The organism is Nocardioides marmoraquaticus (genome assembly GCF_054777915.1).
In genome coordinates this window covers 1-51,770 of the sequence record NZ_BAAHAA010000027.1, presented here as the reverse complement: position 1 = coordinate 51,770, position 51,770 = coordinate 1, and the positions used below count along the sequence as shown (strand labels likewise).

Here is a 51,770-nt window from a genome sequence, read left to right as displayed (position 1 = left end):
CCACGCCCGCCGGCGCCACGACGCCGACGAGGCGCTGCGCCGGGCGGCAGGAGACCGCGACCGCGCCCGCGGCCAAGAGCCCGCCGCGCCACGGTCCTGCGACGGGCTCGAGGCCGCGCGGGCCGACCTCACCCGACGCCACGGCGAGGCCCGGGGCTGGCTCCCGCGCGAGGCCGAGCTGCGCGCCGTGCAGGCGCGGCGCGAGCACCTGCGCCGGGAGGCCGACGAGCTGCGGCACGGAGTCGCCGCCCTGGAGGCCGAGACCGACAGGTCCCGGCGGCAGGTGGCAGGCGCCGAGTCGGAGCGCGAGCCTCTGCTGGGCGTGGTCGCTACGCGTGACGCCCTGGTCGCGGAGGCCGCTCGCGCTGCTGCGGGCGAGTCCGCCGCGCGCGAGACCCTGCTCGTCCGGGAGGAGCTGCGCCGCGTCGTCGCCGAGCAGCAGGCCCTCGCCGCGACGGCACTGCGGCTGCGCTCGGCCCACCTCGACGCGCGTCAGGCCCGCATCGAGGGGGCGGCGGCCGAGCTCGCCACACGACTCGCGGTCGGGTGCTCCTGCCCGGTCTGCGGCAGCACCGACCACCCCGCCCCGGCCCGCCGTGCCGCCGGTGTCGGCCAGGACGACGAGGACGCCGCGCTGGAGGCGTTCGAGTCCGCCGAGTCGGCCCGCCTGGCCGCCGACGAGGGCGTCGCGGGCGTCCGCGCCCGGCTCGCCGCGTGGGAGGCCCGCAGCGCCGGCCACGACCTCGCCGGCTGGTCCGAGGCCCGGGAGCGCGCCGACGCGGCGGTGGCCGGGGCCCGACGCGCCGCCGCCCGCCTCGACGCCCTCGACGCGACCCTCGACCGACTGCGCCCGGTCCTCGAGCGTGCCGGTGACGACCTCGGTCGGACCCGCGCGGCGCTGGCGGAGCGCGAGGTCGCGCTCGAGGAGCTGAGGGCCCAGCAGGATGGCCTGGCCGCCGCGCTGTCCACCCTGCTCTCGTCCCAGGACGAGGACGACGACGCAGCCGACGACGCAGCCGACGAGGCAGCCGACGACCGGTCCCACGACCGGCCGGCCTCCGTCGCTGCGCTCGTCGCCGACCTCGCGGCGCGCTGCGAGCGGCTCACCCACCTGATCGCGCTCGAGCGCGCGGTCGACACGGCCGCCGCGACGGCTCGCCAGGCGGGCGAGACCGCCGACGCGGCCGCGACGCAGGCCGGCTTCGCCGACGTCGACGCCGCCCTCGCCGCCGTGCTCGACGACGACGAGGCGTCCCGGGCTCGCGACCAGGTCGCGACGTGGGACCGCGACCACGCCGACGCGACCCGTGTCCTCGGTGACGCCGAGGTCGTCGTGGCGATGGCCCAGGACCGTCCCGACGTCGCCGCGACCCGCGCCGGGCTCGCCGCCCACGTCGAGGCGCACGAGGAGGCAGTCGGCGCGCGCCGCGCCGCCGAGCACCGCGAGCACCGGGTCGGCGTCCTGCGCGCCGACCTCGACACCGCGCTCGAGGCCTGGCACCCGCTGCGTGAGCGCCACCGCTCGCTCGCTGGCCTCAGCTCCCTCGTCGAGGGCACCAGCCCCGACAACCGGCTGCGCATGCGTCTGACCGGCTACGTGCTCGCCGAGCGGCTGCACCAGGTGGTGGCGGCGGCCAACGTCCGCCTCACCGCGATGACCGACGACCGGTTCGCGCTCGAGCACGCCGAGGAGAAGGGCGCCGGCGAGCAGCGTGGGGGCCTCAGCCTCCGGGTGCGCGACGACTGGAGCGGCACGCGCCGTGACCCCGCCACGCTCTCCGGCGGTGAGAGCTTCGTCGTCTCGCTCGCCCTCGCCCTCGGACTGGCCGACACGGTCGCGCAGGAGGCCGGCGGCACGACCGTCGAGACCTTGTTCGTCGACGAGGGGTTCGGCGCGCTCGACAGCGACACCCTCGACGCCGTGATGGACGTGCTCGACGGCCTGCGTGACGGCGGTCGGGTGGTCGGGCTGGTCAGCCACGTCGCCGAGCTCCGGGCGCGGGTCCCTGCCCAGCTCGAGGTCCGCAAGGGACGCCACGGGTCCACCGTCGCCGGGGCGGTCCACGCGGGATGAGCGGGTCCGACGACACGCCCCTCCGCGCCACGGCCTAGGGTCGAGCAATGGCACGCGAGATCGATCCGGGGTTCCTCGAGCTGCCGCTGCAGCGCCTCGCCCACGCAGCGCTCGAGCGCGCCCGTGACTTCGGCGTCACGCACGCCGACTTCCGCCTCGAGCGCGTGCGCACCCAGCACCTCGCGGTGCGCGACGGTGCGCTCGAGGGTGCCGCCGACGGCGAGGACCTCGGCTTCGCCGTCCGGGTCGTGCTCCGCGGCGCCTGGGGCTTCGCCTCCGGGGTCGAGCTCACCGTCGACGAGGCCGTCCGGGTCGCCGAGGCGGCGGTCAACGTCGCCCAGGTGGCCGGCGCCATGACGACGCGACCGGTCGAGCTCGCGCCCGAGCCGACGTACGCCGACGTGCACTGGGTCGGCGCCTACGAGGTCGACCCGCTCGAGGTGCCGCTGGCCGAGAAGGCCGCCCTGCTCGGCGGGTGGACCCGCGAGCTGCTCGCCGCCGGCGTCGACCACGCCACCGCCAGCCTGCAGCAGGTGCACGAGAACAAGTTCTACGCCGACCTGGCCGGGTCCTCGATCACCCAGCAGCGGGTGCGGCTCGAGCCGATGCTCGAGGCGCACGCCACCGACCGTGCCTCAGGACGCTCCGACTCGATGGCCAGCCTGGCGCCACCGGTCGGCCGCGGCTACGAGGCGCTGAGCGACGGGTCGTTCGACTTCGACGGCGAACGCGCGCAGCTGCCCGGCCTGCTGCGGGACAAGCTCGCCGCCCCCAGCGTCGAGGCGGGCGACCACGACCTCGTCATCGACGCCAACAACCTCATGCTCACCATCCACGAGTCGGTCGGCCACGCGACCGAGCTCGACCGGGCACTGGGCTACGAGGCCAGCTACGCCGGCACCTCGTTCGCCACGCTCGACCAGCTCGGCTCCCTGCAGTACGGCTCCCCGGTCATGCACGTCACCGGCGACCGCACCGACCCCGCGGGCCTCGCGACCGTGGGCTACGACGACGACGGCGTGCAGACGCAGGCCTGGGACATCGTGCGCGACGGGGTGCTCGTGGGCTTCCAGCTCGACCGGGCCATGGCGCACACCTACGGCGCCGACCTCAACGGCGGCCGGTCCAACGGCTGCGCCTACGCCGACTCCCCCGGCCACGTCCCGGTGCAGCGCATGGCCAACGTGTCCCTCCAGCCCGACCCCGACGGCCCCGACGTCGCCGGCCTCGTCTCCCGCGTCGAGCGCGGCATCCACGTCGTCGGCCACAAGTCGTGGTCGATCGACATGCAGCGCTACAACTTCCAGTTCACCGGCCAGCGGTTCTACGAGATCCGTGACGGCGAGCTGCGGGGCCAGCTGCGCGACGTGGCCTACCAGGCGACGACCACCGACTTCTGGGGCTCGATGGAGGCGGTCGGCGGCCCCCAGACCTACGTCCTCGGCGGCGCGATGAACTGCGGCAAGGCGCAGCCCGGGCAGGTCGCGGCGGTCAGCCACGGCACCCCCGCCGCGTTGTTCCGGGGCGTCCGCATCCTCAACACCTCCGTGGAGGGCACGGCCTGATGAGCACCCGACGCACCTCCCCCCAGGACCTGGTCGAGCAGGCGCTGGCGGCGAGCACCTCCGAGCACTGCGTGGTGGTCGTGGAGGAGTCGCACTCCGCCAACCTCCGCTGGGCGATCAACACCCTGACGACCAACGGCGCGATGCACTCGATCGACGTCACCGTGGTCGCCTTCCAGGGTGCCGGCAACGCCTCGGTCAGCGGTTCCGTGGCCTCCGTGGAGCAGGTGCGAGCCCTGGTCGCCCAGGCCGACGCGGCCGCTGCCGTCGCGGAGCCTGCCGACGACCGGGCCGACCTGGTCGAGGGCGAGGCCGCCTCCGACTGGGACGACCCGGCCGGCACCACCTCGATCGCCGTCTTCGACGCCTTCGCCCGCCAGCTCGGTGAGGCGTTCGGCGAGGCCGAGGCCGGGTCGCGGCTGCTCTACGGCTTCGTCTTCCACGAGGTCCGCACCACCTACCTCGGCTCCTCCACCGGCCTGCGACTGCGCCACGAGCAGCCCACCGGCCACTACGGCTGCACCGGCAAGGACGCCGCCCTGACCACCAGCGCCTGGGTCGGGGGCGCCAGCCGCGACTTCGCCGACGTCGACGCCACGGCCATGGCGGCCGAGCTCTCCACCCGCATCGGCTGGGGCGAGCGCCGCGTCGACCTGCCAGCAGGGCGCTACGACACCGTGCTGCCGCCGACGGCGGTCTCCGACCTGCTCGTGCTGGCCTACTGGAACGCCGCGGCGCGTCATGCCGCCGACGGCATCGGCCCCTTCGCCGACCCCTCGGGTGGCACCCGGATCGGCCAGCGGTTGGTGCGCGACGACGTGACCTGGTCGTCCGACCCCGGTCGCGCGCCCCTCCAGTGCGAGCCCTTCGTCGTCAACGGGGCGTCATCGGCCTACGGCAGCGTCTACGACAACGGCCTGCCGCTCGAGCCGACCGCGTGGATCGCCGACGGCGAGCTGCGCGCCCTGATGCAGACGCGCCGCACGGCGGCGGAGACCGGCCAGGCCGTCACGCCTGGCATCGACAACCTCGTGCTCGAGGTCGCCGGCGGCGCCGGCACCGCCCAGGACCTCGCGGCCGAGGTCGAGGACGGCCTGCTGCTCACGTGCCTGTGGTACATCCGCGAGGTCGACGAGCAGTCACTGCTGCTGACCGGCCTCACCCGCGACGGCGTCTACCGCGTCGAGGGCGGCGAGATCACCGGGGCGGTCAACAACTTCCGCTTCAACGAGAGCCCGCTCGACCTGCTGCGACGCTTCAGCCACGCCGGCGAGACCGTGCCGAGCTTCAGCCGCGAGTGGGGCGAGGACAACTTCTCGCGCACCGCGACCCCGGCCCTGCGGGTGCCCGACTTCAACATGAGCTCGGTGAGCCAGGCCCTCTGAGGCTCAGCCGACCCACTCGGTGGGCGGGCCGGCGGCCAGCAGGCCGCTGAAGACGAGCACGAGCACGACGAGCGCGACGAGGCCGGCGGGCACAGGCGCTCTCAGCGCGGCGCCGACCAGCCGCTCGACCGGCCCGCGGCCGCGCTCGGCGCGCAGCCGCCACCGCCCCGGGAGCACCCCGGCGCGCGCCGCCGACCGCTCGAACACGACGCTGAGGTAGGGCACCACGGCCGACCCGAGACCGGCGACGAGCCGACCGGTCGACCACCTGGCGTCGACGGCCACGAGCACGGTGACCAGGGCGTAGGCGAGGAACACGAAGCCGTGCAGGCCACCGCCGATCCGGACCACCAGCTCGGTGGTGCCGGTGCCGTACTTCAGCACCATGCCGAAGAGCAGCACGGTCCACGTGACCACCTCCGCGCGCGCGAGCAGGCCGTGCAGCCGGTGCGGGCTCACGCGAAGGCCTCGGGAGGTGGGCAGGCGCACTGCAGGTTGCGGTCGCCGTACGCCTGGTCGATGCGGCCGACCGGCGGCCAGTACTTGTCGGGGTCGACGCGCCCGCCGGGGTACGCCGCCTCCTCGGCCGAGTAGGCGTGGTCGGCACCGGTGAGGAGCGCGGCGGCGGTGTGCGGTGCGCCACGCAGTGGGGACTCCTCGGCGCTCCACTCCCCCGCCTCGACCTGGGCGATCTCGCGCCGGATGGCGATCATGGCGTCGCAGAAGCGGTCGAGCTCGGCGAGGTCCTCGCTCTCGGTGGGCTCGACCATGAGGGTGCCCGCGACCGGGAAGCTCATCGTCGGGGCGTGGAAGCCGTGGTCGACCAGGCGCTTCGCGACGTCGTCGACGCTGACGCCGCTCGCCTTGGTCAGCGGGCGCAGGTCGAGGATGCACTCGTGCGCCACGTGGGCGTTGTGACCGCGGTAGAGCACAGGGAAGTGCTCCTCGAGCCGCGCCGCCACGTAGTTGGCCGCCAGCACCGCGACCGCCGTGGCCTGGGTCAGCCCGGGGCCGCCCATCATGCGCACGTAGGCCCACGAGATCGGCAGGATGCCGGCCGAGCCGTGCGGCGCCGCGCTGATCGGGCCGATGCCGTCGCGCCGGGCGGGGTCGGGGTGCGCCGGGTGGCTGGGCAGGTAGAGAGCCAGGTGCTCGCGCACGCCGACCGGACCGACGCCCGGACCGCCGCCGCCGTGCGGGATGCAGAAGGTCTTGTGCAGGTTGAGGTGCGAGACGTCGCCGCCGAGCTCGCCGGGCTTGGCGTAGCCGAGCAGCGCATTGAGGTTGGCGCCGTCGACGTAGACCTGACCGCCGGCCTCGTGCACCAGCTCGCACAGCTCGGTGATGGTGTCCTCGTAGGCGCCGTGGGTCGAGGGGTAGGTGATCATCACGGCGGCGAGGTCGTCGCGGTGCGCCTCGCACTGGGCCCGGAGGTCGTCGAGGTCGACGGAGCCGTCGTCGGCCGACTTCACCACCACGACGCGCATGCCGGCCATGACGGCGGAGGCGGCGTTGGTGCCATGGGCCGACGACGGGATCAGGCAGACGTCGCGGGCGGCGTCACCACGGGCCTCGTGGTACCCACGGATCGCCATCAGCCCGGCGAGCTCGCCCTGGGAGCCGGCGTTGGGCTGCACCGAGACCTCGTCGTAGCCGGTGACCTCGGCGAGCCAGCCCTCGAGGTCGCCGATCAGCCGGGCATAGCCCTGGGCGTCCTCCGCCGGGGCGAACGGGTGCAGGTCGGCGAAGCCCGGCAGCGAGACCGGCTCCATCTCGGTCGTGGCGTTGAGCTTCATGGTGCACGACCCGAGCGGGATCATGCCGCGGTCGAGCGCGAAGTCGCGTCGCGCGAGGCGGCTGACGTAGCGCAGCATCGAGGTCTCGGAGCGGTGGCTGTCGAAGACCTCGTGCGTGAGGAAGTCGGTCGTGCGGCCGAGCGCCGGCGGCAGCGCCGGCTCCTGCGAGACCTCGACGTCGGCCGCGACGCCGAAGGCCCCGGCCACCCGGTCGACGACGTCGTCGTCGACGACCTCGGAGGTCGAGACGCCGACGTGGTCGTCGTCGACGTGGCGCACGTGGATCCCGGCATCGCGGGCGGCCGCCACGACCTCGGTGGCGCGGCCCGGAACCCGGGCGAGCACGGTGTCGAAGAAGTGCTCGTGCACGACCTCGACCCCGCCGGCACGCAGCAGGCCGGCCAGGCGCACGGCGTGGGCGTGGGTGGCGCGCGCGATGGCACGCAACCCGTCGGGGCCGTGGTGGACGGCGTACATCGAGGCGACGACCGCGAGCAGCACCTGGGCGGTGCAGATGTTGGAGGTCGCGCGGTCACGGCGGATGTGCTGCTCGCGGGTCTGCAGCGCCAAGCGGTACGCCGGCTTGCCGTGCGCGTCGACCGAGACCCCCACCAGGCGCCCGGGCAGGTGCCGCTCGAGGCCCTTCCGGACGGCCATGAAGCCGGCGTGGGGGCCGCCGTAGAACAACGGCACGCCGAAGCGCTGCGAGGAGCCGACCACGACGTCGGCACCGAGCTCGCCCGGCGCCTCGAGCAGGGTCAGCGCCAGCGGGTCGGCCGCCACCACCGCCAGACCACCCTGGGCATGGACTGCCTCGATGACGGGCCGGGGGTCGAGCACCCGTCCGGACGCGCCGGGGTACTGCACCAGCGCACCGGTCACCGGGCCGTCGGGCAGGCCCTCGGACAGGTCGGCGACGACGACCTCGATGCCCATGGCGCGGGCCCGGGTCTCGACCACGGCGATCGTCTGCGGCAGCGCGTCGGCGTCGACCACGAACGGGCCGGTGGCCTTGCGCTCGGCGCGACGCACCAGCGTCATCGCCTCCGCCGCCGCGGTGCCCTCGTCGAGCAGCGAGGCGTTGGCCGTGGTGAGTCCGGCGAGGTCGGCGACCATCGTCTGGAAGTTGATCAGCGCCTCGAGCCGGCCCTGGCTGATCTCGGGCTGGTACGGCGTGTAGGCGGTGTACCAGGCGGGGTCCTCCAGCACGTTGCGACGGATCACCGGCGGCGTGACGGTGCCGTGGTAGCCGAGGCCGATCATCGGCACCAGGGGGTTGTTCATCGCGGCGAGCTCGCGCAGCTCGGCCGCCGTACGCCGCTCGCTCGCAGCCGGCGGCAGGTCGAGGGCGCCGGCGCGGATGCGGCCGGGGACGGCGTCGTCCATGAGCTGCTCGAGGCTGCCGAGGTCGAGCGCCTTGAGCATGCGTGCGACCTGGTCGTCGTCGGGTCCGACGTGGCGCTCGACGAAGGGGCGCACCGGGTCGGGCTGCGGGCTGGCGAGCGGGGCTGACATGTCACTCCTGGAGGACGAGGCGGGCTACCGGACTGCGCGGTGAGTCGCCTCCCCCCAGTCGCCTCGCGCGTGGCGCGGACTCCTGGGTGCCAGTCCGCGAGGTCCTGGTGCCTGAGAGGTTGGTGGGAGGAGTTGCCCCTTCGGCGCCGGTCGGACCGGACTCTCCCTCGCGGGGTTGATCAGCCCGTCCACCATAGCGAACGCCTCCGTCGTGTTGCGAATGACGCGACGGGGGCGGTGCGGTGGAGCGGGTGCGAGCAGGGGTCATCCGGCGGCCTTGGCGCGGCGTCGCTGCGCGAGCTCGTCGGCAGCGGTGGCGTCGGCAGCCTCGGCGTCCTCGGTGCGCTCGGACGGCAGGTCGGCCAGCGATCCCTCGATCTCGCGCCAGACCCCGCCGATGGCGATGCCGAACACGCCCTGCCCGCCCTGGAGGAGGTCGATGACCTCGTCGTTGCTCGTGCACTCGTAGACGCTGGCACCGTCGCTCATCAGGGTGACGCGGGTCAGGTCGTCGGTGCCGCGGGCGCGGAGGTGGGCCACGGCGGTGCGGATCTGCTGCAGCGAGATGCCGGCGTCGAGCAGGCGCTTGATGACCTTGAGCAGCAGGATGTCGCGGAAGCCGTAGAGGCGCTGCGTGCCGGAGCCGCTCGCCCCGCGCACGGTGGGCTCGACCAGGCCGGTGCGGGCCCAGTAGTCGAGCTGGCGGTAGGTGATGCCGGCGGCGGCGCAGGCGGTGGGGCCGCGGTAGCCCTGGTCGGCGGGCAGCGGGGAGACGTCGTCGTCGAAGAGGAGGCCCTGCTCGTCGGCCTCGAGCGCGGCGGTGAGGGCCGCCTGCTCGTCGTGCGACGCCGTCGCGTCACGATCCTTGGTGCCCACAGCTTCCTCCGCTTCGTCAGGGTCGCTGGGAGTGGCTCCGGGGAGGGACCGCTGGGTCACACGCGGGCGTGTGGCAGTCGTGGAGTTACAGCGACGACACTCATGACCGTAGACCTGGCCCCCGGGGCCGTCAAAGACACGCGCGGCGTGTCGGCCGAACCTTCAACCTCGACCTGAGGGTTGAGGATAGGGGCACCGCTACTGGGTGCCCTCCTCGAAGTCGTCGGGGGTCACGTGGTCGAGGAACTCGCGGAACTTCTCCACCTCGTCCTCCTGCTCGTCGGGGACGAGGATGCCGGCGTCCTCGAGCAGCTGCTCGTCGCAGACGATGCGGGAGCCGGTGCGCAGCGCCAGGGCGATCGAGTCGGACGGCCGGGCGCTGACCTCGACGCCGGACGCCAGCACGAGCGTGGCGTAGAAGACGTTGTCCTTCATCTCGGTGATCCGGATCTCCTCGACGGCGTTGCCAGTGGCCTCGAGCACGTCGCGGAGCAGGTCGTGCGTGAGCGGGCGCGGCGGCACCACGCCCTGCTGGGCGAAGGCGATCGCGGTGGCCTCGACGGCCCCGATCCAGATCGGCAGGTAGCGCTCCCCCACGGCCTCGCGCAGCAGCACGAGGGGCGTGTTGGACGGCATCTCGACCCGGACCCCGACGACCTCGACCTCGCGCACCCGCCCAGCGTAGCCCTCGCGCCGCGAGCCGGCTCAGGGGCGACCCGGCGAGCCGTCGCCGGTCCGCCGCAGGGCCGTCGCGAACCCACCACGGGGCCGGTCAGGTCAGCGCAGCGAGCGCAGGCCGGCCTTGACCAGTGCGGCGTGCAGGCGCACGGAGAGCACCGCGAGCTCGTCCATCGCCTGGGCCGCGCGGCCCTCGGCGCCCTCCTCGCGGCTGCGCCGCATGGGGGTGACGACCTGCTCCACCAGGCCGATCTCGCGGTCGGCGGCGGTCTTGAACGCCCGCAGGTGCCGCGGCTCGAGGCCGTACGCCGCCAGCTCGCCGACGACCTTCGCGATCACGAGCGCGTCGGCGTCGTAGTGCTGCGACCCCGAGCGGGTGCGCACCAGCCCGAAGGTCTCCATCTGCTCGAGCAGCGACTCGTCGATCTCGGCGGTCTTGAGCAGCTCGAGCCGCGAGACCCGGACGTCTCCGTTGCCAGCCAGCAGCGACTCCACCCCTGGGGCAGGGTTGGACAACAGCCCGATTGGCACGGTCGGCTGCGCGGCCAGACCGCCGCCCATCGCGGGCAGCTCGAGGCCACGGTCGTGGGCCTCGAGGTGCTCCTTGATGACCTTCAGCGGCAGGTAGGCCTCGCGCTGGGCCCGGATGATGTAGCGCAGCCGCTCCATGTCGTCGACGGAGTACTTGCGGTAGCCCGACGGCGTCCGCTCCGGCTGGACGAGCCCCTCCTGCTCGAGGTGGCGGATCTTCGACTCCTTGATGTCGGCGTCCGGGAACTCCGACTTCAGGTCTGCGACCGCCTGCCCGATCGTGATCCGAGCGGTCTGCCGCACGCTCAGCCGACCTTCGCGTCGCTGGCGAAGAAGATGAGGCGGAACTTGCCGATGCGGACCTCGTCGCCGTTGGCGAGGCGGACCTCGTCGACCCGGTCGCCGTTGAGGTAGGTGCCGTTGAGGCTGCCGATGTCGTGGACCCGGAAGGAGTCACCGTCGCGCCGGAACTCGACGTGGCGGCGCGAGACGGTGATGTCGTCGAGGAAGATGTCGCTCTCGGGGTGGCGGCCCACCGTCGACAGGTCGGTGTCGAGGAGGTAGCGGCTGCCGGCCCCCGGACCGCGCTGCACCACGAGCAGGGCGCTGCCGGCGGGCAGCGCGTCGACGGCCGCCGCGTCGGCCGGGGCGAGCGCGGCGCGCTCGGTCGGCTCGTTCTTGGCCGCCGAGGCACCGCCGAAGGTGATGGTCGCGGTCGAGTCGCTCGGCTGGTCGCCCGGCTGGTCGCCCGGCTGTCCGCCCGGCTGTCCGCCCGGCTGGCCGCCCGACGGCGTCGGCTCCGCCGCCAGCGGCGTGCCGCACTGGGAGCAGAACCGCGCGTTGTCGGCGTTCTGGCTGCCGCACTGCGAGCAGAAAGGCATCTCGGGGGTCTCCTCCGACGGCTGGTGGTGCGACTGGTGACGGGTCGGGCTGGGGTCCCACCGAGGTGGGGCAACCCTCAAGCCGTGGTCGAGGCTGAGGGTTGGCTCCACGCTACCAGCGCGGACCGCGCTCCCGCGTCCGACGGGTCGGTCGTCTCAGGCGTCCAGACCGGCCTGGTAGGTCTCGGCGTCGAGCAGGTCGGAGCTGCCGCTGTCGTCCGGGACCACCTCGAATAGCCAGCCCTCGCCGTAGGGGTCGGTGTTGACCAGCTCGGGGGTCGCGTCGAGCGCCTCGTTGCGGGCGACGACCTCGCCGCCGACGGGGGCGTAGACCTCGCTCACGGACTTCGTCGACTCGAGCTCGCCGACGACGGCGCCCGCGCTGACGCTCTCGCCCACCTCGGGCAGCTGCACGAACACGATGTCGCCCAGCGCGTCCTGGGCGAAGGAGGTGATGCCGACGCGCACGGCCCCCTCCGTCTCGCCGGGCTCGCGCACCCACTCGTGCTCGGCGGTGTACTTCAGGTCGGTCGGGAAGGACACGGGGGCTCCCTGCTCTCGGCGGCTGCGTGGTCCGGCTGCGTGGTCCGGTCGGATGGACCCTAGCGCTGCCCGGGACGCCGGACGCCCGCCGCCGGGTGGCAGGTGCCGGTCGTCGGTCGCTGCTCGTCAGTCGCCGGTGGTCAGTCGCCGGTGGTCAGTCGCCGGGCGCCGGTCGGGCGTACTCCGGCTCGGCCGGGCTGCGGGTGACCTCGACGGAGACCTCGTCGAGGCGCTCGACCGTCACCCGGGCTCCGGAGAGCTCGACGTCGTCGACGAAGCCGCCCTCGAACCCCAGGCCGCCCTCGAGGGTGTCGGGGTCGCCGATGGCGTCGATGACGTACGGCGGCTCGAGCGCCACGCCGTCGACCCGGATGCCCGCGGGGTCGGGCTCGAACGACGTCTGGGCGATCACCCGGACCCGGTCGTTGATCTCCATAGCCTCGACGCCCGCGTTGCGGAGCTCCTCGACGGCGTCGAGGAGGTCGTTGATGTTGAGCTCGCCCCGGGGGTCGTCGACGGTGACCTGGATCCCCGGCCCGGTGGCGGCGAGGGTGCCGGCGAGGACGCCGAGCGCGTCGAGCTCACCGCGGGCCTGCTCGACCGCCGCGTCGCGGGCCTCGGTGTCGCTGGTGAGGCGCTGCCGGGTCTCCTCGAGCTTGGCGATCTCTCGCTCGGCGCGGGCCGACGCGGCTTGCAGGCCGTTGAGCGCCTGCACCAGCTCGGACTCGCGGAGCCCGGAGTAGTCGTCGTCGGCGCCGGCGAGCCGGACCTGCGTCACCGCCGCGAACCCGAGCAGGCCGACCAGCACGGCCACCACGAGCTGGCCGCGCGACCCGCGCAGCAGCGCCCGTCGCAACCGGTCACGACCCTCGACCGGGGCGCCAGGGGTCGGCTCGGGGATGGCCTCGGGCTCGCCCTTGCGGGGCTCGCGGTCAGGCATGGAAGAGGTGGCGACGGATGGCGGCGACGTTGGAGAAGATGCGGATGCCGAGGACGACGATGACGCCGGTCTGCAGCTGGGCGCCGGTGCCGAGCTGGTCGCCCAGGAACACGATCAGCGCCGCGATGAGCACGTTGCTCACGAACGAGATCACGAAGACCTTGTCGTCGAAGATGCCGTCGAAGAACGCGCGCAGCGCCCCGAGCACCGCGTCGAGGGCGGCGACCACCGCGATCGGGAGGTAGGGCTGCAGGCCGATGGGCACGTCGGGGGTCAGCCACAGGCCGAGCAGCACCCCGACCACGAGCCCGAGCACGGCGATCATCGGGTGGGTCCTTCCTCGTCGGCCTGGGCGGCACCCCGGTCGCGGACGGGGGTGGCGAAGCGCAGCGTCGGGCTGGCGGCGGGCAGCCGCAGCGACTCGGACGGGGTGAACCCGAGCCGCAGCCCGACCTGGCGCTGCAGGTCCAACCATGCCTGACCGCTCGCCGTCTCGGCGAAGCGCGCGGGCAGCGTGTCGGGGTCGCCGAGCACCAGCAGCCGGTACGGCGCCCGCAGCCCGCGGTTGTTGACCGTGATGGCGCTCCCGGCGATGCGGATCGTCGACAGGTTGGTCAGCCGCTCGCCGTTGACGGAGATCGCCTCGGCGCCGGCGGCCCACAGGCCGTTCACCAGCCGCTGCAGGTCGGTGTCGAGCACGCGGGTGCGGTCGGAGTCGCTGCCGGGCGCGTCGTCGACCAGCACCTCCGTCCCCGGACCCCGCACGGGAAGCGTGCCGGCGAGCCCGCCGAGGCGCTCCACCCGCTCGCGCAGCCCGGTCGCGGACTCGTCGCCGGCGAGCTGCGCCCGCTGCAGCCGCGAGGCCTCGGCGTCGAGCGCACGCTGCCGCGCCCGCTCGGCGGCCAGCCGGTCACGCTGGTCGACCACCTGCTCGGCGAGCTGCTGTCGCTGCGCTGCGTCGGCGGCGGCTCCCTGCGAGGTGCGGGCGGCGGCCACCACGACGAGCAGGGTGAACGCAGCCAGGGCGACCGCGCCGCGCCACCCGAGGCGCCGGCGGGAGCGGCCCGGGCCGACGTGGCGACCGCTGCGATCGGCGGACGGCTGCGGGTCGTGCTGGGCGCGGCGCCGCTCGGCGGCGTACGCGTAGTCCTCGTCGAGGGCGTGGGCGGTGAGGTACTCGAGCAGGCCCATGGTCGCCTGCGGCGGCAGCCGCGGCTCCAGGCGCGCCGGGCCCGGGCCCGGCGCAGGGGCCGCGCCGGGGGCCGTCGCAGGGGCCGGGGGGCTGCCCGGCTCAGCCACCGCGGGCCCCCTCCTCGCGGGGCGCGGTGCGGGCGGGGCGGCGCGGCGTGGTGGCCAGCAGCACGCGCACCTGCCACGCGTAGAGCAGGCCCGCCCACCAGTACAGGCCCATCCCCCACAGCGCGAACGCCCAGCCGAAGACGAGCGCGAGGGTGGCCACCGGGCCCTCGCCGTCACCCAGGAAGAGCAGCGGGAAGGCGTAGAGCAGCGCGGCGGTGGCGGCCTTGCCGAGGTAGTGCACCGGGAGGGAGGAGTAGCCGCGCGTGCGCAAGAACGGCACCAGCAACCACAAGAAGGCGTCGCGCGCCGGCAGGATCACCGCCACCCACCATGGGATGATGTCGCGCCACAGCAGGCCGACGACGGCCGCCAGGATGTAGAGCCGGTCGGCGACGGGGTCGAGGATCCGGCCGAGCTCGGACATCTGGTCGAGCCGCCGGGCGAGGTAGCCGTCGAGCCAGTCGGAGAAGCCGGAGACCATCAGCACCACGAGGGCCCAGACGTCGGCCTCGGGGACGATCACCAGCCAGAGGAACAGCGGGACGCCGGCGAGGCGCGCCATGGAGATCAGGTTGGGGACGGTCCAGACGGCACCGCGGGTCGACACGACCGGGCCGGACCGCTCGGCCCGCGCCTGCTCCGCGCGCTGCCCGCGCTCGTGCCCGTTCACCGCTCGCCTCCTCGTCCGACGCGTGGAGCCTACCGGCGGCGGGCGTCGGATCAGTTCAGGCAGCAGCCGCAGCGCGGGCAGTGCTGGCGGCGGACGCCGGCGAGCTCCTGGCCGCAGCCGCAGGTCGCGAGCGGCTCGGTGGCGTGGGCGGCGTGGTCGAGCAGCGCGGCGCCGGCGCGAGCCGCGCCGTACAGCGCTGCCTCGGTCGTGATCATCGTGGTCTCCCCTCGTGGGTCCTGTCAGACCATGAGACGCCTTGTCTGTTTTGCCCGGACGGCAGACACGCGCGAGATAGTCAGAAAGGACCACTGATTCTGGGCCGACCGGGGGCCCGCGGTCACGCGTCGTGGCCGCGCGGGCGTCGACGTCGTGTCGCCGGGCTGGACCAGTGGCCCGCCGTGCGCGTCACGCCTCGCCCCGCGAGTGGGTGCAGGGCGGTCAGTGCGACTTCCAGGTCGCGGACATGTCGAGGTCGCCGTGGCCGTCCTCCACGGCGCGCGCGAGGTGCTCGCGCACCCCGGGCAGCGCGGCCAGGTCGGCTCCGACCTCGTGGGCCGCCGCCAGCACCAGGTCGACGTCCTTGAGGGCGCCCGCCAGGGCGAACGCCGGGTCGAACGCCCCGTCGAGCATCCCCTGGCCCTTGAGCTGGACGTAGGGCGCGTCGATGGCGCTGCCGGAGACCGCCTCCAGGAAGTGCGCCGGCGACAGGCCGAGCTCGCGGGCGAGCAGCAGCGAGTCGGCCGTGCCCTCGACGACGGTGGCGAGCCAGGCGTTGCACACGAGCTTGAGGCGGCTACCCGCACCGGGCGTGTCGGCCACCCACAGCGTGCGCTTCGCGACGGCGTCGAGGACGGGGCGCACCCGCTCGCGAACGGCCCCGGACCCGGCGGCCAGCACCACCAGCTCGCCCTGCTCGGCGGGCTGCTTGGTGCCCAGCACGGGGGCGTCGACCAGGGTCAGGCCGAGGTGGGCCGCGCAGTCGGTGGCCCAGTCGGAGCCCTCGGCGCCGATCGTGCTCTGCTGCAGCCACACCGCGCCCTCGGCGAAGTGCCCCTCGCCCTGCTCGATGGTCTCGAGCACGCTCTGGGCGTCGAAGAGCATGGTGAGGACCACGTCGGCCCCGGTGACGGCCTCGGCGACCGACCCGGCGACGGTGGCGACGTCGGCGAGCGCCTCGGCCTTGTCGGCGCTGCGGTTCCAGACCGTGAGCGGGATGCCGGCCGCGGCGATGTTGCGGGCCATGGCGGCGCCCATGGTGCCCAGGCCGAGGACGGTCGTGCGGGGAAGGTCGGGCACCAGGTCTCCGATGTGAGGGGTCGGCAGCCCGCCACGTACCCAGCCGTCCCTCCCGGGATGCTCAGCCGAGGTCGCGCAGCGCCGGCAGGACGTCCTCGCCGAGCTGCGTCAGGAAGCGGCGCTGGTCGTGGCCGGGGGCGTGCAGCACGAGGTGGTCGAAGCCCGCGTCGACGTACGGCCTGACGGCCTCGACCACCTCGGCCGGGTCGCTGGCCACGATCCAGCGCTGCGCCACCTGCTCGATCGGCAGCGCGTCGGCGGCCTCGGCCATCTCGGTGGGGCTGTCGATGCCGTGCTTCTGCTCCGCGGTCAGCGACAGCGGTGCCCAGAAGCGGCAGTTCTCCAGGGCCTGCTCGTGGTCGCGGTCGTAGGAGACCTTGATCTCGATGGTGCGCTCGATCCCGGCCGGGTCGCGCTCGGCCTTGCCGGCGCCCTCCACCACCGACGGCAGCAGCTTGTCGGTGTAGAGGTCCATCCCCTTGCCGCTGGTGCAGATGAAGCCGTCGCCGACCCGACCGGCGTACCGCGCGACCATCGGCCCGCCGGCGGCGACGTAGACCGGGACGCCGCCCTCGGGCCGGTCGTAGATCGTCGCCTCGTCGGTGCGGTAGAAGTCGCCCTCGAAGCTGACCTTCTCCCCCGCCCACAGCGCGCGCATCAACCGCACGGCCTCGCGGAGCCGGGCGAAGCGCTCCTTGAACTCCGGCCACGCCGCGCCGGAGGCGGCGACCTCGTTGAGCGCCTCGCCGGAGCCGACGCCGAGCACGATGCGGTCGGGGTGCAGGCAGCCGAGTGTCGCCAGCTCCTGCGCGAGCACCGCGGGGTTGTAGCGGAACGACGGCGTCAGGACCGACGTGCCGAGGACGACGCGCTCGGTGCGCTCGCCGAGCGCGGCGATCACCCCGAGGGCGTACGGTGCGTGCCCGCCCTCGTGGCGCCACGGCTGGAAGTGGTCGGAGAGCCAGACGCTGTCGAGTCCGGTCTGCTCGGCGAGGACGCCGAGGTCGACGAGCTCGCGGGGGCCGAACTGCTCGGCGGAGGCCTTGTAGCCGATGCGCATGGGCCCACCCTGTCAGGCCGCCTCCCGGGCGCGCGGCAGGATGCCTCCCATGACTGCCTACTGGATCAGCCTGTACCGCGAGATCACCGACGAGGCGAAGGTGAAGGCGTACGCCGAGCTCGCCGGCCCGGCGCTGCGCGAGGCGGGTGGCACCTTCCTCGCCCGGGGCCTGCCCACCCAGGTCTTCGAGGCGGGCGTGCACGAGCGCAGCGTCCTGATCGCCTTCGACTCGGTCGGGGCCGCGCAGGCCGCGCACGACGGGGCGCCGTACCAGGAGGCGCTGAGGGCCCTCGGCGACGGCGCCGTGCGCGACATGCGCATCGTCGAGGGCGCCTGAGCGTGCCCTGCGACGACCGTCACGTCCGGGCGTGACGGTCGTTGCACCCGGCATGAGGCGACCCCGCGCGACCTTCGGTGCTCTGCTCGGCCTGCTGCTCCTGCTGCTCCCGTTCGGGGCGTTCGCGCCCGCCCGGGCCGCGACGGGCGACGCCACGGCGAGCGGGCCGGCGTACTCCGTGCCGGCCGACGCGCTGGCGGCCTCGCTGAGCTGCCACGGCGACCTCGCGGCCCGCACCCCGACGCTGCTGGTGCACGGCACCACGCTGACGGCGGCCACCAACTGGGACTGGAACTACGAGCGCGCGTTCGCCGCCGAGGGCCGGCCCTGGTGCACCGTCGACCTGCCGCGCGACGCGATGGACGACATCGCCGTAGCCGCCGAGCACGTCACGTTCGCCATCCGCGCGATGCACGCCCGGGCCGGCCGGCCGATCGACGTCGTCGGGTTCAGCCAGGGCGGGATGGTGCCGCGCTGGTCGCTGAAGTACTGGCCCGACACCCGCGCCATGGTCGACGAGCTGGTCGGGATCGACCCGTCCAGCTACGGCACCCTCGACAGCCAGCTGCTGTGCCAGACGTCGTGCCCGCCCGCCTTCTGGCAGCAACGCACCGGTGCGCGGTTCCTGGCCGCGCTCAACGCCGGCCCCGACCGCTTCGCCGGCATCGACTACACGGTCGTCTACACCGTCACCGACGAGGTCGTGGTGCCCAACTTGCCGCCGCGACCCGCCTCCGGGCTGCGCGACGGCGACGGCGCCTACAGCGAGGTCGCCGTGCAGCAGGTGTGCCCCGTGCACGTCGCCGAGCACCTCTCCATGGGCACCACCGACCCCGTCGGCCACGCCGTCGTCCGCGACGCGTTGGTGAACGACGGGCCCGCCAGGGCGGCACGCATCCCGCGCTCGGTCTGCCTGCGCGACGTCATGCCGGGCGTCGACCGGGCGACGCTGCCGGCCCAGGTCGCCCGGGTCGGTGCGCAGGTCACGCGCGCCGTCGCCACCTCGCCGCAGGTGCCCACCGAGCCCGCGCTGCCGGCGTACGCCGGCTGAGGCCGCGATGTCCCGGTCGCGCGCGGCCGGGGACAGGGTGACGACGGTCACGCTTCCGTCACGAGAGACCGCCCAGGAGTCAGTCCCTGACCGCCCAGGAGTCAGTCCCTGACCGCCCAGGAGTCAGTCCCTGACCGCCCAGGAGTCAGTCCCTGACCGCCCAGAAGTCAGCCCCTGGCTACCCAGGAGTCAGTCCCTGACCGCCCAGAGGTCAGTCCCTGACCGTGGATCGGCCGTCCATTGACCCCTCGACCGTCCGCGAGTGACTCCTCGACCGTCCGCGAGTGACTCCTCGGGTGTCCGCGAGTGACTCCTCGGGTGTCCGCGAGTGACCCCTCGGGTGTCCGCGAGTGACCCCTCGGGTGTCCGCGAGTGACCCCTCGGGTGTCCGCGAGTGACCCCTCGGCCGTCCGCGAGTGACCCCTCGGCCGTCCGCGAGTGACCCCTCGGCCGTCCGCGAGTGACCCCTCGGCCGTCCGCGAGTGACCCCTCGGCCGTCCGCGAACGACCCCTCGGCGGGGTACGGTGGCGGCGCTGGTCCGGGTGAGCACGTCACGAGGAGCGCGAGCCCGGGGCAAGAGGGAAGCCGGTGCGAGTCCGGCACTGCCCCGCAGCGGTGAGTGGGAACGACCGCCGTCACGAGCACTGCGTCACCACGACGTGGGAAGCGACGGCCAGTAGGTCCGGGACGTCCAGGCGACCCGGGGGCCCGCGAGTCCGAAGACCTGCCAGCAGCCGGGCACGCCGTGCCCGGTCACGTCGAGGACCTCGAGGGTGGGTCGCACGGGCGCTCCGGTCGTACGCCGGGGTCGTGTCGTCGCTCCTCCCCCGGGTCCCCGGCCCGGGATCGCTCGCGAGGAGAGAGCCGATGACGCCAGCACGACCACTGTCCGGGACACGTGCACCAGGCACCGAAGGGTGGGTACGAGCCCCGCGGCACCACGACGAGGTGGCGCACCAGGGGGGTCCGGTGAGCATCGACGGCCAGTACGTCGGCGCCGTCCGGCGTGCCGTCGGGCGCGACCACCTCGACCGGGGCATCGGCGTGCTCCAGGCCGTCGCGTTCGCCGCCGGACCGCTCCGCCTCGACGACCTCGTCTCCGCCACCGGCCTGGCCCGCGGCGCGGTGGCCCGCACGGTCGACCAGCTCGTCGCCGGGGGCCTCGTCGCCCGCGACGAGCGCCACCGGGTCGTGCCGGGCTGGCTCCTGCACGGCCTGGGAGACGACGGCCAGGACTCCATCGAGCACGCGGAGCTCGCCCTCGACGAGGAGTTCGCGGCCTTCGTCTCCGAGCGGCTGACCGAGGAGGTCGTGGCTGCGACCTTCCGGCGCGAGCACGCAGGCCACGCTCCCGGCGGACCCGACGACCAGCGCGCCGAGGCCGGCCTGCGGGCGCTGCACGACCTGCTGCTCGACCTGCAGGTCGGTGCCGTGCCCGACGACGTGACGCTGGGCCTGCTGACCCGGGCCTACGCCGCCCACCCGGACTTCCGTCCGCGGTGGGCCCACCCCGGCGCGCTGCTGGCGCGGCCGGGAGAGGACGCCCCGCACGCCGACGCCTGACCCCTGCTGCACGACCCCGCCGCCTGTTACTCTCGCGCCGCCGCGAGCGACCCGGCCACGACCGTCGACCGCGTGCCCGCGCTCCACCGCCTCGAGGAACTCGATGCCCCTCCCGTCCCCGTCCCGACCGGCTGCCGGACCGGCTGCCGGACCGGCCCCTGCTGACCGCACCCGCGGTGACCTCTGCCCTGGTGTGCTGCGCCCCTGGCCCGCTGGCGACGGGGCGCTCGTGCGGGTCCGGCTGGTCGGCGGTCGCACCACCGGTGCCCAGCTGCGCGCCCTCGCCGCCGTCGCGGCGCGCCACGGCGACGGCGACCTCCACCTCACCACCCGCGCCAACCTGCAGCTGCGCGGCCTGCCGCTCGACGGTGACCGGCTGCCCGACGAGGTCGTCGCCGAGATCGAGGCGACCGGGGTGCTGCCGAGCCGCGCCCACGACGTCGCCCGCAACGTGATGGTCTCCCCGCTGACGGGCCTGCGCGGCGGTCGCGCCGACCTGCGCCCGGTGGCCGACGAGCTCGACGACCTGCTGCGCGCGGTGCCGACGCTCGGCGCGCTCCCCGGACGCTTCCTGCACGTCCTCGACGACGGCCGTGGCGACCTGGTCGACCTCACCGGGCTGGTGCGCCGGGGCCCCGACCTCGGCCTCGTCGCACTCGACGCCCACACCGTCCAGCTGCGCCACGGACGCGACGGCTGGGGCGAGGTGGTCCCGCTCGGCGCGGCCGCGAGCGCCCTGGTGGCGCTGGCCGCGCGGTTCGTCGCCGTACGGGGGGAGGGCCCGGCGGCGCCGTGGCACGTCGACGAGCTTCCCGAGCCGCTGACCGCGGAGCACCCCCGTGACCCGCGCACCCACGTGCGCACCGCGGCGTTGCCGCACGGCGGTGCCCACGTGGCCGTCCCCGGCGGCGTGCTCACCCCCGACCTCGTGGCGCGGCTCGCCGCACGCGGTGACGAGCTCGTCGTGACCCCGTGGCACGGTGTGCTCGTCGCGCGCGAGGTCGACCCCCACGACCCAGCAGTCCCCGAGGAGCCGTCATGACCAGCACCCACACCGGTCCCACCGCGCTCCGACCCGACGGCACCGTCGGCGAGCTGCACCCGCCGACGCCGCGCTTCGACTACGTCAAGGACGGCCCGGCGATCTACGTCGACTCCTTCGCGACGATCCGTGCCGAGGCCGAGCTGCACCGAGTACCGGCCGACGCCGAGAAGGTCGCGGTGCGGATGGTGCACGGCAGCGGCCAGGTCGACCTCGTGCCCGACCTCGTCGTCCACCCCCGGCTGGCGTCCGCCGGCCGGGCCGCGCTCGCCGCGGGCGCCCCGATCCTGTGCGACGCGCGCATGGTCGCCATGGGAGTGACCGCCGGACGACTGCCGGCCGACAACGAGGTGCGCTGCTTCCTCACCGACGACCGGGTGCCGGAGCTGGCGCGCGCCTGGCGCACCACCCGTACGGCGGCCGCGGTGTCGCTGTGGGCGCCGTACCTCGAGGGAGCGGTGGTCGCGATCGGCAACGCCCCGACCGCGCTGTTCCACCTGCTCGAGATGCTCGCGGACGGCGCACCCCGACCGGCCGCCATCGTCGGCTGCCCGGTCGGCTTCATCGGTGCCGCGGAGTCCAAGGACGCCCTGGTCGCCTTCGCCGACACCCACGGCATCGACGTGCCCTTCGTGACGGTGCGCGGCCGCCGCGGCGGCTCGGCCATGGCGTCCTCGGCGGTCAACGCGCTGGCGCAGGAGGCCGAGTGAGCGGGCCGCGTCCCGGCCGGTTCTCGTGCGTCGGGCTCGGTCCCGGCGACCCCGAGCTGGTCACGCTGAAGGCAGCCCGGCTGATCGGCGAGGCCGACGTCGTGGCCTACCACGCGGGCGTCACCAAGAGGTCCCACGCCCGCCGCATCGCCGCCGACCTGATCCGCCCGGAGCAGGTCGAGGAGGAGCTGCGCTACCCCGTCACGACGGGAAGCACCGACCACCCCGGCGGGTACGCCGGCGCCATCGCCGACTTCTACGCCGAGTCCGCCGCGCGGTTGCGCGCCCACCTCCAGGCCGGTCGTGACGTGGTGCTGCTGGCCGAGGGCGACCCGCTGTTCTACGGCTCGGCGATGTACATGCACGACCGCCTCGCCGACGACTTCGAGACCCAGGTGGTGCCCGGCGTCCCCGCGTTCGCCGCCGCCACCGCCGCCGCGCAGCTGCCCCTGGCGCGCCAGACCGACGTGCTGACGGTGCTGCCCGGCACCCTGCCCGAGCCCGAGCTCGCCCGCCGGCTGGCCGACACCGACGCGGCGGTCGTGATGAAGCTCGGCCGCACCTTCCCCGCCGTACGGCGCGCGCTCGAGGCCGCCGGCCGGCTCGACGACGCGGTCTACGTCGAGCGGGCCTCGATGCACGAGGAGCGCCGGCTGCCGGTGGCCGACGTCGACCCGGCCGAGGTGCCCTACTTCTCCCTCGTCGTGGTCGCGGGCGACACCCGCGGCTCCCGACACGCCCCCGCGGCCCCGACGGAGGCCGCGCTGCCCGTGACCGAGCCGGTGACGCGGGCCGCCGAGCTGCTGGTCGTCGGGCTCGGGCCGGGCCCCGACCGCTGGCTGACGCCCGAGGTGAGCGCTGCGCTCGGCGAGGTCGACCACGTCGTGGGCTACGCGCCGTACGTCGACCGCGTGCCGCAGCGCGCCGGGCTCACGCGGCACTCCTCCGGCAACACCGTCGAGCTCGACCGCGCCCGGCTGGCGCTGTCGCTGGCACGCGACGGCGAGCGGGTCGCGGTGGTCTCCGGGGGCGACGCCGGTGTCTTCGGCATGGCCGCCGCCGTGCTCGAGGCTGCCGAGGAGTTCCCCGACGTGCCGGTGCGCGTGCTGCCCGCGGTCAGCGCCGTGCAGGCGGTCGCGGCCCGGGCCGGCGCCCCGATCGGCGGCGACTTCGCCGTGGTGTCGCTCAGCGACCGGCTCAAGCCGTGGTCGGTGGTCGAGGCACGGCTGCGGGCGATCGCGGAGGCCGACCTGGTGCTCGCGGTCTACAACCCCGCCTCGCGCTCACGCCGCGAGCAAGTGGCGCAGATGCAGAAGGTGCTGCTCGAGGTGCTGCCCGCCGACCGTCCGGTGGTCGTCGGCCGCGACGTCGGCCGCGCGGAGGAGTCGCTGACGGTCACCACCCTGGCCGCGCTCGACCCGGAGGAGATCGACATGAAGTGCCTGCTCGTCGTGGGTGCCGCCGGCACCTCGGTCGACGCGGCCGGTCGGGTCTGGACGGCGAGGTCGGTGGGTCAGGACCGGTCGCGGCCCGCCGAGTAGAGCCAGGACTCCCCCGCCTGACCCGCGTCACGGGCCAGCGCCCAGCCGACCAGCACCACGGCGGCCTGCTTGAGGCCCGCGGCCTCGACCTGGCCGGCGATGTCGGCCAGCGTGCCGAGCAGCACCTGCTCCTCGGGCTGGCTGACGCGGAACACCACGGCCACCGGGCAGTCGTCGCCGTACGACGGCGCGCACGCGGCGACCACGTCGCGGATCCGCGTGATCGCGAGGTGCACGGCCAGGGTGGCGCGGGTCGCGGCGAAGGCCTCGAGCGACTCCGTCGACGGCATCTCGGTCGAGCGGGCCTGGGCGCGGGTCAGCACCACCGACTGCGCGAGCAGCGGCACGGTGAGCTCGCGGCCCACCCGCGCGGCCGCGGCGGCGTACGCCGGCACCCCGGGCACGACCTCCCACGGCACGCCCGCGGCGTCGAGGCGGCGGGTCTGCTCGGCGACGGCGGAGTAGAGGCTGGTGTCGCCGCTGGTCAGGCGTACGACGCTGCGGCTCGCGGCGTGGGCGTCGGCCATCACGCCGACCATCGCGTCGAGGTCGATCGCCTGGGTGTCGACCAGCTCGGCGTGGTCCCGGCAGTGCCCGAGCACCTCGGCATCGAGGTAGGTGCCGGGGTAGAGCACGACGTCAGCCGCGTTGAGCAGCCGGACCGCACGGAGGGTGAGCAGGTCGGCGGCGCCGGGTCCGGCGCCCACGAAGTGCACGGTCACGGCTGCTCCTGCGGCTTGGTCCAGGCCCACTGAGTGACGGCGCGGGCGGGCGTCCAGCCGGTGAAGGACCCGAGCGGCGCGGCGGTCTCGACGGCGTGACGGGTCAGCTCGCCGCCGTGGGCGGCACGGGCGTCGGCGAGCACCCGCTCGGTCTCCAGGGTCACGCCGTGGACCACGAGCCGCCCACCGGGGCGCAGCCGGCCTCGGCACAGGTCGAGCAGTCCGGGCGCGGTTGCTCCCCCGCCGACGAACACGGCGTCGGGGTCGGGCAGGTCGGCGAGCGCGTCGGGCGCCTGCCCGTGCACCACCCGCAGCCGCGGGACCCCGAGCCGCTCGGCGTTGCGGAGGACGCGGTCGACCCTCTCGCGGTCGCGCTCGACCGCGACCGCCCGGGCGAGGCGGTGGGCGCGCAGCCACTCGATGCCGACGGAGCCGGCCCCGGCACCGACGTCCCACAGCAGCTGCCCGGGACGGGGCTCGAGGCGGCTCAGGGCACTGGCACGGAGGTCACGCTTGGTCAGCTGGCCGTCGTGCTCGTAGGCGTCGTCGGGCAGGCCGGGTGCCCAGCCCGGGCCGGGACCGCCCGCGGCCTCGACGGCGAGCACGTGCAGGTCGGGGGCGTCGCCCGTCCACGTGGACGCGGTGGCGCTGCGGCGGCTCTCCTGCGACGTGCCGAGGTCGCCCAGCACGGTCAGCACCGAGGCGCCCCAGCCGTGCTCGACGAGCAGGGCGGCGACGACGTCGGGGGTGCCGGCGTCTGCGGCGAGCACCAGCACCCGCCGACCGGGGGCCAGCTCGCTCAGCAGGGCGTGCGGACGGCCCTTCGTGAGCGAGACGACTGCGGTCTCCTCGGCCGACCAGCCCAGCCGGGCCCGCGCCAGGCTCACCGACGAGAGCGCCGGCAGCACCTCGACGCGCGCGGCCCCCAGACGTCGCACGAGCGTCGTACCGACGCCCGAGCGGAGCGGGTCGCCGCTCGCCAGCACCACGCACCCGGGGTGCTCCTTGACCACGGCGGCGTCGAACGGCCGTGGCCACGGCAGGCGCTGCTGGCCGTCGACGGCCGGGAGCAGCGCGAGGTGGCGCTCGCCACCGATGACGACGAGGGCCGCCTCGACCGCGTCGCGGCCGGCGCGCGACATCGCCCCGTCGGCCTCGATCCCGACGACGCGCACGCGGCGGTCGTCGGGGGCGGGCATGCGAGCACCCTAGGCAGGGGCCCTCAGGCCGGCGGCACGGGCTCCGTCGCCGGCACCGGGTCGGGCTCGACGTCGGGCGTCACGCCCGGGTCCTCCCCTGGCGGCACGATGTCGGGGTCGGGCCCCGGCACCGGGTCGGTGGCCGGGTCGGTCGCGGGCGTCGGGGACGGGTCCGGGATGGTCGTCATCCCCTGCTCTTACCCCGTTCGTCGTCGACCGACCGCCGCCGGCCCCGCATCTCGTCGGCCGCGGCACTGCCGAGCCGCCCTTCGTGGCTCGCTGCGCTCGCACCTCAGGGAGCGGTGTCCAGGCCCCGATCCCACGTGCCGCCCCTTCGTGGCTCGCTGCGCTCGCACCTCAGGGAGCGCGTCCAGGCGCCGGTCCCTGAGGAGCCCGCGAGGGACGAGCGGGCGTCACGAAGGGCCGCCCCTTCGTGGCTCGCTGCGCTCGCACCTCAGGGAGCGCGTCCAGGCGCCGGTCCCTGAGGAGCCCGCGAGGGACGAGCGGGCGTCACGAAGGGCCGCCCCTTCGTGGCTCGCTGCGCTCGCACCTCAGGGAGCGCGTTCAGACGCCGGTCCCTGAGGAGCCCGCGAGGGACGAGCGGGCGTCACGAAGGGCCGCCGCTTCGTGGCTCGCTGCGCTCGCACCTCAGGGAGCGCGTTCAGACGCCGGTCCCTGAGGAGCCCGCGAGGGACGAGCGGGCGTCACGAAGGGCCACCCCTCCGTGGCTCGCTGCGCTCGCACCTCAGGGAGCGCGTTCAGGCGCCGGTCCCTGAGGAGCCCGCGAGGGACGAGCGGGCGTCACGAAGGGCCGCCCCGTCGTGGCTCGCTGCGCTGTTGCCTCGGGGAGCATCGGCCGGGGCGCGGAGTCTCTAGGGTGGGCGCGTGGCGGAGCGGGAGGCGGCGGGGGCGCTGGAGCCGGCCGTGCTGGTCGCGCTGGTGCTGGCGCTGGCGGGGTTGCTGGGCCAGCTGGTGCTGGTCGTCTACCCGGAGGGCACCGGCTGGGTGCGGTGGCTGTGGCTCGCCGCGGGCCTCGTGCTGCTGTGGGGCATCGCCCGCTGGCACAGCCACGTCGCCCGGTGGGTGCTCCTGGTGTGGGGCGCCCTGGGGCTGTTCTCCTTCGCGACGGCGACCATCGCGGGCGACCCGACGCTGCTGCGCGGGCTCGCGCTCGTCGCGGCGTTCGGCGTGCAGCTGGTCGCGATGCTGCGACCCGCGGTGGGCGAGCACTGCCGCACGGGCCCGGGCGTATAGCCTCCAACCCAGCCACGAGGTGCCCCGGTGACGGGGAGAATCTGGGAAGCCGGTGCGAGTCCGGCACAGGCCCGCTGCGGTGACGCCGGCGTCGTACGCGTGCGATGCCCGACGAAGTCCGAAGACCGGCCTCGCGGCGCCCCACCAGCTGGCGACGAGCGGGAGCCTCACGTGCCACAGACCGATCCGACCCCACCTCCGACCTATCCGTTCGCGGCCGTGGTCGACCCCGGCGACATGTCGTTGGCGCTGGTGCTGACGACGATCTCGCCCGAGATCGGCGGCGTGCTGGTGCGCGGCGAGAAGGGCACCGCCAAGTCGACGATCGTGCGCGGCCTGGCGCGCGTGCTGCCGCCGATCGAGGTGGACGGCGAGCGGCGCGCCGTACGCCTCGTCGAGCTGCCCGTCGGTGCCACCGAGGACCGCGTGCTCGGCTCGCTGCACCTCGAGAAGGCGCTGGCCGACGGCACCGCGGAGTACGAGCCCGGCCTGCTGGTCAAGGCGCACCGCGGCCTGCTGTACGTCGACGAGGTCAACCTGCTGCACGACCACCTCGTCGACGTGCTGCTCGACGCCGCCGCCATGGGGCGCTGCACCGTCGAGCGCGACGGCGTCTCGGTCAGCCACGAGGCGAGGTTCGTGCTCGTCGGCACCATGAACCCCGAGGAGGGCGAGCTGCGCCCGCAGCTGCTCGACCGCTTCGGCCTCACCGTCGAGGTCGCCGCGCCGCGCGACCCGGCCGCGCGCACCGAGGTGGTGCGCCGCCGCATGGCGTACGACGCCGACCCCGCCGGGTTCGCCGCGCGCTGGCACGACGACGAGGCGGCGCTGACCGCCCGCCTGGCCGTGGCGCAGGCCGCCGTGCGCGAGGTCGAGCTGCCCGACGACATGCTGACCAGGATCGCCGAGACCTGCGCGGCCTTCGACGTCGACGGCCTCCGCGCCGACCTCGTCACCGCCCGCGCCGCCGTCGCGCACGCCGCGTGGGAGGGGCGTACGACGGTCACCCTCGCCGACGTCCGCGTCGCCGCACGTCTCGCGCTGCCGCACCGCCGCCGCCGCAACCCCTTCGACGCCCCCGGCCTCGACGAGGACCTGCTCGACGAGGTGCTGGGCGACGACGACCCGGAGCCCGACCCCGAGCCGCCGTCGCCGGACGGCGAGCCCGGGGACGACGGCGACGCCCAGAGTGACGGCGAGAGCGGCCCCGAGGCCGGGACGTCATCCGATCCGGTCGCCGGAGCGACCGAGCCGCATGACGTCCCGGCCCAGCAGCAGGACCAGTCACAGGACCGGCAGCAGGACCGGCCGGCCGGCCAGGGCTCCGGCAGCACGACCACCAGCCAGGCGGGGGCGCCGTACCGCGCCCGGCTGTTCCAGGTCGGGGGCACCGGGGCCGGTGAGGCGGGCAAGCGGAGCCGGGCGATGACCGACACCGGCCGCCGCGTCGGCGCCCGACCGGGCGACCACGGCGGCGTGCACCTGCTCGAGACCGTGCGCGCCGCGGCACCCCACCAGGTCGCCCGCGGCCGCACCCACGGACCGCTGCGCTTCCTGCCCGCCGACCTGCGGGTCGCGACGCGCGAGGGTCGCGAGTCCAACCTGGTGCTCTTCTGCGTCGACGCGTCCGGCTCGATGGCCGCCCGCCGCCGCATGGGCGAGGTCAAGACGGCGATCCTGAGCCTGCTGCTCGACGCCTACCAGCGCCGCGACAAGGTCGGGCTGGTGACCTTCCGCGGCACCGGCGCCGACCTCGCCCTGCCCCCCACCGGCTCGGTCGACGTCGCAGCACGGCGGCTCGAGGAGCTCCCCGCGGGTGGTCGTACGCCGCTCGCGGAGGGCCTGCTCGAGGCCGGCCGGGTGCTCGCCCTGGAGCGGGTGCGCGACCCACGCCGGCGTCCGCTGCTGGTCGTCGTGACCGACGGCCGGGCCACCGCCGGGGCCGACCCCGTGCGACGCAGCCGCCGCGCCGCGGCGTGGCTCGCCGAGCAGGGCATCGCCAGTCTCGTGGTCGACTGCGAGGCCGGACCGATGCGGCTCGGCATGGCCGGCGTGCTGGCCGAGCACCTGCGCGCCGAGCACGTGACGGTCGCCGAGGTCACCGCCGAGCGGCTGACCGAGGTCGCCCGCGCGGGGCGGGCCGCGTGAGCACCGCGGCCCCCCTCGCGTCACCGGAGCGGCTGCGCGACGCGCTCTACGAGGTGATCGGCCGGCGGCGCGACGTGCGCCGCGAGTTCAGCGACGTACCCCTCGACGACGCCACCCTCCGCCGCGTCCTCGCCGCCGCCCACGCCGCCCCCAGCGTCGGCAACAGCCAGCCGTGGGACTTCGTGCTGGTGCGCGACCTCGTGACGCGCGAGGCGTTCCGCGAGCACGTGGCCGGCGAGCAGGCGGTCTTCCGCGACCAGCTGCCGCCCGAGCGTCGTGACACCTTCGCCCGCATCAAGGTCGAGGGCATCCGCGAGGCGGCGCTCGGCGTCGTCGTGACGTACGACGCCACCCGTGGTGGCCCGCACGTGCTGGGCCGCCACGCGATCGCCGACGCCGGGCTCTACTCCACCTGCCTGGCGGTGCAGAACCTCTGGCTGGCCGCGACCGTCGAGGGGCTCGGCGTCGGGTGGGTGTCGTTCTACCGGCCGCCGTTCCTGCGCGAGCTGCTCGGCATCCCCGAGCACGTGGTGCCGGTGGCCTGGCTCTGCGTGGGGCCGGTGACGCACTTGGAGGACGTGCCCGACCTCGAGCGCCACGGCTGGCGCTCGCGCCGCCCGCTGGAGGCCGCCGTGCACGACGAGCGCTGGAAGGGAGACGCCTGATGCCGCAGGGCAAGCCGCTGGAGGTGCCCGACGACGGGCTGACGACCGCGCAGCGCCGCCGCCTGCCGCTGCTGATGGTGAACACCGGTGACGGCAAGGGCAAGTCGACCGCAGCCTTCGGGCTCGCGATCCGGGCGTGGAACCACGGCTGGGACGTCGGGGTCTTCCAGTTCGTGAAGTCGGCCAAGTGGCGCATCGGCGAGCAGTCCGTCCTCGAGCGGCTCGGCGAGCTGCACCGCGAGACCGGTGAGGGCGGCCCCGTCGAGTGGCACAAGATGGGCTCGGGCTGGTCGTGGTCGCGCAAGGAGGGCTCCGCGGAGGACCACGCGCGCGACGCCGCCGAGGGCTGGGCCGAGGTGAAGCGCCGCATCGCCGAGCAGCGGCACGACCTCTACGTCCTCGACGAGTTCACCTACCCGATGGAGTGGGGCTGGGTCGACGTCGACGACGTCGTCGAGACGCTGCGCGACCGTCCTGGGCGGCAGTTCGTCGTCATCACCGGACGCCGCGCGAACCCGAGGCTCGTCGAGGTCGCCGACACCGTCACCGACATGGGCAAGGTCAAGCACCAGATGGACCGCGGCCAGAAGGGACAGCAGGGGATCGAGTGGTGACCCTCCCGCGCCTCGTCGTCGCCGCCCCCGCCACCGGGTCCGGCAAGACGACCGTGACCACGGGCGTCATCGCGGCGCTGGCGCGGCGCGGGCTCGCGGTCTCGGGCCACAAGGTCGGCCCCGACTACATCGACCCCGGCTACCACGCCCTCGCCTCGGGCCGCCCCGGCCGCAACCTCGACCCGCACCTGTGCGGTCCCGACGCCATGGGCCCGCTGCTGCTCCACGGCTCCCGGGGCGCCGACGTCGCGGTCGTCGAGGGCGTGATGGGGCTCTTCGACGGCAGGGTCGGCACCGACGGCTTCTCCTCCACCGCCCACGTGGCGACGCTGACCCGCTCCCCCGTGGTGCTCGTCGTCGACGTCTCGCGCGCGTCCCGCTCGCTCGGCGCGGTGGTGCACGGCATGGCGACGTACGACCCGACCGTCGACGTCGTCGGGGTCGTGCTCAACCAGGTGTCGTCACCCCGCATGGCGGAGGAGGTACGCCGCGCGATGCGGCTGCCCGTGCTCGGGGCGCTGCCCCGCGACGCCGAGGTGACCGCCCCCTCCCGCCACCTCGGCCTCGTGCCCGCCGCCGAGCGCGGGCTGGCCGCCGACGCCCTCGACCGGCTCGCCGAGCAGGTCGAGGCCCACGTCGACCTCGACGCCCTGCTCGACCTCGCCCGCTCCGCCCCCGCCCTCGACGGCGAGCCGTGGGATCCGGGGGCGGCCCTCGGCGGTGCTTTTCGAACGAAAAGCCCCCGACACGCCGACCTCGCAGGAGCGGATCGGTCGGAAACCCGGCCCGTGGTCGCGGTCGCAGGCGGGCGGGCCTTCACGTTCCGGTACGCCGAGACCGAGGAGCTGCTGCGCGCCGCGGGGTGCGAGCCGGTGGCGTTCGACCCGATGGGCGACGTGGGCCTGCCGGCCGGCACCCGGGGCGTCTACCTCGGCGGCGGGTTCCCCGAGGTGCACGCCGCCGAGCTGACCGGCAACGAGCCGCTCCGGCGCGAGCTCGCCGAGGCGGTGCGCGACGGGGTGCCCACGGTCGCGGAGTGCGCGGGCCTGCTCTACCTCGCCGACACCCTCGACGGGGCGCCGATGGTGGGTGCCGTTCCGGCCGCCGCGGCGATGCACGAGCGGCTGACGCTGCGCTACCCGGAGGCCGTCGCGCCGGCCGACACCCTGCTGACCCGGGCCGGCGAGCGCGTGACCGGGCACGAGTTCCACCGCACCCGCACCGATCCCGGGCACGGCCCGACCCCCGCCTGGGTGGTCGACGGGGTGGCCGAGGGGTTCGCCGGGCCGACGCTGCACGCGTCGTACCTGCACACGCACTGGGCCGGCCACCCCCGGCTCGCAGCCCGCTTCGCCCAGGCCGTCCATGAGCACGCCTGACCTCTCCCACCACGGCGACGTCGAGGCCACCCCCGGACTGGTCGACCTCGCGGTCAACGTCTTCCCCGGCCCGCGGCCCGCCTGGCTCGACGACGCGCTGCGGGCCAGTCTCGACGAGGTGGGCCGCTACCCCGACCCGTCGCAGGCGGAGGCCGCCCTGGCGGCGTACCACCGCCGCGACGCCACCGACTGCGTCGCCACCGCCGGTGCCGCCGAGGCCTTCACCCTCCTCGCCAGGCGGCCGTGGCGGCACCCGGTCGTCGTGCACCCGCAGTTCACCGAGCCCCACGCCGCGCTGCTCGCCGCCGGCCACGACGTCGACACCGTCGTGGCGCCAGCGCCGTTCGACCTGCCGGCGCCGCCCGACGTGCCCGAGGGGGCCGACCTCGTGGTGCTCGGCAACCCGACCAACCCCACCGGCGTGCTCCACCCGGCCGACGCCGTGCGCGCCCTGACCAGGCCCGGCCGCACCGTCGTCGTCGACGAGGCCTTCATGGACGCCGTCCCCGGCGAGCCCGCGTCCGTGGCCGATGAGAGCGCCCGCGGCCTGGTCGTGGTGCGCAGCCTGACCAAGCAGTGGTCGATCCCGGGCGTCCGGGCGGGCTACCTGCTCGGCCACCCCGACGACGTCGCCCCGCTGCGGGCCGCCCGCACGCCGTGGTCGGTCTCGACGCCGGCGGCCGCCGCCATGACCGCCTGCGCCACCGAGGTCGCCCGCGCCGAGTCCGTACGGCGCGCCGAGCTGCTCGCCGGCTGGCGTGCCCACCTCGAGGCCGGGCTGAGCGCCCTCGGGGTCCACCACGTCGCCTCGAGCACCGCGTTCGTGCTCGCCCGGCCCGGCGAGGGCGTCCACGCGCGGCTGCGCGCCGCCGGCGTCGCCGTACGCCGCTGCGACACCTTCCCCGGGCTCGACGGCAGCTGGGTCCGGCTCGCCGTACGGCCCCCCGAGGTCACCGACCGGGTGCTGCCGCTGCTCGCTGGAGCAGCGCGGTCCTGAGTCCCCGGCCGGCCGCAACCAGTGCCGGGCCGCCGACGACCACCAGCGGCAGCGCGACGGCGAACCCGATCACGAACAGCCCCGAGTCGTCGGTCGCCGACCACCAGGCCCAGAGCACCGCCAGCGTGGCGAGCACGGCGACGACCGACACCGCCGCGAGCGACCAGCCCCCCGACGGCGCCAGCCACCCGGCGAGGAGCGCGCCGACCGCGACGGTGACGAACCACGCCACCGGCCAGGCGTCGGGCGGTTGGCCCCCGAACGGCAGCACCCACACCACCCAGGCGACCACGGGGCCCAGCAGGGCGACGGCGACGGACCCGGTCAGGCGCATGCCCCCAGCGTGGTCGTCCGGCCGGCCCCGCACATGCGCCCTGCTACTCAGGTCGCGGCCGCAGCACGTCGCCGGTGCAGCCGTGGACGGCACCGTGCGCCACGCGCACCGATCCGCCGTCAGGCCTACCCTGCGCAGGTGCACCGGATCTTCACCACGCCCGTCGCGGCGGTCTACCCGCACTACGTGACCAAGGTGGAGCGCAAGGGCCGGACCACGGCCGAGCTCCACACCGTCGTCACCTGGCTCACCGGCTTCGACGAGGCGGCGCTGGCGGCCCACCTGGACGCGGGGACGACGTTCGCCGACTTCTTCGAGCAGGCCGAGCTGAACCCCGCCGCCGACCGCATCACCGGGGTCGTGTGCGGCGTCCGCGTCGAGGAGGTCGAGGACCCCCTGATGCGCCGGATCCGCTACCTCGACAAGCTCGTCGACGAGCTCGCCCGCGGCAAGGCGCTCGACACAGTGCTCCGCGCCTGAGCGATGAGCCGGCCTCACCCCACGGGTCGTCACCCACGACGGATCCGACGCGTCGGGAGGCGATGACCATGAGCGGGACGAGCGACGACACGAGCGAGGACGAGGTGCGCCCGCTCGTGCTGGCGTGGGCCGCGGCCGTGCACGAGGGCGACCTGGAGCGCGTGCTGGCCGACCACGCCGACGACCTGGTGATGTTCGACGTGCCGCCGCCGGAGCGCGGCGTGCGCGGACTGGCGGCGTACGCCGAGACGTGGCCGCCGTTCTTCGCCTGGCAGGCCTCGGGAGCCGACTTCGAGGTCGAGGAGCTGCACGTCGACGCGGGCCAGGACGTCGCCGTGGCGTGGGCGCTGCTGCGCTGCGGCACGGCGGAGGAGCACCGGCAGCAGCCCGACCGCCGCCTGCGGCTGACGCTCGGGCTGCGTCGCCGGGAGGGCCGGTGGGTGGTGCGGCACGAGCACCACTCCTTCACCCACGGCTCGTGATCCGGACGACTGCCCGGCCCACCGGCGCGATCGGTGCAGACGTGACGACACCGGTGCCCTAGGGTGCGGAGCGCAGGCCGCGCAAGCCGGTGGGTCCGGCACGGTCGCGCCACTGTGACGCCGCCTCCTCGGGACCGGGGTGGTCGGCGGAGTCAGACACGACGGCCCGCACCCCCACCCCCACGAGCAGGGACGCTGCATCCCTGAGGAGGCACCATGTCGTCGTCGTTCGCCGCCCGGCGCCGGCCGGGCACCAGCCTGTGAGGGCGCCCGACGGCGAGGTGGCCCGCGCCGCCTCCGAGCGCCTCGCCGGGCTCGCCGTGCCGGCCGGGGCGCTCGGCCGGCTCGGAGACCTCGCCACCTGGCTGGCTGCGTGCCAGGGACAGGTGCCGCCGGTCGCGCCTCGTCGGGTGCGGCTGGCGATCTTCGCCGGCGACCACGGCGTCGCCGCGCACGGCGTCAGCGCCTACCCCCCGGCCATCACCCAGGCCATGGTCGGCACGTTCCTGGCCGGACGCGCCGGGGTCAACGCGCTGGCCCGTGCCCACGACGTCACCGTGCGCGTGGTCGACGTGGCCGTCGACAGCGACGCCGCCGGGCCGCTGAAGGTGCGCCGCGGGTCCGGCGCCATCCACCTCGAGGACGCGCTCACCCCCGACGAGACCCGCCGCGCCGTCGACGTCGGCCGCCAGGTCGCCGAGGAGGAGGTCGCCGCCGGCGCAGACCTGCTGCTGTCCGGTGACATGGGCATCGGCAACACCACGCCCGCCGCCGCCCTGGTCGCCGCCGGCCTCGGTCTCCCGGCCAGCGAGGTGGTCGGTCGCGGCACCGGCGTCGACGACGCCGGCCTCGCCCGCAAGACCGAGGTGGTCGACGCCGCGCTGCGTCGGGCCGGCGACCGGGTCGCCGACCCCGTCGAGACCCTCACCGCGCTGGGCAGCGCCGACCTGGCCGCGGCCACCGGCTACCTGCTGACCGCGGCACGGCTCGGCGTGCCCGTCCTGCTCGACGGGCTCATGGCCGTCGCCTGCGCGCTCACCGCCGACCGGATCGAGCCGGGCGTGGCCGCGTGGTGCGCGGCAGGCCACCGGTCCACCGAGCCCGCCCAGTCGCTGGCTCTCGACAAGCTCGGCCTGGTGCCGCTGCTCGACCTCGACCTCAGGCTGGGCGAGGGCAGCGGGGCGGTCGCGGCCGTGCCGCTGGTGCGCGCCGCCGCGGCGCTGCTCACCGAGGTCGCCCTCCTCGCGGAGCTCCTGCCACCGGATGCGTGACGGCTGGCGCCTGGCGCTGGGCATGCTGACGGCCGTCCGCGTCGGCATGCCCTCGCGCGTCGACCGCGAGGTGGCCCGCGACGCCATGCTGCTGGCACCGCTGGCCGTCGCGCCGCTCGGGGTCGGGGTGGTCGTGGTCGGTCTCGTCGGCCTCGCCCTCGGCCTCGCGCCGCTGGTGGTCGGCCTGCTGGCCGTCGCCGTGCTCGCGCTCGGCACCCGCGCCTTCCACCTCGACGGGCTCTCCGACACCGCCGACGGGCTGACCGCCTCGCTCGACCGCGACCGCGCGCTCGCCGCCATGCACACCGCCACCTCGGGCCCCGCCGGCGGCGCCGCCGTGGTGCTGGTGCTCGGCGTGCAGGCGGCCTCCCTCTCCACGCTGGTCGGCACCTGGCGCGGCGTGGTGACGGCCGGCGTGGTGGTGTGCCTGTCGCGCTTCGCGTTGTGGCTGGCCTGCCGCGAGGGAGTCCCGGCCGCACAGGACGGCGGCCTGGGGTCGACGTACGCCGGCACGGTGCCGACCGGCCTCGCCGTCGCCGGCTGGCTCGTCGTCGCGCTCGTGCTCACCCGGCTCGTGACCTGGGACGGCGGCGACTGGTGGCGCGGCCTGCTCGCGGCCGCTCTCGGAGCGCTGGTCGTGCTGCTGCTCGTACGCCGCGCCGTGGCCCGCATCGGCGGCACCAACGGCGACGTCTACGGCGCGAGCATCGAGCTGTGCCTGGCCGCTCTCCTGGTCGGGCTCGCATGAGCCGCTCCCGCGCGCTCGGGCTGCTCCTCGGGGCCGGGCTCGACCGGCTCCTGGGCGACCCCGCCCGCTGGCACCCGGTGGCCGGCTTCGGGCGGGTCGCCCTCGCGCTCGAGCGGCGGCTGCACCCGCCCGGTCGCCACCGCACGCCGCCACCCGCGGCCACGCTCCGCCGCCGCGGCGTGCTCCACGTGGCGGTGCTCGTCGGCGGCACGACCGCGGCCGGGGTGCTCGCCGAGCGTGCGGCCGCGCGCCAGCCGGCGGCCCACCTCGTCGTCACGGCCGCCGCGACCTGGGCGGTGCTCGGCGGCACCTCGCTGGAGCGGGAGGCCCATGCGGTGGCGGAGCTGCTCGAGGGCGACGACCTCGCCGCCGCCCGGCAGCGACTGACGCACCTCGTCGGCCGCGACCCGAGTCGGCTCGACGCCGACGAGGTCGCCCGGGCCGTCGTCGAGTCCGTCGCCGAGAACACCTCCGACGCCGTCGTCGCCCCGCTCGTGCTCGGCGCCGTGCTCGGGGTGCCCGGCCTGGTCGGGCACCGTGCCGCCAACACGCTCGACGCGATGGTCGGCCACCGCAGCGAGCGGTACGCCGACTTCGGCTGGGCCGCCGCGCGCCTCGACGACCTGCTCGCCCTGCCCGGGTCGCGGCTGAGCGCGCTGCTCGCGGTCGTGCTCGGGCGCGACCCACGCGCCGCCTGGCACGCCTGGCGCCGCGACGCCCCGGGCCACCCCTCCCCCAACGCCGGACCGGTCGAGGCGGCGTTCGCCGGCGCGCTCGGGGTGCGGCTCGGGGGCCGCAACACCTACGGCGACCGGGTCGAGGAGCGCCACCGGCTCGGCGACGGACGCCCGCCCCGCGTGCCCGACGTACGCCGTGCCACCGCGCTCGCCCGCCGCCCCGACGCGGGCGCGGTGCTCGTGGCCGCACTGGCGGCAGGCGTCAGGTGCGGTCGCGGCACGCGACGCGGCGCCGCCCGCCCGGACTGAGGGCTCCCCGCGGCGCCCGACCACTGTCCAGGGGCCCGGTCGGCAGCCGCGTCCGCAGGCTCGCACCGGGGCGCGCGTCGTCGGCCTCACCCGGCCGGCAGCTGCTGAGGGTCTCCGCCGGCGTCGCAGCACGAGGTCGGCGTTCCCGACGCACGGGACCGTGGTGCCGGGCGGCGTACGGGTTCTGCGTCAGGCCCGACGGGCGGCGACGAAGGAGCGGATGCCGATCACGAGGTAGGCGACGAGCAGCACGAAGGTGACGGTGCCGCTGACGACGGCGAGCGGCCGGTCGCTGTCGCCGGAGAACAGCTCACCCAGGCCGAGCACGTTGGGGATGGTGCCGAGGACGCCGACCAGGGCCACCACGAGGGCGGCGTGGATGCCGATCTTGGGCTTGCGGGCGCCGACGATGCCGCACACCACCAGGACAACGCCGAGCACCGAGGGGATGAAGGCGGTCAGGCTGCGGGAGTCGGACAGCAGGTAGCCGAGCACGCCCACGACGACGAGGACCGCGCCCACGATCACGGTGGTGCGGGGGACGTTGGTGGTGGACGCGGTGGTGACGGGGGTGCTCACGACGGGCTCCTGGGTCGGGCGGACGGACGTGGCGAACCTACCGACCGCGCGCGCCCTCGCCACGCGGCGCGCGCGTGAGGTCGCCCACCCCGTCGCGCCCGGGCGCGACCCGGGACACCGCTCAGCCGCCGTTGCCGGGTCGGCAGGCGCTAGAGACGCAGCACCCGTCCGGCCACGACGAGGTGCACCTCGTCGCACGCGGTGGCCACGCGCTGGTTGACGGTGCCGAGCAGGTCGCGGAAGAGCCGACCGGAGCGGTGCGACGGCACCACGCCCAGACCGACCTCGTTGGTCACCAGGACGACCGGGCCGGTCGCCGCGTCGAGGGCCCCGACGGCGTCGTCGAGCAGGGCTCCGACGTGGGCGTGCACCTGCTCCGACGGAGCCTCCCACAGCGCGGCCGCGTCGACGACCGCCGAGAGCCAGGTGCCGAGGCAGTCGACGATCACCGGCCCGGGCGTCGACAGCGCAGCGGCGAGGTCGCGGCTCTCGAGCGTCGTCCAGGCGGCGGGGCGACGCTCGCGGTGGGCCGCGACGCGCTCGGCCCAGTCGGGGTCGGGGTCCTCGGCGGTGGTCGGACCCGGGGCGACGTACGTCGCGGGCTGCTCGCCCAGGAGGGTCTCGGCGTGACGCGACTTGCCGGAGCGCACGCCGCCGGTGACGAGGACCTTCACCGCTGCATCCTGACCCACGCGGCCGCCTCGGCGACGGTCGCCACCGTGGTGGTGCCCTCCGGGGCGGTGGGGCGGGCCACCACGACGACGGGCAGGCCGAGCCCGGCCGCGGCCTCGAGCTTGGCCCGGGTCAGCGCTCCGCCGGAGTCCTTGGTCACGAGCACGTCGACGCCGTGGCGCTGCATCAGCGACCGCTCGCCGGCCACGTCGTACGGCCCCCGGTCGCGCAGCAGCGTCCACGGCGGCGGGAGCGGGTGCTCCGGCGGGTCGACGACCCGCACGAGCGCAGCGGTCTCGGCGAGCGGGCCTATGAAGTCGCAGAGCGACTGCCGGCCGATGGTGAGGAACGGCCGCTCCCCCAGGTCGGCTGCGAGCCGGGCCGCCGCGGCGTGGTCGGCCACCGGGCGCCAGTCGCCGACCGGCTCCCAACCGGGTCGCTGCAGCCGGAGCAGTCGGTCGCGCGGCACCGCCCTGGCGGCGTGGTCGGAGATGGTCGCGGCGAACGGGTGGGTCGCGTCGACCACGAGGTCGTGCGCCGCCGCCTCGCGCGCCAGCCCCTCGACCCCGCCGAACCCCCCGATCCGCACCTCGCCCACCGGCAGCGCCGGGTCCTTCACCCGCCCCGCCAGCGACGTCACCACCTCGACACCCTTGTCGGCCAGGACTCGCGCCAGCGCCCTCGCCTCCCCCGTGCCCCCCAGCACCAGCACCCTCACGAGCGGACCACCCCCGCTGCCCGAGGTGCGGGCGCAGCGAGCCCACCCGCGCCCTGAGGTGCGAGCGCAGCGAGCCCCACCGCTCCCTGAGGTGCGAGCGCAGCGAGCCCACCCGCTCCCTGAGGTGCGAGCGCAGCGAGCCCCACCGCTCCCTGAGGTGCGAGCGCAGCGAGCCACGAAGGGCGCCCCCTCGTGACGCCCCGCTCGTCCCTCGCGGGCCTCCTCGGGGACCGGCGCTCCATCCCCGCTCCCTGAGGTGCGAGCGCAGCGAGCCCCACCGCTCCCTGAGGTGCGAGCGCAGCGAACCCACCCGCTCCCTGAGGTGCGAGCGCAGCCAGCCCACCCGCTCCCTGAGGTGCGAGCGCAGCGAGCCACGAAGGGCGCCCCCTCGTGACACCCCGCTCGTCCCTCGCGGGCCTCCTCGGGGACCGGCGCTCCACCCCCGCCCCCTGAGGTGCCAGCGCAGCGAGCCCACCCGCCCCCTGAGGTGCGAGCGCAGCGAGCCCCACCGCTCCCTGAGGTGCGAGCGAAGCGAGCCACGAAGGGCGCCCCCTCGTGACACCCCGCTCGTCCCTCGCGGGCCTCCTCGGGGACCGGCGCTCCACCCCCGCCCCCTGAGGTGCGAGCGCAGCGAGCCCACCCGCTCCCTGAGGTGCGAGCGCAGCGAGCCACGAAGGGCGCCCCCTCGTGACACCCCGCTCGTCCCTCGCGGGCCTCCTCGGGGACCGGCACTCCACCCCCGCTCCCTGAGGTGCGAGCGCAGCGAGCCCACCCGCTCCCTGAGGTGCGAGCGCAGCGAGCCACGAAGGGCGGCCCCTCGCGAGCCTCCTCCGGGAGCGGGTCGTGACGCGGAAGACCTGCACGGCGATCACCGCACGCCTTCCCGGGCCAGCGACAGCAAGCCGTCGACGTCGAGGTGCTCCTCGACGAGGTCGCCGAGCAGCTCGAGGCGGGCCTCGCGCGCGGCAGGGAAGGAGGCCTCGGAGGCGACGCCGAGGGCGCGGCGCAGGTAGGCATCGCGGTGGGCGTCGTCCTCGAGCGCGCCGTGGACCATCGTGCCGGTGACCGGCCCCGCCTCCCGCGCCCCGGTGACGCGCCCGTGGTGGATCTCGTAGCCCGCAGGCTCGTGCAGCCGCAGCACCTTGTCAGGGGTGAACTCGGTGTGCAGGTCGAGCAGGCCGAGGCCCTCGACCGTGGTCGGCGGGCCCTCGATGCCGTGGGGGTCGGCGACGGTGCCACCGAGCATCTGGCAGCCGCCGCAGATGCCCAGCACCGGCCGCCCGGCGCGGGCGTGGGCGACGACGACCTCGTCGAGCCCGCGCTCGCGCAGCCACGCGAGGTCGCTGATGGTCGCCCGGGTGCCGGGCAGCACCACGAGGTCGGCGTCGGCCAGCGCACGAGGAGTGGAGGCGAAGTAGACGTCGAGCGCGGGCTCGAGCCCCAGCGCGTCGACGTCGGTGAAGTTGGAGATCCGCGGCAGCCGCACCACCGCGACCCGCACCCGCCCGGACCGCGCCCGGCGACCCTCGAGGTCGAGCGCGTCCTCGCTGTCGAGCCACAGGTCGGGCCGCCACGGCAGCACGCCCCACACGGGCCGCCCGGTGCGGGCGGCGATCTCGTCGAGGCCCGGCTGCAGCAGCCCGCGGTCGCCGCGGAACTTGTTGACCACCCAGCCCGCGACCAGCCGCTGGTCGGCCTCGTCGAGCAGCATCAGGGTGCCGTGGAACGCCGCGAAGACCCCGCCGCGGTCGATGTCGCCGACCACCACGGTCGGCAGCTGCGCGTGCTGGGCGAGACCCATGTTGACGTAGTCGCTGTTGCGCAGGTTGATCTCGGCGGGGCTCCCCGCGCCCTCGGCGACGACCACGTCGAAGCGCGAGGCGAGGTCGTCGTACGCCGCCCACGCGGCCTCGGCGAGGTGGCGCCGGCCGGTGGCGAAGTCGGTGGCGCTCACCGATCCGCCGGGCCGCCCCATCAGCACCACGTGGCTGCGGTGGTCGCTGCCGGGCTTGAGCAGCACCGGGTTCATCGCGGTCTCGGGCTCGGCGCGCGCCGCCAGCGCCTGCACCCACTGGGCGCGGCCGATCTCGTCACCGTCGCGGGTGACCATGGAGTTGTTGGACATGTTCTGCGCCTTGTACGGCGCGACGCGCACCCCGCGTCGGGCCAGCGCCCGGCACAGGCCGGTGGTGACCACGCTCTTGCCGGCGTCGGAGGTGGTGCCGGCGACCAGCAGCCCGCTCACGACTCACCGCCCCCGAGCGGCCAGCGGTGCAGCAGCCGGCACCCGTCGGCCTCCCACCACTGCAGGTCGACGTGCTCGACCCGCAGCCGCAGCGGCAGCAGGCCGGCGAGCTGCTCGCGCTGCTCGTCGGCGTCGACGTCCTCGCCCTGCGTGCCGAGCGACAGGTGCGGCACGGGGTCGTCGAAGGCGCCCTCGTACGGCGCCAGGTCGGGGAACGCCGCGACCAGGGCGACCGTGAGCGCCATGAACGCGGCGCTCGGCTCCGCGACCAGCCCGACCGTGCCGCCGGGGAACACCGTCACCTCCTGGAGCACCGCCTCGAACGGGTCGTGCTGGGCGACGACGCGGGCGACCGCCGCGAGATCGGTGTCGGCGGGGTGCTCGCGCCACGGGTCGAGCAGGGTGACGTGGGCGTGGTGGAAGCCAGGGCCCGCGTCGCGGAAGGACGCGGAGGTCAGCGCGCGGACGTGGTCGTCGAGCCCCGGGACCCCGATCGCGAGCGTCGACTGCCCGCTCACGCGAGCCGCCCGCCTCGGGTGCGCCTCATCCGGTGCGGCTCGAGCGAGCGGGGCAGCGGCCCGCCCTCGGTGATCCAGCCGACCAGCTCGTCGGTGGTGCCCTCGGCGAGGACCCCGCCGAGCCAGGTGTCGGTCGGGCGACGGCCACGCGAGAAGTCGCGCACCAGCACCACGTTGCTGCGGTCGCACTCGTCGAGGCACTCCACGACGCGCACGCGGACGCCGTCGACGTCGCCGCAGGCGAGCAGCGCCTCGCGCTGGGCGTCGTGGTCGGTGCGGGGGTGCTTCTTCGTCGTGCCGCAGCAGCAGTCGCGGCAGACCAGCACGTCGCGCTCGGGCAGCGTCACGCGGGAGCCCCCTCGTGTCGTCGCAGCAGGTAGAGGTCCATCACCCAGCCGGCCTCGGCCTCGGCCCCGGCGCGCGCCTCATCGAGCTGGTCGCGCACGTCGCCGACCCGGCCGGTGACCAGCCGCTCGCCGGTCGCACCGAGGTTGGCGCCCCACCAGATGGTCCAGTCGTCGAGGCCGTCGAGGTGGACACCGCTGGTGAGCATGACGACCAGGTTGCGCTGGCCCTCGGCGACCGCGTCGGCCTGGCGTCGCTGGGTCGTCAAGTGCACCGGTCGGCCGACCTCGTGCAGCACGACGCCGTGGCGCGCGGCCAGCAGCTGGGGTGCGCTGATGCCCGCGACGACCCGCACCGTCGCGTCGAGGTCTGCGGCGATCCGGTCGACGACGCGGATCGTCGAGTCGTAGAGCGCGGGGTCGCCCCACACCAGGAACGCCGGGTCGCCCTCGCGCCCCGCGACGGCCGCGGCCCAGGCGCGGGCGCGGGCGTCGTGCCAGTCGAGCACGGCACCGTCGTAGCCCGCGGTGTCGCGGTGGTCGGACCGGTCGCGCGGCGGGTCGTCGACCTCGACGACCTCGAGCCCGTGCGCGGCGGCGAGGTCGCGTCGTACGGCCAGCAGCGGGTCGTCGTCACGCTTGCGCGCCGCGACGACGTACGCCGCCCCGCGCAGCGCCGCCGCCGCCTCGGGTGTCACGTGCTGCGGCCCCATCCCCACGCCGACGACGTGGATGGTGCGGGTCATGCCGCGTCCGACCGGAGGTCCCGGGCGAGGACCTCGAGACCCCCGCACCCGACGACGGCGCGCACCTCACCGGGTCTCGAGGCTCGGGCCTGGCGCCACTCGCACCTCGACCAGCGATGGCGCACCTCAGCGGTCCTCGAGGTCACCCTCGAGCTCCAGGTAGACGGCCTGCATCTGGGCGAGCAGGTCGGGGTCGGGCGACTCCCACAGGCCGCGCTCGACGGCCTCGTGGAGCTTCTCGACGATCCCGCGGAGGGCCCAGGGGTTGGCGTCCTTCATGAACTGCTGGTTGGTCTCGTCGAGCACGTACTCCTGCGCGAGCGAGGCGTACATCCAGTCGTGCACCACGCCCGCGGTGGCGTCGAACCCGAAGAGGTAGTCGACGGTCGCCGCGAGCTCGAAGGCGCCCTTGTAGCCGTGGCGCTGCATGGCGCCGATCCAGCGCGGGTTGACCACGCGGGAGCGGAAGACGCGGTTGGTCTCTTCCTGCAGGGTGCGGGTGCGCACGGCGTCGGGCGAGGTCGAGTCGCCGACGTACGCCTGGGGCGAGCTGCCGGTGAGCGCGCGCACCGTGGCGACCATGCCGCCGTGGTACTGGAAGTAGTCGTCGGAGTCGGCGATGTCGTGCTCGCGGGTGTCGACGTTCTTCGCGGCCACCTTGATGCGCCGGTAGTTGGCGCGCATGTCGTCGGCGGCCGGACGGCCGTCGAGGTCGCGGCCGTAGGCGAAGCCACCCCACTGCGTGTAGACCTCGGCGAGGTCCTGGTCGTCGCGCCAGGTGCCGGACTCGACGACCTGCAGGATGCCGGCGCCGTAGGAGCCCGGCTTGCTGCCGAAGACGCGCGTGGTCGCACGCCGCTCGTCGCCGTGCTCGGCGAGGTCGGCCTGGGCGTGGGCCCGGACGTAGTTCTGGTCGAGCGGCTCCTCGAGGGAGGCCACCATGCGCACGGCGTCGTCGAGCATCGCCACGACGTGCGGGAACGCGTCGCGGAAGAAGCCGGAGATGCGCACGGTGACGTCGATGCGCGGGCGGCCGAGCTCGTCGAGCGGCACGACCTTGACCTCGTGGATGCGGCGCGAGGCCTCGTCCCACTCGGGGCGCACGCCGAGCAGCGCGAGCACCTCGGCGACGTCGTCACCGCTGGTGCGCATCGCGCTGGTGCCCCACACCGACAGGCCGACGGACGACGGGTAGTCGCCGGTCTCGTCGACGTACTTGGCGACCAGCGACTCCGCCATCGCCTGGCCCGTCTGCCAGGCCAGTCGGGACGGAACGGCGCGGGGGTCGACGGTGTAGAAGTTGCGGCCGGTCGGCAGCACGTTGACCAGGCCGCGCAGCGGCGAGCCCGACGGGCCGGCCGGCACGAAGCCACCCCCGAGGGCGTGCAGCACCATGTCGAGCTCGCGGTCGGTGCCGGCGAGGCGGGGCACGACCTCGGTCGCGGCGAAGCGCAGCACCTGCTGCACGACGGGGTCGTCGTGCAGGCCGGGGACGGCGTCGACCGACCAGTCGGCCGCCTCCATCCGCTCGACGAGCGACGTGGCCTGCGCCTCGATCTCGTCGATGGCGCCGAGCTGCTCGGCACCCTCCTTGAGCCCGAGCGCCGTGCGGAGCCCCGGCACGGCGTGCTGCTGGCCGCCCCAGACCTGCTGTGCGCGCAGGATCGCGAGCACCAGGTTGACCCGCGCCTCGCCGGTCGGCGCGCCGCCGAGCACGTGCAGGCCGTCGCGGATCTGGGCGTCCTTGATCTCGCAGAGCCACCCGTCGACGTGCATGATGAAGTCGTCGAAGTCGTCGTCGTCGGGCTGCTCGTCGAGCCCGAGGTCGCGGTGCATCTCGGCGGCGTGCATGAGCTGCCAGATCTCGCCGCGGATGGCCGGCAGCTTGGCCGGGTCCATCGAGGCGATGTTGGCGTGCTCGTCGAGCAGCTGCTCGAGCCGCGCGATGTCGCCGTAGGTCTCGGCGCGCGCCATCGGCGGGATCAGGTGGTCGACGATGGTGGCGTGGGCGCGGCGCTTGGCCTGCGCGCCCTCCCCCGGGTCGTTGACGAGGAACGGGTAGACCAGCGGCAGGTCGGCGATGGTCTGGTCGGTGGCGCAGCTGGCCGACAGCGCGGCGTTCTTGCCCGGCAGCCACTCCATCGAGCCGTGCTTGCCCAGGTGCACCACGGCGTGGGCGCCGAAGCCGCCGTCGGCCTCCGGGGCACGCAACCAGCGGTACGCCGCGAGGTAGTGGTGGGTGACCGCGAGGTCGGGGTCGTGGTAGATCGCGACGGGGTTCTCGCCGAAGCCCCGCGGCGGCTGGATCAGCAGCACGACGTTGCCGGCCTGGATGGTGGCGAGCACGATCTCGCCCGCGTCGTTGACGAAGAGCGTGCCGGGCGCCGGGCCCCACGCCTCCTCGATGTCGCCGCGGAGGTCGGCGGGCAGGTCGGCGGTCCACGCGGCGTACTGCTCGCCCGTGATGCGCACGTGGGCGTCGGTGAGCTGGGCGTTGGTCAGCCACTCCTCGTCCTGGCCGCCCGCGTCGATCAGGGCGTGGATGAGGGTGTTGCCGGCTTCGGTCTCGTCGTCGAGGTCGAGGCCGGGGATGGCGCCGGGACCGCCGAGGTCGTAACCGGCGTCGCGCATCTTCCGCAGCAGCCGGATGGTGCTCGCCGGGGTGTCGAGGCCGACGGCGTTGCCGACCCGCGAGTGCTTGGTGGGGTACGCCGACAGCATCAGCGCGACCTTGCGGTCAGCCGGGGCGATGTGGCGCAACCGGGCGTGGTTGACGGCGATGCGCGCGACGCGGTCGCAGCGCTCGGGGTCGGCGACGTAGCGCGGCAGGCCGTCCTCGTCGACCTCCTTGAACGAGAACGGCGCGGTGATGATGCGGCCGTCGAACTCCGGGATCGCGATCTGGGTGGCCGAGTCGAGCGGCGTCACGCCGTCGTCGTTGGCCTCCCACTCCGCGCGGCTGCTGGTCAGCGAGAGCGCCTGCAGGACGGGGATGTCGAGGGCGGCGATGCGCTCGACGTCCCACGCGTCGTCGTCGCCGCCGGCGCTCACCCCGGCCGGCGTGCTGCCGCCCGCCGCCAGCACCGTCACGACGAGCGCGTCGAGCGTGCGGAAGGCGTCGAAGAGCTCGTCGGGGGCCGAGCGCAGCGAGCCCGCGAAGACCGGTACGCCGACCGCCTCGCCCGTCGCCGTCACCGCCCGGGCCAGGTCGTGGGCGAACGCGCTGTTGCCCGACGCCTCGTGGGCCCGGTAGTAGAGGACGCCGACGCGCGGCATGGCCGTGGTCTCGACAGGCTCGACCGACGAGGACGCGACCACCGCCGGCTCGTGCATCCCCCACTGCGGCACGGCGACGGGCGCCTCGAAGCCCTCGCCGGTCAGCAGCACGGTGTCGGAGAGGAAGGCGTGCAGCTGGGCGAGGTTGGCGGGGCCGCCCTCGGCCAGGTAGCGGTGGGCCTCGGCAGCGACCCCGATCGGCACGCTGGAGAGCTCCATCAGCTCGGCGCTCGGCTGCTGCTCGCCGCCGAGGACGACCATCGGCATCCCGGTCGCCTTGATGCGGGCGAAGCCGGAGCAGAGGTCCTCCGCGCCACCGAGGACGCGGCCGACCACGAGGTCGCAGTCCTCGATCGTGGCCGCCATCGACTGGTGGCCGGGGCGACCGGGGTTGGCCCAGACGTAGTCGGCTCCCGAGGCCCGCGCGGAGAGCAGGTCGGTGTCGGAGGTGGAGAGCAGCGCGATCTTCACGTGAGGGCCTTCCGGTGGCGGGGCAGCTGGAGGTCGGTGGGCGGTCGGTGCCCGACCAGGTGCTCGGTGGCGATGCGTCGTACGGCGTCGGGGGTCACGGCGCCATACCAGGTGTCGTCGGGCTGCACCGCGACCACGGGGGCGTGGTTGCAGGGGAACAGGCAGGCGGTGTGGGTGAGCAGCACGTCGTCGTCGCCCTGCCCGAGCCGCACCAGCTCGAGCACGAGCGCCTCGGCGACGGTCTCGGCGCCCCTCGCGGTGCAGCGCGGGCCGCGGCAGAGCAGCACCTGGTGGGCATGGGTCGGCACGTCCTCCCAGGCGGCCGAGACCATCGGCGCCTCGCGGCCGTCGAGCGGGCGGAGCAGTGCCCCGGCGGCGCCAGGAGGACTCGAGACGATCGCGCGGAGCACGTCGGCGTCCTCGACGAGTGCGGGCGCGACGGCGACCTCGGGCCGTCGACCCTCGCGCTCGCGCCACCAGTGGCCGGCCACGCGTCGCAGCCAGCTCGCCCCGGGCGCGAGGCGCGCCTGCGAGACCCCGACGACGTCGACCGGGTCGTCGGAGTCGTCGGCCAGGCGGTCGAGCACCCTGCGCAGCGAGGGGTCGCCGACCTGCAGGTGCGCGACGTGGGCGTCGTACGGCGCGGCGAGCGCACGCAGCGTCGTGTCGTCGGCCGCCTCGCGCGCCGACATCCCGACGAGCAGCAACCGCCGCCCGTCACGGGTCGCCCCGTCCAATACCTGCTCCAAGCCCTCGTGGATGTCTTCACCCCGGGTGGGGTCGCCGTGGCCGGTCTCCTGGCTTCCGTGTCACCACCCGGCGACCGACCTTCCCGGGCTGGCACCCAGTGGCCCCACTTGCGTGGCACTGCCCGGTCTCCCGGACAGCGGGGGTCGCCGCGCTCGACGGCTACAGTGGCGAGGGCCGCGCCGGACTCTGACCGGCTTCCCGTGCACCACGGCACCAGGAACCTAACACCCGCGGAGGACACCTCGGTGACGCGCACGCGCGAGCGGTTGCTGGGGGTCGCGCTGCTGCTCACCGTGACGTCGCTGGCGGTGCAGCCCGTGGTCGCGGCGGCGGTCACGACGCCGTACTCCTGGACCCGCGACGCCATCTCCGACCTCGGCGTCGTCCGCTGCGACGCCGCCCTCTGCTCGCCCTGGTGGCCGGTCTTCAGCGTCGGGCTGCTCGTCGGTGGGGCGGCGATGGTCGCCGTCGGCGTGCTGGTGCGTCGGTACGCCGCTGCGGCGGTGCTGCTCGTCCTGGCCGGGCTCTCGACGGCCGCGGTCGGGCTCGTGCCGCTCGACGTCGACCGGCCGCTGCACCTGCTGGTCGCGACCCCGCTGTTCCCGGCGCAGAACCTCGCGGTGCTGCTCCTGGGCCTCCGCCTCGCCGGGACGTCGCGGGCCGGCCTCGTGGCCGCCGGGGTCGTCGGGCTGCTGGGCTCGCTCGCGGTGGTGGCCCCGCTCGGGGTGCCGTTCGGGGTCGCCGAGCGCCTCGGCGCCTACCCCGCCGTGATCGCCCTCGCGGCCCTCGGCCTCAGCGTGCTCCACCGCGGCCTGCCCACCCGCCTGGCAGCTCCCTGAGGAGGTCGCTCGACGACCGTCTCGAGGGGCCGGCCCACGGCGGACCGCAGGGGTCAGGTCACGGCGGCCGGGCTGCGCGGGAGCCGCACGATGACGCGGGTTCCCGCCCCGGGGGCGCTCTGTAGCGTCACCTCGCCGTGGTGGGCCGTGACGATGTCGCGCACCAGGCTGAGCCCGACGCCGATGCCGGGCACCGCGGCGTCGTGGGCCGTGCGCCCCCGCCAGAACCGGTCGAACGCCTGCTCCGCCTCTCCCGCCGTCATCCCGACGCCGTCGTCGGCGACCGTGACCACCACGTCCGACGCGGTGCCGTCGACCCGCACCTGCACCCGACCGCCGGGGCCGGCGTGCTTGACGGCGTTGGAGAGCAGGTTGTCGAGGACCTGGGTGACGCGGTGCTCGTCGACGACGGCGCGCTGCGGCTCGCCGGCATCGATCTCGACCCGGTGGCCCGCGTCGGCGGCGAGCACCTCGAAGCCCGACACCACGCGCGCGGCCAGCGCCGACAGGTCGGTGCTGGCGAGCTCCAACCGGCGCCGCAGGTCGGTCATGTCGAGCAGGTCCGCGATGCGGTGCTGGAGGTCGGCGGCCCGCCGGTGGATCACGCCGAGGGCGTGCCGGGCGGCCGAGGCGTCAGCACCCAGACCCGACAGCTCGTCGTCCAGGACCTCGGCGTACCCGATGACCGCCGCCAACGGGGTCCGCAGCTCGTGCGAGACCGACGACACGAAGGACTCCTTCACCTGCAGCGCGCGCACCAGGTCGGTGACGTCGTGCGCGTTCACCACCACGGCCCACGGGCTCCCGTCGCCGTGGCGCAGCAGCCGCGACCCGATCGAGACGGCACGCTCGGCCCCGGTCCGGCCGTACCAGTGCACCTCCGGCTCGACCTCCACCCCCGCCAGCGCCCGCGACACCACCTGCTCCTCGGGCGGCACCGGGGTGCGGTTGTCGGCCTGGCGGACGTGCGCGGCGGCCCACGGCGCCCGATCGATCTCCATGCCGACCACGGCGGCGCCTCGGCGCGCCATGTCGTTGGCCAGCAGCAGCTCGTGGGTGCGGGCGTCGTACACCGCCACCAGCGCACCGGTCTCGTCGAGCAGGGCCCTCATCAGGTCGTAGGACGCCGCGGCCTGCTGCTCGCGGTGGCGCAGCTCGGCGGAGCACGCCTGGGCGAGGTCGCCGAGGACCTCGAGGTCGTCGGCGCTCCACTCCCGCGCCTGGGTGTCGACCGCGCACAGCGATCCCACCACCTGACCGTCGTCGGCCTCCAGCGGGTGGCCGGCGTACGCCACCACGCCGAGCTCCGTCACGGCCGGCTCGTCGGCCCACCGGGCGTCGCCGCGGGCGTCGCCGACGACCAGGGGCCGAGAGCCGGCGACGACGTGCCGGCACAGCGAGTAGGCGGAGGGGATCCGGCGGGTCGCCTCGGTGTCGCCGGTCAGGCCGGCGGCCCCCGGCATCACCTGCTCCCCGCCGCCCACGAGGGACACGAGGGCCACGGGCGCTCGGAGCAGGCGTTGCGCCAGTCGCGCGTAGTGGTCGAAGGAGCCCGACGGCAGTGCGACCAGCCCGGGGTGCCGGGCGTCGAGGCCGGTGTCGTCCATGGCACCCCCCACCGGGCTCGCGGACGTCGCCTGACGGACCGCTGCGGTCACGGGGCGCACTGCAGCATAGGAGACGTGACGCAGGTCACGGAAGATGTGGCAGGGAAGATGCCGCTTTCGTCAGGTGCCGCAGTAGGTGACGTAGCCCTCGCTGCCTGCGGGCGCCGGCTCGCGGTACCGGACGTCGACGTCGGCCTCGTCGAAGGCGTGGTGCACCGCGTGCAGCAGCGCCTGGAGCGGTGCCAGGTCGCCTGCGGTCGCAGCGTCGAGCGCCTCCTCGACGAGGTGGTTGCGCGGCACGTGGACCGGGTTGCTGCGGTCCATCAGGGCGGGGTCGGGCCCCAGCGCGCGCCACCGCTCCGCCCAGGCGTCGAAGCCGGCGAGGTCGAGCACCCGGTCGCGTGCCGGAGCCAGGTCACCGCGCGCCGCGTGCGCCAGGTCGCGCCAGAAGCCGGTGTGGTCGACGGGGGTCGACCGCATCAGCTCCGCGACCTCCTCGCCGAGCGGACGCACCACGTCGTCGGTCGGGCCACCCTCGGACTCGGGACGCAGCCCGAGCTTGCGACGCAGCTCGGCGGTCCAGGCGGCGGCGTACGCCTCGGGGAAGCGCTGCACCGACGCCGTCGCGAGCGCCACCGCGCGCTCCTGGTCGTCGTCGATCAGCGGCAGCAGCGCCTCGGCGAGGCGGGCGAGGTTCCACGCCGTCACGGCCGGCTGGTTGCCGGAGGCGTAACGGCCGGCGTGGTCGATCGAGCTGAAGACCGTCGCCGGGTCGGCGGCGTCGAGGAACGCGCACGGACCGAAGTCGATGCTCTCCCCCGAGATCGTGACGTTGTCGGTGTTGAGCACGCCGTGGACGAACCCCACCCCCATCCAGCGCGCCACCAGCGACGCCTGCGCGTCGACCACCGCGTCGAGCAGCGCCAGGGCCGGTACGTCGGCCTCCGCGGCCGCCGGGTGGTGACGTCGCACCGCGACGTCGAGCAGCCGCTGCAGGAGACCCGGGTCGTCGAGCGTGCGGGTGAACTGGAAGGTGCCGACCCGCAGGTGGCTCGCCGCCACGCGCACGTTGACCGCTCCCGGCAGCACCGCTGCCTCGCGCCGTACGCCGCGCCCGGTCGCGACGACCGCCAGCGACCGCGTGGTGGGGATGCCGAGCGCGTGCATCGCCTCGCTGACGACGTACTCGCGCAGCATGGGGGCGAGCACCGCCAGCCCGTCGCCACCGCGCGCGAACGGGGTGCGGCCGGAGCCCTTGAGGTGCAGGTCGCGCAGCTCGCCGGCCGGCGTCGTCAGCTCGCCCAGCAGCAGTGCCCGCCCGTCGCCGAGGCGGGGCGAGTAGCCGCCGAACTGGTGGCCGGCGTAGACCTGCGCCACGGGACGTGCCCTCTCGGGCACGGCACGGCCCACCAGGAACCGCACCCCCTCCTCGCTCCGCAGCCAGTCGACGTCCAGGCCGAGCTCGCCCGCGAGCGGCTCGTTGAGCAGCACCAGCCGGGGCTGCGGCGACTCCTCCGCCTCCCACGCCACCACCAGCTCGGGCAGCGCGTCGGCGTAGGCGTGGGACAGGCTCACCGCCGGTCCGGCACTCGTCTGCGCAGTCACCCCTCCAGGCTAGGCCGCCGCCGGTCGGCGTGCTCCGGCCCGTCGCAGGTCGAGGTGCGACGAGTGCCGGCGAGGAACCCCAAGACCTGCACCCGACCGCTCACCGGGTCTCGCGGCTCGTCGCCCAGGGGCTCCTCGCACCTCGACCACCCGGGGCCCCGCTCTCGTCACCGGGTCTCGAGGCTCGTCGCCCAGGGGCTCCTCGCACCTCGACCGCCCTGAACTCGGAAGGGGTTGCGCAGCCGCAGGGGTGGGGAGGTCACGCAGCCGCCCTGACGGGCCCACGCGCTCCTCGCTGGTCGAGGTGCGACGAGCGCCAGCGAGGAGCCGCAAGCCCCGCACCCGACCGCCCACCCGATCCCACCGCCCCTGACGAGGCTGCGTCGCAACGACCTCGACGGCCCCCTCGCGCTCGTCACCGGGTCTCGAGGCTCGTCGCCCAGGGGCTCCTCGCACCTCGACCGCCCTGAACTCGGAAGGGGTTGCGCAGCCGCAGGGGTGGGGAGGTCGCGCAGCCGCCCTGACGGGCCCACGCGCTCCTCGCTGGTCGAGGTGCGACGAGCGCCAGCGAGGAGCCGCGAGACCCCCGCACCCGACCGCCCACCCGATCCCACCGCCCCTGACGAGGCTGCGTCGCAACGACCTCGACGGCCCCCTCGCGCTCGTCACCGGGACGCTCCTATGTTGCGTCAAGTTGCCGTTGGTGGTGTTTCGAGGAGGCGGTAGAGGTCTCGGGCGAGGTACCGCTTGAGGCAGCGGCGGATCTC

The 51,770-nt window shown here is 75.2% G+C and carries 48 protein-coding genes, 1 pseudogene and 4 riboswitches; of the genes and pseudogenes, 20 read left to right on the top strand and 29 right to left on the bottom strand.

Annotated features, from left to right (window positions below; genetic code table 11):
- The 3 genes from ACYU8I_RS16640 to ACYU8I_RS16630 all read left to right on the top strand — a co-directional run.
- Nucleotides 1–2,074 (top strand): SbcC/MukB-like Walker B domain-containing protein (locus ACYU8I_RS16640; protein WP_460842974.1); only part of this gene is annotated, 2,074 nt, incomplete at its 5' end.
- A 47-nt stretch (nucleotides 2,075–2,121) separates the two neighbouring features.
- Nucleotides 2,122–3,639 carry a TldD/PmbA family protein gene (locus ACYU8I_RS16635; RefSeq protein ID WP_460842971.1) on the top strand — a complete coding sequence of 506 codons (1,518 nt, stop codon included), beginning with the start codon at nucleotides 2,122–2,124 and terminating at the stop codon, nucleotides 3,637–3,639.
- Complete coding sequence (locus tag ACYU8I_RS16630) at nucleotides 3,639–5,024, top strand: metallopeptidase TldD-related protein (protein WP_460842969.1); 1,386 nt, start codon at nucleotides 3,639–3,641, stop codon at nucleotides 5,022–5,024. Before ACYU8I_RS16635 ends, ACYU8I_RS16630 begins: the two co-directional genes overlap by 1 nt.
- Nucleotides 5,025–5,027: 3 nt before the next feature.
- Here the strand turns inward: ACYU8I_RS16630 and ACYU8I_RS16625 are convergent, their stop codons facing one another.
- The 14 genes from ACYU8I_RS16625 to fgd form a co-directional block, all read right to left on the bottom strand.
- Nucleotides 5,028–5,483, bottom strand: coding sequence for a DUF3817 domain-containing protein (locus ACYU8I_RS16625; RefSeq protein WP_460842967.1), 456 nt, complete (start codon nucleotides 5,481–5,483; stop codon nucleotides 5,028–5,030).
- Complete coding sequence (gcvP, locus tag ACYU8I_RS16620) at nucleotides 5,480–8,335, bottom strand: aminomethyl-transferring glycine dehydrogenase (protein ID WP_460842965.1); 2,856 nt, start codon at nucleotides 8,333–8,335, stop codon at nucleotides 5,480–5,482. Before gcvP ends, ACYU8I_RS16625 begins: the two co-directional genes overlap by 4 nt.
- 89 nt (nucleotides 8,336–8,424) lie before the next feature.
- A riboswitch (glycine riboswitch) is annotated at nucleotides 8,425–8,513 on the bottom strand.
- An 86-nt stretch (nucleotides 8,514–8,599) separates the two neighbouring features.
- Nucleotides 8,600–9,211, bottom strand: coding sequence for a MerR family transcriptional regulator (locus ACYU8I_RS16615; RefSeq protein ID WP_460842963.1), 612 nt, complete (start codon nucleotides 9,209–9,211; stop codon nucleotides 8,600–8,602).
- A gap of 198 nt (nucleotides 9,212–9,409) precedes the next feature.
- Nucleotides 9,410–9,883 (bottom strand): bifunctional nuclease family protein, encoded by a 474-nt coding sequence (locus tag ACYU8I_RS16610; protein WP_460842961.1) that lies wholly within the window; start codon nucleotides 9,881–9,883, stop codon nucleotides 9,410–9,412.
- Between the two features lie 105 nt (nucleotides 9,884–9,988).
- Entirely contained in the window at nucleotides 9,989–10,723 is a 735-nt protein-coding gene (gene ftsR / locus ACYU8I_RS16605; RefSeq protein ID WP_460842959.1) for a transcriptional regulator FtsR, read from the bottom strand.
- Between the two features lie 2 nt (nucleotides 10,724–10,725).
- Nucleotides 10,726–11,301, bottom strand: coding sequence for an FHA domain-containing protein (locus ACYU8I_RS16600; protein ID WP_460842957.1), 576 nt, complete (start codon nucleotides 11,299–11,301; stop codon nucleotides 10,726–10,728).
- Nucleotides 11,302–11,457: 156 nt separating this feature from the next.
- Complete coding sequence (gene gcvH / locus ACYU8I_RS16595; protein WP_460842955.1) at nucleotides 11,458–11,844, bottom strand: glycine cleavage system protein GcvH; 387 nt, start codon at nucleotides 11,842–11,844, stop codon at nucleotides 11,458–11,460.
- Between the two features lie 154 nt (nucleotides 11,845–11,998).
- The gene (locus tag ACYU8I_RS16590) at nucleotides 11,999–12,784 is read right to left on the bottom strand and encodes a DUF881 domain-containing protein (protein WP_460842952.1); all 786 of its coding nucleotides are present in this window, start codon (nucleotides 12,782–12,784) and stop codon (nucleotides 11,999–12,001) included.
- A complete protein-coding gene (locus ACYU8I_RS16585; protein ID WP_460842951.1) occupies nucleotides 12,777–13,109 on the bottom strand; it encodes a small basic family protein in 333 nt (110 codons plus the stop codon). The genes ACYU8I_RS16590 and ACYU8I_RS16585 overlap by 8 nt, the downstream gene beginning before the upstream one ends.
- Nucleotides 13,106–14,083, bottom strand: a complete 978-nt coding sequence (locus ACYU8I_RS16580) for a DUF881 domain-containing protein (protein ID WP_460842949.1) — start codon at nucleotides 14,081–14,083, stop codon at nucleotides 13,106–13,108. The genes ACYU8I_RS16585 and ACYU8I_RS16580 overlap by 4 nt, the downstream gene beginning before the upstream one ends.
- Nucleotides 14,076–14,690 (bottom strand): CDP-alcohol phosphatidyltransferase family protein, encoded by a 615-nt coding sequence (locus tag ACYU8I_RS16575; protein WP_460842976.1) that lies wholly within the window; start codon nucleotides 14,688–14,690, stop codon nucleotides 14,076–14,078. The genes ACYU8I_RS16580 and ACYU8I_RS16575 overlap by 8 nt, the downstream gene beginning before the upstream one ends.
- 113 nt (nucleotides 14,691–14,803) lie before the next feature.
- Nucleotides 14,804–14,968: a hypothetical protein gene (locus ACYU8I_RS16570; protein WP_460842947.1), complete on the bottom strand. Its 165-nt coding sequence runs from the start codon at nucleotides 14,966–14,968 to the stop codon at nucleotides 14,804–14,806.
- A gap of 223 nt (nucleotides 14,969–15,191) precedes the next feature.
- Nucleotides 15,192–16,049, bottom strand: coding sequence for an NAD(P)-dependent oxidoreductase (locus ACYU8I_RS16565; protein ID WP_460842943.1), 858 nt, complete (start codon nucleotides 16,047–16,049; stop codon nucleotides 15,192–15,194).
- Nucleotides 16,050–16,110: 61 nt separating this feature from the next.
- Nucleotides 16,111–17,109, bottom strand: a complete 999-nt coding sequence (gene fgd / locus ACYU8I_RS16560; protein WP_460842941.1) for a glucose-6-phosphate dehydrogenase (coenzyme-F420) — start codon at nucleotides 17,107–17,109, stop codon at nucleotides 16,111–16,113.
- Nucleotides 17,110–17,158: 49 nt separating this feature from the next.
- On the opposite strand from fgd, the gene ACYU8I_RS16555 reads away from it, so the two are divergent.
- The 6 genes from ACYU8I_RS16555 to ACYU8I_RS16530 all read left to right on the top strand — a co-directional run bounded on the left by ACYU8I_RS16555 (nucleotide 17,159) and on the right by ACYU8I_RS16530 (nucleotide 23,354).
- On the top strand, nucleotides 17,159–17,446 hold the full coding sequence (locus tag ACYU8I_RS16555) for a DUF1330 domain-containing protein (RefSeq protein ID WP_460842939.1): 288 nt from the start codon (nucleotides 17,159–17,161) through the stop codon (nucleotides 17,444–17,446).
- Nucleotides 17,447–17,498: 52 nt separating this feature from the next.
- The gene (locus tag ACYU8I_RS16550; protein ID WP_460842937.1) at nucleotides 17,499–18,497 is read left to right on the top strand and encodes an esterase/lipase family protein; all 999 of its coding nucleotides are present in this window, start codon (nucleotides 17,499–17,501) and stop codon (nucleotides 18,495–18,497) included.
- A gap of 533 nt (nucleotides 18,498–19,030) precedes the next feature.
- Nucleotides 19,031–19,230, top strand: a riboswitch (cobalamin riboswitch).
- Between the two features lie 237 nt (nucleotides 19,231–19,467).
- Complete coding sequence (locus ACYU8I_RS16545) at nucleotides 19,468–20,061, top strand: helix-turn-helix domain-containing protein (RefSeq protein WP_460842935.1); 594 nt, start codon at nucleotides 19,468–19,470, stop codon at nucleotides 20,059–20,061.
- Between the two features lie 103 nt (nucleotides 20,062–20,164).
- Complete coding sequence (locus ACYU8I_RS16540) at nucleotides 20,165–21,103, top strand: nitrite reductase (protein WP_460842933.1); 939 nt, start codon at nucleotides 20,165–20,167, stop codon at nucleotides 21,101–21,103.
- The gene (locus ACYU8I_RS16535) at nucleotides 21,100–21,813 is read left to right on the top strand and encodes a precorrin-8X methylmutase (RefSeq protein ID WP_460842932.1); all 714 of its coding nucleotides are present in this window, start codon (nucleotides 21,100–21,102) and stop codon (nucleotides 21,811–21,813) included. Before ACYU8I_RS16540 ends, ACYU8I_RS16535 begins: the two co-directional genes overlap by 4 nt.
- Entirely contained in the window at nucleotides 21,810–23,354 is a 1,545-nt protein-coding gene (locus ACYU8I_RS16530; RefSeq protein WP_460842930.1) for a precorrin-2 C(20)-methyltransferase, read from the top strand. The genes ACYU8I_RS16535 and ACYU8I_RS16530 overlap by 4 nt, the downstream gene beginning before the upstream one ends.
- Here ACYU8I_RS16530 and ACYU8I_RS16525 read toward each other — a convergent pair.
- From ACYU8I_RS16525 to ACYU8I_RS16515, 3 genes are read right to left on the bottom strand one after another with little or no spacing between them, the layout of a single operon-like run.
- On the bottom strand, nucleotides 23,327–24,076 hold the full coding sequence (locus ACYU8I_RS16525) for a cobalt-precorrin-4/precorrin-4 C(11)-methyltransferase (protein ID WP_460842928.1): 750 nt from the start codon (nucleotides 24,074–24,076) through the stop codon (nucleotides 23,327–23,329). The two genes, ACYU8I_RS16530 and ACYU8I_RS16525, sit on opposite strands and share 28 nt — an antisense overlap.
- Nucleotides 24,073–25,275: a precorrin-6y C5,15-methyltransferase (decarboxylating) subunit CbiE gene (gene cbiE / locus ACYU8I_RS16520; protein ID WP_460842926.1), complete on the bottom strand. Its 1,203-nt coding sequence runs from the start codon at nucleotides 25,273–25,275 to the stop codon at nucleotides 24,073–24,075. The genes ACYU8I_RS16525 and cbiE overlap by 4 nt, the downstream gene beginning before the upstream one ends.
- Before the next feature lie 23 nt (nucleotides 25,276–25,298).
- A complete protein-coding gene (locus ACYU8I_RS16515) occupies nucleotides 25,299–25,463 on the bottom strand; it encodes a hypothetical protein (RefSeq protein ID WP_460842924.1) in 165 nt (54 codons plus the stop codon).
- Nucleotides 25,464–26,160: 697 nt separating this feature from the next.
- On the opposite strand from ACYU8I_RS16515, the gene ACYU8I_RS16510 reads away from it, so the two are divergent.
- The 5 genes and pseudogenes from ACYU8I_RS16510 (at nucleotide 26,161) to ACYU8I_RS16490 (ending at nucleotide 32,332) form a co-directional block, all read left to right on the top strand.
- Nucleotides 26,161–26,529, top strand: a complete 369-nt coding sequence (locus ACYU8I_RS16510) for a hypothetical protein (RefSeq protein WP_460842923.1) — start codon at nucleotides 26,161–26,163, stop codon at nucleotides 26,527–26,529.
- Nucleotides 26,530–26,677, top strand: a riboswitch (cobalamin riboswitch).
- A 23-nt stretch (nucleotides 26,678–26,700) separates the two neighbouring features.
- Entirely contained in the window at nucleotides 26,701–28,677 is a 1,977-nt protein-coding gene (locus tag ACYU8I_RS16505) for a VWA domain-containing protein (protein WP_460842921.1), read from the top strand.
- Entirely contained in the window at nucleotides 28,674–29,342 is a 669-nt protein-coding gene (gene bluB / locus ACYU8I_RS16500) for a 5,6-dimethylbenzimidazole synthase (RefSeq protein WP_460842919.1), read from the top strand. The genes ACYU8I_RS16505 and bluB overlap by 4 nt, the downstream gene beginning before the upstream one ends.
- Nucleotides 29,342–29,956 carry a cob(I)yrinic acid a,c-diamide adenosyltransferase gene (gene cobO / locus ACYU8I_RS16495; RefSeq protein WP_460842916.1) on the top strand — a complete coding sequence of 205 codons (615 nt, stop codon included), beginning with the start codon at nucleotides 29,342–29,344 and terminating at the stop codon, nucleotides 29,954–29,956. The genes bluB and cobO overlap by 1 nt, the downstream gene beginning before the upstream one ends.
- Nucleotides 29,953–32,332, top strand: a pseudogene (locus tag ACYU8I_RS16490) (cobyrinate a,c-diamide synthase). The gene cobO and the pseudogene ACYU8I_RS16490 overlap by 4 nt, the downstream one beginning before the upstream one ends.
- Here ACYU8I_RS16490 and ACYU8I_RS16485 read toward each other — a convergent pair.
- Nucleotides 32,286–32,666, bottom strand: coding sequence for a hypothetical protein (locus ACYU8I_RS16485; RefSeq protein ID WP_460842914.1), 381 nt, complete (start codon nucleotides 32,664–32,666; stop codon nucleotides 32,286–32,288). The pseudogene ACYU8I_RS16490 and the gene ACYU8I_RS16485 sit on opposite strands and share 47 nt — an antisense overlap.
- 138 nt (nucleotides 32,667–32,804) lie before the next feature.
- Between ACYU8I_RS16485 and ACYU8I_RS16480 the strand changes: the two genes are divergently transcribed.
- The 5 genes from ACYU8I_RS16480 (at nucleotide 32,805) to ACYU8I_RS16460 (ending at nucleotide 36,633) form a co-directional block, all read left to right on the top strand.
- A complete protein-coding gene (locus ACYU8I_RS16480) occupies nucleotides 32,805–33,146 on the top strand; it encodes a DUF2200 domain-containing protein (protein ID WP_460842912.1) in 342 nt (113 codons plus the stop codon).
- Between the two features lie 68 nt (nucleotides 33,147–33,214).
- Nucleotides 33,215–33,628 carry a YybH family protein gene (locus ACYU8I_RS16475; RefSeq protein ID WP_460842910.1) on the top strand — a complete coding sequence of 138 codons (414 nt, stop codon included), beginning with the start codon at nucleotides 33,215–33,217 and terminating at the stop codon, nucleotides 33,626–33,628.
- A 260-nt stretch (nucleotides 33,629–33,888) separates the two neighbouring features.
- Complete coding sequence (cobT, locus tag ACYU8I_RS16470) at nucleotides 33,889–34,899, top strand: nicotinate-nucleotide--dimethylbenzimidazole phosphoribosyltransferase (RefSeq protein WP_460842907.1); 1,011 nt, start codon at nucleotides 33,889–33,891, stop codon at nucleotides 34,897–34,899.
- Nucleotides 34,892–35,647, top strand: coding sequence for an adenosylcobinamide-GDP ribazoletransferase (locus tag ACYU8I_RS16465; protein ID WP_460842905.1), 756 nt, complete (start codon nucleotides 34,892–34,894; stop codon nucleotides 35,645–35,647). Before cobT ends, ACYU8I_RS16465 begins: the two co-directional genes overlap by 8 nt.
- Nucleotides 35,644–36,633, top strand: a complete 990-nt coding sequence (locus ACYU8I_RS16460) for a cobalamin biosynthesis protein (RefSeq protein WP_460842903.1) — start codon at nucleotides 35,644–35,646, stop codon at nucleotides 36,631–36,633. The genes ACYU8I_RS16465 and ACYU8I_RS16460 overlap by 4 nt, the downstream gene beginning before the upstream one ends.
- Before the next feature lie 189 nt (nucleotides 36,634–36,822).
- Here the strand turns inward: ACYU8I_RS16460 and ACYU8I_RS16455 are convergent, their stop codons facing one another.
- From ACYU8I_RS16455 to ACYU8I_RS16415, 9 genes are all read right to left on the bottom strand, one after another.
- A complete protein-coding gene (locus ACYU8I_RS16455; protein WP_460842901.1) occupies nucleotides 36,823–37,212 on the bottom strand; it encodes a hypothetical protein in 390 nt (129 codons plus the stop codon).
- A gap of 149 nt (nucleotides 37,213–37,361) precedes the next feature.
- On the bottom strand, nucleotides 37,362–37,886 hold the full coding sequence (locus ACYU8I_RS16450) for a bifunctional adenosylcobinamide kinase/adenosylcobinamide-phosphate guanylyltransferase (protein WP_460842899.1): 525 nt from the start codon (nucleotides 37,884–37,886) through the stop codon (nucleotides 37,362–37,364).
- Nucleotides 37,883–38,596 carry a cobalt-precorrin-6A reductase gene (locus tag ACYU8I_RS16445; protein WP_460842897.1) on the bottom strand — a complete coding sequence of 238 codons (714 nt, stop codon included), beginning with the start codon at nucleotides 38,594–38,596 and terminating at the stop codon, nucleotides 37,883–37,885. Before ACYU8I_RS16445 ends, ACYU8I_RS16450 begins: the two co-directional genes overlap by 4 nt.
- An 874-nt stretch (nucleotides 38,597–39,470) precedes the next feature.
- A complete protein-coding gene (locus ACYU8I_RS16440) occupies nucleotides 39,471–40,847 on the bottom strand; it encodes a cobyric acid synthase (RefSeq protein WP_460842895.1) in 1,377 nt (458 codons plus the stop codon).
- Entirely contained in the window at nucleotides 40,844–41,365 is a 522-nt protein-coding gene (locus tag ACYU8I_RS16435; RefSeq protein WP_460842893.1) for a 2'-5' RNA ligase family protein, read from the bottom strand. Before ACYU8I_RS16435 ends, ACYU8I_RS16440 begins: the two co-directional genes overlap by 4 nt.
- Nucleotides 41,362–41,712, bottom strand: a complete 351-nt coding sequence (locus tag ACYU8I_RS16430) for a hypothetical protein (protein WP_460842889.1) — start codon at nucleotides 41,710–41,712, stop codon at nucleotides 41,362–41,364. The genes ACYU8I_RS16435 and ACYU8I_RS16430 overlap by 4 nt, the downstream gene beginning before the upstream one ends.
- Nucleotides 41,709–42,455, bottom strand: a complete 747-nt coding sequence (gene cobF / locus ACYU8I_RS16425; RefSeq protein WP_460842887.1) for a precorrin-6A synthase (deacetylating) — start codon at nucleotides 42,453–42,455, stop codon at nucleotides 41,709–41,711. The genes ACYU8I_RS16430 and cobF overlap by 4 nt, the downstream gene beginning before the upstream one ends.
- Nucleotides 42,456–42,581: 126 nt before the next feature.
- Nucleotides 42,582–46,202 (bottom strand): cobaltochelatase subunit CobN, encoded by a 3,621-nt coding sequence (locus tag ACYU8I_RS16420; RefSeq protein WP_460842885.1) that lies wholly within the window; start codon nucleotides 46,200–46,202, stop codon nucleotides 42,582–42,584.
- Nucleotides 46,199–46,951 (bottom strand): (2Fe-2S) ferredoxin domain-containing protein, encoded by a 753-nt coding sequence (locus ACYU8I_RS16415; protein WP_460842883.1) that lies wholly within the window; start codon nucleotides 46,949–46,951, stop codon nucleotides 46,199–46,201. Before ACYU8I_RS16415 ends, ACYU8I_RS16420 begins: the two co-directional genes overlap by 4 nt.
- 21 nt (nucleotides 46,952–46,972) lie before the next feature.
- A riboswitch (cobalamin riboswitch) is annotated at nucleotides 46,973–47,177 on the bottom strand.
- 20 nt (nucleotides 47,178–47,197) lie between these two features.
- Between ACYU8I_RS16415 and ACYU8I_RS16410 the strand changes: the two genes are divergently transcribed.
- The gene (locus ACYU8I_RS16410) at nucleotides 47,198–47,791 is read left to right on the top strand and encodes a DUF998 domain-containing protein (protein WP_460842881.1); all 594 of its coding nucleotides are present in this window, start codon (nucleotides 47,198–47,200) and stop codon (nucleotides 47,789–47,791) included.
- A 53-nt stretch (nucleotides 47,792–47,844) separates the two neighbouring features.
- On the opposite strand, the gene ACYU8I_RS16405 is transcribed toward ACYU8I_RS16410, so the two are convergent.
- Nucleotides 47,845–49,398 carry an ATP-binding protein gene (locus tag ACYU8I_RS16405; protein ID WP_460842879.1) on the bottom strand — a complete coding sequence of 518 codons (1,554 nt, stop codon included), beginning with the start codon at nucleotides 49,396–49,398 and terminating at the stop codon, nucleotides 47,845–47,847.
- Nucleotides 49,399–49,518: 120 nt separating this feature from the next.
- Nucleotides 49,519–51,003: a protein adenylyltransferase SelO gene (locus ACYU8I_RS16400; protein ID WP_460842876.1), complete on the bottom strand. Its 1,485-nt coding sequence runs from the start codon at nucleotides 51,001–51,003 to the stop codon at nucleotides 49,519–49,521.
- Between the last annotated feature and the right edge of the window lie 767 nt (nucleotides 51,004–51,770).

What these genes read in the sequence shown, in the direction of transcription:
- ACYU8I_RS16635 (WP_460842971.1), top strand. Translation starts at nt 2,122, where the DNA reads ATGGCACGCGAGATCGATCCGGGGTTCCTCGAGCTGCCGCTGCAGCGC.
- ACYU8I_RS16630 (WP_460842969.1), top strand. Translation starts at nt 3,639, where the DNA reads ATGAGCACCCGACGCACCTCCCCCCAGGACCTGGTCGAGCAGGCGCTG.
- gcvP (WP_460842965.1), bottom strand. Translation starts at nt 8,335, where the DNA reads ATGTCAGCCCCGCTCGCCAGCCCGCAGCCCGACCCGGTGCGCCCCTTC.
- ACYU8I_RS16600 (WP_460842957.1), bottom strand. Translation starts at nt 11,301, where the DNA reads ATGCCTTTCTGCTCGCAGTGCGGCAGCCAGAACGCCGACAACGCGCGG.
- ACYU8I_RS16590 (WP_460842952.1), bottom strand. Translation starts at nt 12,784, where the DNA reads ATGCCTGACCGCGAGCCCCGCAAGGGCGAGCCCGAGGCCATCCCCGAG.
- ACYU8I_RS16585 (WP_460842951.1), bottom strand. Translation starts at nt 13,109, where the DNA reads ATGATCGCCGTGCTCGGGCTCGTGGTCGGGGTGCTGCTCGGCCTGTGG.
- ACYU8I_RS16570 (WP_460842947.1), bottom strand. Translation starts at nt 14,968, where the DNA reads ATGATCACGACCGAGGCAGCGCTGTACGGCGCGGCTCGCGCCGGCGCC.
- fgd (WP_460842941.1), bottom strand. Translation starts at nt 17,109, where the DNA reads ATGCGCATCGGCTACAAGGCCTCCGCCGAGCAGTTCGGCCCCCGCGAG.
- ACYU8I_RS16555 (WP_460842939.1), top strand. Translation starts at nt 17,159, where the DNA reads ATGACTGCCTACTGGATCAGCCTGTACCGCGAGATCACCGACGAGGCG.
- ACYU8I_RS16550 (WP_460842937.1), top strand. Translation starts at nt 17,499, where the DNA reads ATGAGGCGACCCCGCGCGACCTTCGGTGCTCTGCTCGGCCTGCTGCTC.
- ACYU8I_RS16540 (WP_460842933.1), top strand. Translation starts at nt 20,165, where the DNA reads ATGCCCCTCCCGTCCCCGTCCCGACCGGCTGCCGGACCGGCTGCCGGA.
- ACYU8I_RS16535 (WP_460842932.1), top strand. Translation starts at nt 21,100, where the DNA reads ATGACCAGCACCCACACCGGTCCCACCGCGCTCCGACCCGACGGCACC.
- cbiE (WP_460842926.1), bottom strand. Translation starts at nt 25,275, where the DNA reads ATGCCCGCCCCCGACGACCGCCGCGTGCGCGTCGTCGGGATCGAGGCC.
- ACYU8I_RS16515 (WP_460842924.1), bottom strand. Translation starts at nt 25,463, where the DNA reads ATGACGACCATCCCGGACCCGTCCCCGACGCCCGCGACCGACCCGGCC.
- cobO (WP_460842916.1), top strand. Translation starts at nt 29,342, where the DNA reads ATGCCGCAGGGCAAGCCGCTGGAGGTGCCCGACGACGGGCTGACGACC.
- ACYU8I_RS16485 (WP_460842914.1), bottom strand. Translation starts at nt 32,666, where the DNA reads ATGCGCCTGACCGGGTCCGTCGCCGTCGCCCTGCTGGGCCCCGTGGTC.
- ACYU8I_RS16475 (WP_460842910.1), top strand. Translation starts at nt 33,215, where the DNA reads ATGAGCGGGACGAGCGACGACACGAGCGAGGACGAGGTGCGCCCGCTC.
- ACYU8I_RS16465 (WP_460842905.1), top strand. Translation starts at nt 34,892, where the DNA reads ATGCGTGACGGCTGGCGCCTGGCGCTGGGCATGCTGACGGCCGTCCGC.
- ACYU8I_RS16460 (WP_460842903.1), top strand. Translation starts at nt 35,644, where the DNA reads ATGAGCCGCTCCCGCGCGCTCGGGCTGCTCCTCGGGGCCGGGCTCGAC.
- cobF (WP_460842887.1), bottom strand. Translation starts at nt 42,455, where the DNA reads ATGACCCGCACCATCCACGTCGTCGGCGTGGGGATGGGGCCGCAGCAC.
- ACYU8I_RS16405 (WP_460842879.1), bottom strand. Translation starts at nt 49,398, where the DNA reads ATGGACGACACCGGCCTCGACGCCCGGCACCCCGGGCTGGTCGCACTG.